The 57,671-nt window shown below is 69.8% G+C and carries 46 protein-coding genes and 2 pseudogenes (1 of these 48 cut by a window edge); 25 read left to right on the top strand and 23 right to left on the bottom strand.

The window, feature by feature from the left end; genetic code table 11:
* On the top strand, nt 1-643 hold the final stretch of the coding sequence (locus AC0699_RS23170) for an APC family permease (RefSeq protein WP_478663292.1). The gene continues 1,307 nt to the left of window position 1, outside the view; only the last 643 of its 1,950 coding nucleotides appear in the window; its start codon lies beyond the left edge, outside the window; its stop codon occupies nt 641-643.
* 438 nt (nt 644-1,081) lie between these two features.
* Nucleotides 1,082-2,767 carry a TROVE domain-containing protein gene (locus AC0699_RS23165; protein WP_478663290.1) on the top strand — a complete coding sequence of 562 codons (1,686 nt, stop codon included), beginning with the start codon at nt 1,082-1,084 and terminating at the stop codon, nt 2,765-2,767.
* Between the two features lie 45 nt (nt 2,768-2,812).
* On the opposite strand, the gene AC0699_RS23160 is transcribed toward AC0699_RS23165, so the two are convergent.
* Entirely contained in the window at nt 2,813-3,181 is a 369-nt protein-coding gene (locus AC0699_RS23160; RefSeq protein ID WP_478663287.1) for a hypothetical protein, read from the bottom strand.
* A 394-nt stretch (nt 3,182-3,575) separates the two neighbouring features.
* Here AC0699_RS23160 and AC0699_RS23155 point away from each other — a divergent pair, with 394 nt between their 5' ends.
* The 4 genes from AC0699_RS23155 to AC0699_RS23140 all read left to right on the top strand — a co-directional run bounded on the left by AC0699_RS23155 (nt 3,576) and on the right by AC0699_RS23140 (nt 10,334).
* Entirely contained in the window at nt 3,576-6,389 is a 2,814-nt protein-coding gene (locus AC0699_RS23155; protein WP_478663284.1) for a SpoIIE family protein phosphatase, read from the top strand.
* 165 nt (nt 6,390-6,554) lie between these two features.
* Complete coding sequence (locus AC0699_RS23150) at nt 6,555-8,105, top strand: sugar ABC transporter ATP-binding protein (RefSeq protein ID WP_478663281.1); 1,551 nt, start codon at nt 6,555-6,557, stop codon at nt 8,103-8,105.
* Entirely contained in the window at nt 8,102-9,163 is a 1,062-nt protein-coding gene (locus tag AC0699_RS23145; RefSeq protein WP_478663278.1) for an ABC transporter permease, read from the top strand. Before AC0699_RS23150 ends, AC0699_RS23145 begins: the two co-directional genes overlap by 4 nt.
* A 34-nt stretch (nt 9,164-9,197) precedes the next feature.
* Nucleotides 9,198-10,334, top strand: a complete 1,137-nt coding sequence (locus tag AC0699_RS23140; protein ID WP_478663275.1) for a substrate-binding domain-containing protein — start codon at nt 9,198-9,200, stop codon at nt 10,332-10,334.
* Here AC0699_RS23140 and pcaD read toward each other — a convergent pair.
* From pcaD to AC0699_RS23110, 6 genes and pseudogenes are all read right to left on the bottom strand, one after another.
* Nucleotides 10,331-11,137: pseudogene (gene pcaD, locus AC0699_RS23135) on the bottom strand (3-oxoadipate enol-lactonase); the annotation flags it as partial. The gene AC0699_RS23140 and the pseudogene pcaD overlap by 4 nt on opposite strands.
* An 18-nt stretch (nt 11,138-11,155) precedes the next feature.
* Complete coding sequence (gene pcaB, locus AC0699_RS23130; RefSeq protein WP_478663272.1) at nt 11,156-12,505, bottom strand: 3-carboxy-cis,cis-muconate cycloisomerase; 1,350 nt, start codon at nt 12,503-12,505, stop codon at nt 11,156-11,158.
* Complete coding sequence (gene pcaG / locus AC0699_RS23125) at nt 12,502-13,089, bottom strand: protocatechuate 3,4-dioxygenase subunit alpha (protein ID WP_478663270.1); 588 nt, start codon at nt 13,087-13,089, stop codon at nt 12,502-12,504. The genes pcaB and pcaG overlap by 4 nt, the downstream gene beginning before the upstream one ends.
* A 1-nt stretch (nt 13,090) precedes the next feature.
* Nucleotides 13,091-13,864 (bottom strand): protocatechuate 3,4-dioxygenase subunit beta, encoded by a 774-nt coding sequence (gene pcaH, locus AC0699_RS23120; protein ID WP_478663267.1) that lies wholly within the window; start codon nt 13,862-13,864, stop codon nt 13,091-13,093.
* 44 nt (nt 13,865-13,908) lie between these two features.
* Nucleotides 13,909-14,556: a CoA transferase subunit B gene (locus AC0699_RS23115; RefSeq protein ID WP_478663264.1), complete on the bottom strand. Its 648-nt coding sequence runs from the start codon at nt 14,554-14,556 to the stop codon at nt 13,909-13,911.
* Nucleotides 14,556-15,311 carry a CoA transferase subunit A gene (locus tag AC0699_RS23110; RefSeq protein ID WP_478663261.1) on the bottom strand — a complete coding sequence of 252 codons (756 nt, stop codon included), beginning with the start codon at nt 15,309-15,311 and terminating at the stop codon, nt 14,556-14,558. Before AC0699_RS23110 ends, AC0699_RS23115 begins: the two co-directional genes overlap by 1 nt.
* Nucleotides 15,312-15,440: 129 nt before the next feature.
* On the opposite strand from AC0699_RS23110, the gene AC0699_RS23105 reads away from it, so the two are divergent.
* From AC0699_RS23105 to AC0699_RS23095, 3 genes are all read left to right on the top strand, one after another.
* On the top strand, nt 15,441-15,929 hold the full coding sequence (locus AC0699_RS23105; protein WP_478663258.1) for a MarR family winged helix-turn-helix transcriptional regulator: 489 nt from the start codon (nt 15,441-15,443) through the stop codon (nt 15,927-15,929).
* Between the two features lie 191 nt (nt 15,930-16,120).
* Entirely contained in the window at nt 16,121-17,128 is a 1,008-nt protein-coding gene (locus AC0699_RS23100) for an NADP-dependent oxidoreductase (RefSeq protein ID WP_478663257.1), read from the top strand.
* On the top strand, nt 17,125-17,892 hold the full coding sequence (locus tag AC0699_RS23095; protein WP_478663254.1) for an SDR family NAD(P)-dependent oxidoreductase: 768 nt from the start codon (nt 17,125-17,127) through the stop codon (nt 17,890-17,892). Before AC0699_RS23100 ends, AC0699_RS23095 begins: the two co-directional genes overlap by 4 nt.
* A gap of 256 nt (nt 17,893-18,148) precedes the next feature.
* Here AC0699_RS23095 and AC0699_RS23090 read toward each other — a convergent pair whose 3' ends face one another.
* From AC0699_RS23090 to AC0699_RS23075, 4 genes are read right to left on the bottom strand one after another with little or no spacing between them, the layout of a single operon-like run.
* A complete protein-coding gene (locus AC0699_RS23090) occupies nt 18,149-18,832 on the bottom strand; it encodes an SDR family oxidoreductase (protein ID WP_478663251.1) in 684 nt (227 codons plus the stop codon).
* The gene (locus AC0699_RS23085) at nt 18,829-20,112 is read right to left on the bottom strand and encodes a cytochrome P450 family protein (RefSeq protein ID WP_478663250.1); all 1,284 of its coding nucleotides are present in this window, start codon (nt 20,110-20,112) and stop codon (nt 18,829-18,831) included. Before AC0699_RS23085 ends, AC0699_RS23090 begins: the two co-directional genes overlap by 4 nt.
* Nucleotides 20,109-20,780, bottom strand: coding sequence for a hypothetical protein (locus tag AC0699_RS23080; protein WP_478663248.1), 672 nt, complete (start codon nt 20,778-20,780; stop codon nt 20,109-20,111). The genes AC0699_RS23085 and AC0699_RS23080 overlap by 4 nt, the downstream gene beginning before the upstream one ends.
* Nucleotides 20,780-21,733, bottom strand: a complete 954-nt coding sequence (locus AC0699_RS23075) for a cytochrome P450 (RefSeq protein ID WP_478663246.1) — start codon at nt 21,731-21,733, stop codon at nt 20,780-20,782. Before AC0699_RS23075 ends, AC0699_RS23080 begins: the two co-directional genes overlap by 1 nt.
* Nucleotides 21,734-22,232: 499 nt before the next feature.
* Here AC0699_RS23075 and AC0699_RS23070 point away from each other — a divergent pair, with 499 nt between their 5' ends.
* The 3 genes from AC0699_RS23070 to AC0699_RS23060 are packed head-to-tail and all read left to right on the top strand — an operon-like array spanning nt 22,233 to nt 23,828.
* Complete coding sequence (locus AC0699_RS23070) at nt 22,233-22,679, top strand: SRPBCC domain-containing protein (RefSeq protein WP_478663241.1); 447 nt, start codon at nt 22,233-22,235, stop codon at nt 22,677-22,679.
* Nucleotides 22,676-23,059 (top strand): ArsR/SmtB family transcription factor, encoded by a 384-nt coding sequence (locus tag AC0699_RS23065; protein WP_478663238.1) that lies wholly within the window; start codon nt 22,676-22,678, stop codon nt 23,057-23,059. The genes AC0699_RS23070 and AC0699_RS23065 overlap by 4 nt, the downstream gene beginning before the upstream one ends.
* The gene (locus AC0699_RS23060) at nt 23,031-23,828 is read left to right on the top strand and encodes a DUF899 domain-containing protein (RefSeq protein ID WP_478663235.1); all 798 of its coding nucleotides are present in this window, start codon (nt 23,031-23,033) and stop codon (nt 23,826-23,828) included. Before AC0699_RS23065 ends, AC0699_RS23060 begins: the two co-directional genes overlap by 29 nt.
* Before the next feature lie 257 nt (nt 23,829-24,085).
* Here the strand turns inward: AC0699_RS23060 and AC0699_RS23055 are convergent, their stop codons facing one another.
* The 5 genes and pseudogenes from AC0699_RS23055 to AC0699_RS23035 all read right to left on the bottom strand — a co-directional run.
* The gene (locus AC0699_RS23055; RefSeq protein ID WP_478663233.1) at nt 24,086-24,676 is read right to left on the bottom strand and encodes a GTP-binding protein; all 591 of its coding nucleotides are present in this window, start codon (nt 24,674-24,676) and stop codon (nt 24,086-24,088) included.
* Nucleotides 24,663-25,028, bottom strand: a complete 366-nt coding sequence (locus AC0699_RS23050; RefSeq protein WP_478663231.1) for a DUF742 domain-containing protein — start codon at nt 25,026-25,028, stop codon at nt 24,663-24,665. The genes AC0699_RS23055 and AC0699_RS23050 overlap by 14 nt, the downstream gene beginning before the upstream one ends.
* Entirely contained in the window at nt 25,028-25,432 is a 405-nt protein-coding gene (locus AC0699_RS23045; RefSeq protein ID WP_478663228.1) for a roadblock/LC7 domain-containing protein, read from the bottom strand. The genes AC0699_RS23050 and AC0699_RS23045 overlap by 1 nt, the downstream gene beginning before the upstream one ends.
* Entirely contained in the window at nt 25,429-27,651 is a 2,223-nt protein-coding gene (locus tag AC0699_RS23040) for a sensor histidine kinase (RefSeq protein ID WP_478663226.1), read from the bottom strand. Before AC0699_RS23040 ends, AC0699_RS23045 begins: the two co-directional genes overlap by 4 nt.
* A gap of 336 nt (nt 27,652-27,987) precedes the next feature.
* Nucleotides 27,988-28,210: pseudogene (locus AC0699_RS23035) on the bottom strand (F420-dependent methylene-tetrahydromethanopterin reductase); the annotation flags it as partial.
* A gap of 22 nt (nt 28,211-28,232) precedes the next feature.
* Between AC0699_RS23035 and AC0699_RS23030 the strand changes: the two are divergent.
* The 5 genes from AC0699_RS23030 (at nt 28,233) to AC0699_RS23010 (ending at nt 34,695) form a co-directional block, all read left to right on the top strand.
* The gene (locus AC0699_RS23030) at nt 28,233-28,673 is read left to right on the top strand and encodes a helix-turn-helix transcriptional regulator (protein WP_478663224.1); all 441 of its coding nucleotides are present in this window, start codon (nt 28,233-28,235) and stop codon (nt 28,671-28,673) included.
* 352 nt (nt 28,674-29,025) lie between these two features.
* Complete coding sequence (locus AC0699_RS23025) at nt 29,026-31,419, top strand: ATP-binding cassette domain-containing protein (protein ID WP_478663222.1); 2,394 nt, start codon at nt 29,026-29,028, stop codon at nt 31,417-31,419.
* 243 nt (nt 31,420-31,662) lie between these two features.
* The gene (locus AC0699_RS23020) at nt 31,663-32,478 is read left to right on the top strand and encodes an alpha/beta fold hydrolase (RefSeq protein WP_478663219.1); all 816 of its coding nucleotides are present in this window, start codon (nt 31,663-31,665) and stop codon (nt 32,476-32,478) included.
* A 91-nt stretch (nt 32,479-32,569) separates the two neighbouring features.
* Complete coding sequence (locus AC0699_RS23015) at nt 32,570-33,778, top strand: RNA ligase (RefSeq protein WP_478663216.1); 1,209 nt, start codon at nt 32,570-32,572, stop codon at nt 33,776-33,778.
* Nucleotides 33,779-33,780: 2 nt separating this feature from the next.
* Nucleotides 33,781-34,695, top strand: coding sequence for a phosphatase domain-containing protein (locus tag AC0699_RS23010; RefSeq protein ID WP_478663214.1), 915 nt, complete (start codon nt 33,781-33,783; stop codon nt 34,693-34,695).
* Between the two features lie 517 nt (nt 34,696-35,212).
* On the opposite strand, the gene AC0699_RS23005 is transcribed toward AC0699_RS23010, so the two are convergent.
* Complete coding sequence (locus AC0699_RS23005; RefSeq protein WP_478663212.1) at nt 35,213-36,538, bottom strand: ROK family protein; 1,326 nt, start codon at nt 36,536-36,538, stop codon at nt 35,213-35,215.
* A 189-nt stretch (nt 36,539-36,727) separates the two neighbouring features.
* Between AC0699_RS23005 and AC0699_RS23000 the strand changes: the two genes are divergently transcribed.
* The 5 genes from AC0699_RS23000 to AC0699_RS22980 all read left to right on the top strand — a co-directional run bounded on the left by AC0699_RS23000 (nt 36,728) and on the right by AC0699_RS22980 (nt 44,582).
* Nucleotides 36,728-38,047, top strand: coding sequence for an ABC transporter substrate-binding protein (locus AC0699_RS23000; protein ID WP_478663209.1), 1,320 nt, complete (start codon nt 36,728-36,730; stop codon nt 38,045-38,047).
* A gap of 14 nt (nt 38,048-38,061) precedes the next feature.
* Nucleotides 38,062-39,057 carry a carbohydrate ABC transporter permease gene (locus tag AC0699_RS22995; protein WP_478663206.1) on the top strand — a complete coding sequence of 332 codons (996 nt, stop codon included), beginning with the start codon at nt 38,062-38,064 and terminating at the stop codon, nt 39,055-39,057.
* A 31-nt stretch (nt 39,058-39,088) separates the two neighbouring features.
* The gene (locus AC0699_RS22990) at nt 39,089-39,928 is read left to right on the top strand and encodes a carbohydrate ABC transporter permease (protein ID WP_478663352.1); all 840 of its coding nucleotides are present in this window, start codon (nt 39,089-39,091) and stop codon (nt 39,926-39,928) included.
* A gap of 160 nt (nt 39,929-40,088) precedes the next feature.
* Nucleotides 40,089-41,438 (top strand): GH1 family beta-glucosidase, encoded by a 1,350-nt coding sequence (locus tag AC0699_RS22985; RefSeq protein WP_478663351.1) that lies wholly within the window; start codon nt 40,089-40,091, stop codon nt 41,436-41,438.
* A 60-nt stretch (nt 41,439-41,498) separates the two neighbouring features.
* Entirely contained in the window at nt 41,499-44,582 is a 3,084-nt protein-coding gene (locus AC0699_RS22980; RefSeq protein WP_478663204.1) for a glycoside hydrolase family 3 protein, read from the top strand.
* Between the two features lie 54 nt (nt 44,583-44,636).
* Here the strand turns inward: AC0699_RS22980 and AC0699_RS22975 are convergent, their stop codons facing one another.
* The 5 genes from AC0699_RS22975 to AC0699_RS22955 all read right to left on the bottom strand — a co-directional run bounded on the left by AC0699_RS22975 (nt 44,637) and on the right by AC0699_RS22955 (nt 52,472).
* Nucleotides 44,637-46,850 (bottom strand): RICIN domain-containing protein, encoded by a 2,214-nt coding sequence (locus tag AC0699_RS22975; RefSeq protein ID WP_478663349.1) that lies wholly within the window; start codon nt 46,848-46,850, stop codon nt 44,637-44,639.
* 357 nt (nt 46,851-47,207) lie between these two features.
* Nucleotides 47,208-48,926, bottom strand: coding sequence for an acyl-CoA dehydrogenase family protein (locus tag AC0699_RS22970; RefSeq protein ID WP_478663202.1), 1,719 nt, complete (start codon nt 48,924-48,926; stop codon nt 47,208-47,210).
* 69 nt (nt 48,927-48,995) lie between these two features.
* Nucleotides 48,996-49,562, bottom strand: coding sequence for a PadR family transcriptional regulator (locus tag AC0699_RS22965; RefSeq protein ID WP_469767364.1), 567 nt, complete (start codon nt 49,560-49,562; stop codon nt 48,996-48,998).
* Nucleotides 49,563-49,725: 163 nt separating this feature from the next.
* Entirely contained in the window at nt 49,726-51,180 is a 1,455-nt protein-coding gene (gene aspA / locus AC0699_RS22960) for an aspartate ammonia-lyase (RefSeq protein ID WP_478663200.1), read from the bottom strand.
* A 269-nt stretch (nt 51,181-51,449) separates the two neighbouring features.
* Nucleotides 51,450-52,472 (bottom strand): asparaginase, encoded by a 1,023-nt coding sequence (locus AC0699_RS22955; RefSeq protein ID WP_478663197.1) that lies wholly within the window; start codon nt 52,470-52,472, stop codon nt 51,450-51,452.
* Nucleotides 52,473-52,679: 207 nt separating this feature from the next.
* On the opposite strand from AC0699_RS22955, the gene AC0699_RS22950 reads away from it, so the two are divergent.
* On the top strand, nt 52,680-53,135 hold the full coding sequence (locus AC0699_RS22950) for an Lrp/AsnC family transcriptional regulator (protein WP_478663195.1): 456 nt from the start codon (nt 52,680-52,682) through the stop codon (nt 53,133-53,135).
* 50 nt (nt 53,136-53,185) lie between these two features.
* Here the strand turns inward: AC0699_RS22950 and AC0699_RS22945 are convergent, their stop codons facing one another.
* Nucleotides 53,186-53,962 (bottom strand): hypothetical protein, encoded by a 777-nt coding sequence (locus tag AC0699_RS22945; protein ID WP_478663192.1) that lies wholly within the window; start codon nt 53,960-53,962, stop codon nt 53,186-53,188.
* A 370-nt stretch (nt 53,963-54,332) separates the two neighbouring features.
* Between AC0699_RS22945 and AC0699_RS22940 the strand changes: the two genes are divergently transcribed.
* Nucleotides 54,333-55,916, top strand: coding sequence for a glutamate synthase subunit beta (locus AC0699_RS22940; protein WP_478663189.1), 1,584 nt, complete (start codon nt 54,333-54,335; stop codon nt 55,914-55,916).
* 144 nt (nt 55,917-56,060) lie between these two features.
* Nucleotides 56,061-57,422, top strand: a complete 1,362-nt coding sequence (locus tag AC0699_RS22935; protein ID WP_478663187.1) for an FAD-dependent oxidoreductase — start codon at nt 56,061-56,063, stop codon at nt 57,420-57,422.
* The last annotated feature ends 249 nt before the right edge of the window (nt 57,423-57,671 follow it).

Below are 57,671 nucleotides of genomic sequence, written 5' to 3'. Positions count from 1 at the left end.
CGCCTTCGCCGTCATCTCGGCGGTCTTCCTCTACACCACGGTCCTCAACGTCATCGAACGGCCCGACGGCGTGAAGATCGGCGCATGCTTCATCGCCGGCATCATCATCCTGTCCCTGGCCTCCCGGCTCGCCCGCGCCTTCGAGCTGCGCGTCACGGGCGTGACGCTGGACGACATGGCCGAGCGCTTCGTCCGCGACATCTCCCACCGGACGATCCGTCTCATCGCCAACGAGCCCGACCAGCGCGACGTCGCCGAGTACCGCGACAAGATCCATCAGATCCGGGCCGACAACGACGTGCCGGCAGGGGATGACTTCATCTTCGTGGAGGTCACCGTCGGCGACCCCTCGGAGTTCGAGGCCGGTCTGAACGTACGCGGCGAGGTACTGCACGGCCGCTACCGCGTCCTGACCCTGGAGAGCTCCTCCATCCCCAACGCCCTGGCCGCACTGCTCCTGCACGTACGCGACGCCACCGGTCAGCGCCCGCACATGTACTTCGAATGGTCCGAGGGCAACCCCTTCGCCAACTTCCTCCGCTTCTTCCTCTTCGGCCAGGGCGAGGTCGCCCCCGTCACCCGCGAGGTCTTGCGAGAGGCCGAACCCAACCGGGCGAACCGGCCCCGCGTCCACGTCGGCTGACGCGAGGAACGAGCGGTGCGTGCGGGCTGCGCCTCGCCGTGATCACGGTTCGCCCTCCACCCGCGAGGGCGAGCCTGGTCAGTCGGCCTTCACGCGGGCTTCGAGTCCTCGTTGCCAGTGGGACGCCCAGCCCTGACCCAGCGGGCGTGGAACGCGGCCGCGATGAGCGTGGTAGGGCGCGCCTTCCGGTCGACGACGGCGCCGCGCCCTCGGGGGGCGGCCCCGCATAATTCGGATGCGCCCCCGGGCCTGCTCCGGTAGCGTCCAGCTCCGTCGCCTTCCGATGCGCGCGAGCCCCGGTTACTTCCTGTCAAAAACCCACCGGTGCCCACTTCTGATCTCGGGAGGCGACCTGTTTCCGCGTGCGCCGTGCGACGCTTCGACCGCCCGTCCCCGACAGCACGCCCCTCCGACCGCCACCCGCCAGGGGACCTCTGCATGACCCATTTCAACCGTCAGCGGGCCAAGGCCGAAGCCAGGAGCGAGATCCAGGCAGAAATACCGGGCCTCACCGCAGGCGGAGCGACATCCCCGCTGTCCACGCACGGCCAGTGGATCGTCACGCCGTCACCGACCGCCCGGCGCACGGCCTTTGCCGCATCGCAGGGCGCCAATCGCCTGGGGCGCGCCGGGTACACCCGGGATCCGAAGTCCGAGCTCTTCCTGCTCGCCGTCGCCAACATGGTGGGACAGCCCACCTTCTACGAGAGCGCACAGTCCCGCGACGACCGCTACGCCCAGCTCGTCCGTCAACTCGCGGTCGGTGACCCGGAGTGGACCCTCGGACTGCTGCGCTGGCTCCGTACGGAAGCGCACATGCGGACGGCGTCACTGGTGGGTGCGGCCGAGTTCGTCCGCGCCCGGCTGGATGCCGGGGCCTCCGGCTTCTCGCGGCAGGCCGTCGACGCGGTGCTGCAACGCGCCGACGAGCCAGGCGAGTTGTTGGCCTACTGGACCTCCCGGCACGGACGGCGTCTGCCACAACCGGTGAAGCGCGGGGTCGCGGACGCGGTGCGCCGGCTCTACACCGACCGCGCGCTGCTCAAGTACGACACCGGCTCACGGGCGTTCCGCTTCGGGGACGTCCTGGAGCTGACCCACCCCGCTCCGGCGCCCGGCCGGCCCTGGCAGGGCGAGCTGCTCCGGTACGCCGTGGACCGGTGCCACCGCCCGGACCGTGCCGTACCGCCGGCCGGTGCCCCTCTCCTCACCGCCCACCACGCGCTGGTGTCTGTCCCGGACGACGAGCGGTACGCGCTGGTCACCGGGCCCGGCGGGGCCGAACGGCTGGCTGCGGCGGGGATGACCTGGGAGGCGCTGGCGGGCTGGCTGCGCCGCCCCATGGACGCCGCCGTGTGGGAGGCCGTGATCCCGTCGATGGGGCCGATGGCGCTCGTCCGCAATCTGCGCAACTTCGATGTCGCGGGAGTCGGGGACCGGACGGCCGCCGACGTCGCCCGTCGGATCTCCGACCCGGTCGAGGTCCTGCGCTCCCGGCAGTTCCCGTTCCGCTACCTGGCGGCCCACCGCAACGTGCCGTCACCACGGTGGGAGCAGGCCCTGGAAGCGGCCCTCGGACATTCCCTGGCGCAGGTGCCCGCCCTGCCCGGCCGGACCCTGGTCCTGGTGGACCGGTCGGGCTCGATGTTCGACACGCCCAGCGAGCACACCGGACTCAACCGGGCGGACTCCGCCGCCATCTTCGGCACGGCCCTGGCGATCCGGGCCGAGCGGGCCGACCTCGTCGAGTTCGGCTCCCACAGCCGGAGGGTGGAGCTGGAGCCGGGCGAGTCCGTCCTCCGGGCACTGGACCGGTTCCACGACCTCGGGGGGACCAACACCACGGAGGCCGTCACCCGGCACTACAGGGAGCACGACCGCGTGGTCGTCGTCACCGACGAACAGGCCTACCTGGCGCCCTACGTCGACACGTTCGGCGCCGTTCCCCGGAGCGTGCCCGTGTACACCTGGAACCTGGGCGGCTACGCCACGGGCCACGCAGCCGCCGGTCCGCACCGTCACACCTTCGGCGGCCTCAGTGATGCGGCGTTCCGGCTGATCCCGCTCCTGGAGTCCGGCCGGGCGGCCGAGTGGCCCTGGGAGTCCACTGCGGCCGCGACGTGAGGTCCGCCTCCCGGCGCCCCTTGCTCCCGGGGCGCCGGTCGCGGGTCAGGAAACCCGCTTGATCGTCCAGGCGTTGGGCTCGTGGCTCGGCACCGCCGCGTACTGGCAGGCGCCACTGTAGAAGCTGCGGTTCACCTGCACCCAGCCCGCCGGGGGCCACGTGGAGGCGCAGACGTTCACGGTCGTGCCGATGGGCATGCCGGAGACCTGCTGGATCTTCTTCATGTTGGGGTTGAACGTGACGCCGCACTGCCAGCTGTTCCACCACTGCACGTCGACCCAGCCTGACGGCGTCAGGGAGCTCCCGCACATGGTCGTGGTGTCGCCAGGAGCGGCCGAGGCCGGTGCCGCGGTGAGCGCGACGCAGGCGGCAGTGGTCATCAGGGCCAGCGAGGCCGAACGGAGACGGACCACGGTGGTACCTCCAGGATCATCAATGGGTTTTACGTGAACACCACAATCCATACCGTTCCTCCACATGTGGCCAGTAGTCAGTTATCGGACGGAGCTGATCGTGACCGAAACGGACCCCGTGATCGTCCGCCCGCCGTTCTCGCAGGCCGCCCGCCGTTGAGCCAACCGACGCGGCGGCAGCTCCTGACGCTGCGGCGTTCGTGTCGTGGGTACGGCGACGGCACTGCCGCCGCATCGCCGGCTCGGCAGCCGATCACGGTGGACGCCGGCCAGGCCTTCTCCGTCAGCAACTCTGGCGTCACGGTACGTGTTCTTTATATTCACCCAAAAGGTCAGGAATATACTCAAATGGAGGCTGGGAGATCGCCGAGTTTCTGTGAGGGAAGTGATGCAGATGGGGGTCGTGGGAGACCGCATCGGCCCCGTACGTCCCCGCGAACGGTTTCTGCATGGCGAGTCGGTCGAGGGGGGCGTGAGAAGTCCGATCCTGAGTTCGTGGCAGCGCTGCCGGCTGCTGGGACTCTCACCGGACCAGACCGAGCTCCCCTTCCGGCAGGATTTCGATCCGGACAGTGAGCTCGTGCGCGCGGCCGGGCCCGTGCTGGACCGGCTGCAAGCCATGTTCGCGGGCAGCCAGATGAACATCTGTCTCGCCGATGGGCAGGGCACGATACTTGAACGCCGCTTCGGGGAAGCGTCTTTGGTGCGGCGCCTCGCCCCGATCCAGAGCATCCCCGGCTTCGTCTTCGCGGAGCAGTTCGCCGGGACCAACGGTGTCGGTCTCGCACTCGCGGAAAGGGAGCTGTGCCAGGTCTCCGGTGCCGAACACTTCGCCGAGCGCTCTCAGTCAAACGCCTGTACCGCAATCCCGGTTCGCGACCAGCTCAGCGGGCGGATCGAGGGCGTCCTCTGCTTCGGCTATCCCCTCACCGATGCGGACGCGGCACTGGTCACCGTGATACGCAACGCCGCCGAAGCCATCGAACGGCGGCTGATGGAGCAGAGTTCGGCGCGAGAGCGTGGCCTGCTGCGGGCGTATCTCGACGCCAGGCACTACGCGTGGACCAGCGAGGCAACCGGGGACGGGCGCCTGATCGGAATGAACGAACTGGTTCAGATGGGGCTGGACCAGCGCGATCGGACGACGCTCAAGGAGAAGGCCACGGAGCTGATCTCCTCGTCCCAGCGGGCCGCCGTCGAAGTGTCCCTGTCCCACGACCGGCGCGTCACCCTCCTGAGCCATCCGGTGACGAGCCCCTCCGGGGTGGAGGGCGTCGTCATCGAGGCGGTCCTCCCCAGTGACTCGCCGCACCCCCGCATCGCCGTCCCGACGCGCGCCGGCCGGCCACTCGGCCTCTTCCCGCAGCCTGCCACCACCACCGCCCCGGCGTCCGGGCACTTCCCCGCCGCCGCGGCCGGCCGGGCCGCCACCACGGTCCGCGCGCCCGTCCCACCCGGCACCGACGACGCTGCCGACGGCCTGGCCAGGGGGCTGGTGCTGGTGGGCGAGCCGGAGGTGGGGAAGTACGCCGTTGCGGCCCGACGCCGCCTGGAGCTGCTGGCCGAGGCCAGCGCCCGTATCGGCACCACCCTGGACGTGAGCCGCACCGCCTGGGAACTCGCCGAGATGGCGGTCCCCCGCCTGGCCGACTACGTCACCATCGACGTTCCCGAGGCCGTACTGCGCGGCGAGGAATCCCCCGACCCAAGCACCGATCTGCACCGTACGGTGGTCCACGGCATCCGCGAGGACTGCCCCTTCTACCCGGCCGGCGAGCGGGTGCAGCTGCACCCGGCCACGCCCCATCTACGGTGCCTGGCCAGCGGGCAGGCAGTACTGGAACCCGATCTGGCATCCGCCGCCGGCTGGATCGCCCAAGAACCCGAACACGCCGAGCGGATCCTCGCGCGCGGCGTGCACTCCCTCATCTCCGTCCCCCTCCTGGCGCGCGGCGTCCTCCTGGGCATCGCGAGCTTCTACCGCTCGCAGGATCCCGCCCCCTTCGGGGACGACGACTGCTCGCTGGCCCAGGAACTCGCCGCTCGCGCCGCCCTCTGCATCGACAACGCCCGCCGTTACACCCGCGAACACACCCTGGCCCTGGCACTTCAGCACAGTCTGCTCCCGCGCGGACTTCCCGAGCAGGACGCCGTCGAGGTCGCCCACGGCTATCGGCCCGGCGAATCCGGAGTGGGCGGCGACTGGTTCGACGTCATCCCCCTCTCCGGCACCCGCGTCGCCCTCCTCGTCGGCGATGTCGTCGGCCATGGACTGCACGCCGCCGCCACCATGGGCCGGCTGCGCACCGCCGCACGCAACTTCGCCGAACTGGAACTCGCCCCCGACGAACTCCTCACCCACCTGGACAATCTCGTGCTGCGCCTGGACCGGGAGGAGGGCGAAGACAACCCTGCGTTCGGCAGCCCCGGCATCGTCGGCGCCACGTGTCTGTACGCCGTCTACGACCCCACCTCGGGGCAGTGCACCATGGCTCGCGCCGGCCACCCTCCGCCCGCGCTGGTCCACCCCGACGGCACCGTGACCTTCCCGGACCTGCCCGCGGGACCCCCTCTCGGCCTGGGCGGTCTCCCCTTCGAAACGGCCGAGATCCACCTCCCCGAACACAGCCGGCTGGTCCTCTACACCGACGGACTCGTCGCAGACCGCGATCGCGACATCGACGTGGCGCTCGACGAGCTGCGCCGCGCGCTGGCCCACCCGGACCGAACGCCCGATGACACCTGCCAGGCGGTCCTCGACGCCGTGGCACCCGATCACCCCGGCGACGACATCGCGCTGCTCGTCGCCGGCACCCACACCCTGCCCGCCGACCGGATCGCCACCTGGGACCTGCCCGCCGACCCGGCCCTCGTCTCCGACGTCCGTGCCGCAGCCGTCCGCCAGCTGAGCCAGTGGGGGCTGGACGAGTCCGCTTTCGCCACGGAGTTGCTGCTCAGCGAGCTGGTCACGAACGCCGTCCGCTACGGAACCGGGCCCATCCAGGTGCGCCTCATCCACGACCGCACCCTGATCTGCGAGGTCTACGACACCAGTAGCACCGCCCCACGCCTGCGCCATGCGGCCACCACCGACGAGGGTGGCCGTGGCCTGTTCCTCGTCGCACAGCTCGCCCAGGCCTGGGGCACCCGCTACACGACCGACGGCAAGGTCATCTGGGCCGAGTGCGCCCTGGACGCGGCGGCGTGACCTGCACCCGACACGGCTGGGAGGTCCATGGGGAGACCGCCTCCCCGGCCGGCTCGCCCATTGGAGTCAAAGGCACCACCGATATGCCGGGAATACGGCAACAGCTCCCAGTAGCATCCTCCATGCAGTCGGGAAGAACGTGGAGGCCGACCCCCGGAGAAGTCCGTGCATGACGCTCCCGACACCGCGATGGGCCCACCCTCTCGCTTCGGTGGAGGACCTCTCGTCCGGATACGCGGTCTCAGCAAGCGGTTCGGCGGCACCCTCGCGCTCGCCGGGGTCGACCTCGACATCCACGGCGGCAGCGTCCTCGCCCTGCTCGGCCCCAACGGCGCCGGGAAGTCCACCCTCATCAAGGTGCTCGCCGGGGTCCACCACGCCGACGAGGGCGAGGTGACGGTGGCCGGGCATCCGCTCGGCTCGGACGCCGCCGCCCGGAAGATGTCGTTCATTCACCAGGATCTCGGCCTCGTCGAGTGGATGACGGTCGCCGAGAACATCGCCCTGGGCACCGGCTATCCGCGCCGTTGTGGACTGGTCTCCTGGCGGCAGACCCGAGAGCGATGCGCCGAGGCCCTGCGGATCGTCGCCGGTCATCTGGACGCCGACGCCCCGATTGCCGACCTCGCCCCCGCGGAGCGCTCGCTGGTCGCCATCGCCCGCGCCCTGGCGACACGGGCAGAACTCTTCGTCCTGGACGAGCCGACCGCCACCCTCCCCGCCGCGGACTGCGCCCGGCTCTTCGACGTCCTGCACACCCTGCGCGACCGAGGGCACGGCGTCCTCTACGTCAGCCACCGGCTCGACGAGGTGTACAAGGTCGCCGACACGTTCGCCGTGCTGCGCGACGGCCACCTCGTCAGCCAAGGTCCGCTCGCCGGCCACAGTCCCGCTCGTCTGGTGCATGACATCGTGGGCCGCGAACTGGCCGGCCACCGGCCCGCCACCACCCCCGCCGGCGGCCCGCCCGTCCTGAGTCTCGACGGCGTACGCACCCGGTACGCCGGACCGGTCAGCCTGGAACTGCGTGCCGGCGAAATCCTCGGCATGGTGGGCCTGACCGGCGCCGGCCACATGGACCTCGGCCGCGCCCTGGCCGGCGCCCGGCCGGGCCTCGGCGGGCGGGCACAGCTCGACGGCCGCCCGTACCACCCGCGTACGGTCGCCGCCGCTCTCGACTCCGGCGTCGGCTTCGTGGCCGGGAACCGTCAGGAGGAGGGCTGCGCCGCCGAACTGACCGTACGGGAGAACTTCCTGGCCAACCCCCGGGCAGCCGGTGTGCCGGCGTGGCACTGGACCGGTCCCCGGCGCGAGCGGGCCGAGGCCACCGCCCTGATCGACCGGTTCTCGGTGCACCCCCGCGACTGCGAGGTCCCGATCGCCACCCTTTCGGGCGGCAACCAGCAGAAGATCATGGTCGGCCGGTGGCTCCGGGTGAGCCTGCGCCTGCTGGTCCTCGAAGAGCCGACCGCCAGTGTGGACGTCGGTGCCAAGGCCGCGATCCACCGTCTGCTCGACGACGCGCTGGCCGCCGGCCTGGCGGTACTGCTCATCTCCACCGATTTCGAGGAGGTCACCACCGTGTGCCACCGCGCCCTGGTGTTCGCCCGTGGGAGCGTGACGGCCGAGCTGACCGGTGATGCCCTCACGGTCGGCGAACTGACCCGCACCGCCTCGGCCATGCCCGCCATCACCGGAACCACGACGAACCGGTGACCCCCTCCCCCTCACCCCGACCCCTGCTGGGCTTCCTGCGCGGGCACCTCATCGGCACCTACGGCCTCCTGGCCCTGGCCGCCCTGCTCTTCCTGATCTTCTCCATCACCCTGCCGGACACCTTCCCCACACGGGACAACGTCTCCTCGATCCTCTCCAACCAGTCGATCCCCGCCATCCTCGCGCTCGGCGCGACGATCCCCATCGTCACCGGCAAGTTCGACCTGTCCATCGGCTACGGCCTCGGCCTGGCGCACGTCATGGTGATGCAGCTCATCGTCAACGAAGGGTGGTCCTGGGCGCTCGCCTGCCTCGCGGTGATCCTCGGAGGGGCGGTGGTCGGCGCTCTCAACGGTGTCATCGTCGAGTTCGCGCAGATCGACTCCTTCATCGCCACTCTCGGCACCGGCAGCATGATGTACGCCGTCAGCGGCTGGATCACCGACGGAACCCGGATCGTCCCGGGCCCGCAGGGCCTGCCGCCCGCCTTCACCGGCATCTACGACTCCAGGTTCCTCGGCCTGCCGGTACCCGCCTTCTACGTCCTCGCCGTCGTCGTCGCCCTCTGGCTGGTCCTGGAGCGGCTGCCGCTCGGCCGGTACCTGTATGTCATCGGCTCCAACCCCCGCGCCGCCGGCGTCCTCGGCATCCCCACCCACAAGTACTCCGTCTACGCCTTCGCCGGTTCGGGCCTCGTCGTCGGCTTCGCCGGGGTCCTCCTCGCCGCCCAGCAGCAGACCGGCAACCCGAGTGTCGGCCTGGACTACCTGCTGCCGGCCTTCGTCGGGGCCCTGCTCGGCTCCACCGCGATCAAGCCCGGCCGCGCCAACGCGCTGGGCACCGTCGTGGCCGTCGCCGTCCTCGCCGTCGGCCTCGCCGGCATCGGCCAGCTCGGCGCCCAGTTCTGGGCCACGCCGCTGTTCAACGGCGCCACCCTGCTCATCGCCGTCGGCCTGGCCGGCTACTCCGCCCGCCGCCGACTGCGCACCGGCCCCACCACGACCCGCCAGACGCCCGCAAAGACGTCAGCCGCACCGACGAAGGACGGCACCCCCTAGGACACTTCGTAACGCGCACCGCGTCAGGAGCACCGTGTACTCGAACCGAAGGACCTCACTCACCACCGCAACCCTGCTGGCACTGGCCGCCGCCGTCGTTGTCGGTTGCGGGCGCGGCCCGTCGACGGGCACCGGGCCGTCGAGGGCCGGTTGCCCCGCCGTGCTCGCGAAGGCCAAGGCGGCCGTGCAGCAGGCCGAGAACACCAACGCCTCCTGGAACGGCCCCACCAGTGGCCCCGCGGCGGTTCCCGGCAAGAGCATCGTCTACGTAGCGCAGACCATGACCAACCCCGGCGTCGCCGGCGTCGCGCAGGGCGTCAAGGAAGCCGCGAAGGTCACGGGCTGGAACGTCCGGGTGATCGACGGAGAGGGCACTCCCGCCGGCATCCAGGCAGCACTCAGCCAGGCCATCACCCTCAAGCCCTCGGGCATCGCCATCGGCGGCTTCGACCCCAATCTGACGTCGCAGCAGGTGGCGCGGGCTGAGGCGGCGAACATCCCGCTCGTCGGCTGGCACGCGGTCCGTTCACCCGGCCCGAGCGAGAACCCCAGGCTCTACACCAACATCACCACCAACGTGGCGGACGTGGCGAAAATCAGCGCGGACTGGGTCATCACCCGGTCAAACGGCGATGCCGGAGTCGTCGTCTTCACCGACGACTCGATCCCGTTCGCCAAGAACAAGGCCGAACTGATCAAGCAGGGGCTCGCCACCTGCCCGGGCGTGCGGCTGTTGGCATACGAGAACATCCCGATTCCGGATGCGAGCCACCGCACCCCCCAGGAGGTCTCCTCCCTCATCTCCCGCTTCCAGAACAGGTGGACGTACTCGGTCGCCATCAACGACCTCTACTTCGCCGATGCCGCCCCGGCCCTTCGCGCTGCCGGGAAACCGGGCTCCGGCCCTCCCTTCAACATCGGCGCGGGCGACGGCGATCCCTCCGCCTTCCAGCGCATCAACAGCGAGCAGTACCAGGCCGCCACCGTCCCCGAGCCGCTGTCCCAGCAGGGCTGGCAAATCATCGACGAGTTCAACCGCTCCTTCGCCGGCCAGGCCGCCAGTGGCTACGTCGCCCCCGTGCACATCTCCACGGCCGACAACACCGGCGGGGCCACTTCCTGGAATCCGTCGGGTTACCGCGAGGCCTACCGGAAGATCTGGCGCACCTGACGGCCTCGTGCACGGACCTCGCTGCGTACCGCCGTCCCCAGGCCAGGGACCGGCGCCGAGAAGTGTTCGCGCAGCGCGGCCAGCACGGCCCCGGGCTGCTCCGCGGGTGCGAGGTGCGAGGCGTCCGCCAGCTCGGTGAGGGCCGCGCCCGGCACGGCGCCGGCGATCTCCCGGGCGTGCGCGGGCGGTGTGGCGGGATCCTGCCGGCCTGCGACGACCAGCGTGGGCGCGGTGATCGACGGCAGTTCGTCACGCAGGTCCAGGGCAGCCAGCACATCGCAGCAGGCCGCGTACGCCTCCGGGTCGGTCCGGCGCAGATCGTCGATGAGCCCCGGCGCGGTGAAGCCGGGGGTGAACCATCGTGCCGGCGCGGTCTCGGCGATCGCGCCCGTGCCCGACTCGCGTACCAGAGCGGCCCGTTCACGCCAGGGCCCGGCCGGGCCGAAGTGCGCGGAGGAGCAGATGACGGCGAGCCGGTCGACCCGCTCCGGATGGCGCGCGGCCAGCCACAGGCCGACCGCGCCGCCGAGCGACACCCCGGCGTAGCGGAAGCGGTCCAGGCCGAGCGAGTCGGCCAGGTCCAGGACCAGCGCGCCGAGCCGGTCGACGGTGGCGCCGGGGCCGATCAGACCGGCGGACGATCGGCCATGCCCCGGCAGGTCCCATCGGACGGTACGCAACGCCGGACTCAGCTCGGGCGCGATCGCGTCCCACAGGGCGGTCGAAGTGCCCAGGGACGGGCCGAGGAGCAGGGCGGGCCGGGTGGCCGGGCCCTCTGAGTAGTGGTGCAGCATATCGGTCATGGCCTGCGCATTCGTGGTTCAGCGCCGCCTCAGGGCGCGGTCGGTGAGTGCCCCGGCAGCGCCGGTGTACTGAGCGGGGTCCATGAGGGCGGACAGGTCGAGATCGTTCAGCGCGGGCTCCGAGTCGCGTATCCCGGCCAGGACGTCGGCCAGTTCTGCGCCTGTCGTACGGGAGGTGAGTGCCGCGTCCGTCAGCAACTGCTGGGCACGGGCGCGGCCCAGCCGGCCGGCGGCGACGGCGGTCAGCCGCTCCGAGACGATCAGCCCTTCGGTCAGGTCCAGGTGCTCGCGCATCCGAGCTGGGTGCACCCGCAGGCCCGTGACGAGTTCCGCCGCGTCCCGGGACGCTCCCCCGACCAGCCGCAGCAGATCGCGCAGGGGCTCCCACTCCGCGTGCCAAGCTCCGGCGGGCCGCTCATCCTCGGCCGCGACGGAGCCGTACAGCACGGCGGCCGGCGCGGGCGCCCTGCGGGCGGCGGCCACGATGAGCGCGGCCCGCACCGGATTCGCTTTGTGCGGCATGGCGGACGATCCGCCGCCGCTGCCCTCGCTCAGTTCGCCGATCTCGGTACGGGAGAGTACGAGCACGTCGGAGGCGATCTTTCCGAGCGCACCCGCCGTGAAGGCGAGCGCACCGGACAGGTCGGCGAGGGGGGTGCGGAGGGTGTGCCAGGGCAGTGCCGGCTCGGCGAGGCCGAGTTCCCGGGCGTACGCGGCGACCAGCCGCACACCGGTGCCGGCCGCCTGCGCGTACGCGTCGAAGGACGCCAATGTGCCTGCCGCACCGCCGAGTTGGGCGGGCAGCGACGCGCGTACGGCGATGAGGCGATCGCGGGCGTCGAGTACCAGCGCGCGCCAGCCCGCCGACTTCAGCCCGAACGTGGTCGGGACGGCGTGCTGGGTGAGGGTGCGGCCCGGCATGGGGGTGTCACGGTGCTCGGCGGCGAGGCGGGCCAGGACGTGGTCCGCACGGTCCAGGTCGTCGAGGACCAGCGCCAGCGTCCCGGAGGCGACCAGCATCGCCGCGGTGTCGAGGATGTCCTGGCTGGTGGCCCCGCGATGAACGTACGGCGCATGCTCCTCGGGCACCGCCGCCGCGAGATCGGCGACCAGTGGGATGACCGGGTTCCCACCGTGGCGTGCGCGCAGCGCCAGGTCGCGCAGGTCGAAGCGCCCGCCGTGGGCGGCCCCGGTCACGGCAACGGCCGCCTGCTCAGGAGCCAGGCCGAGCGCGGCCTGGGCGCGGGTGAGTGCGGCCTCGGCATCCAGCATCGCCTGCAGAAAGGCGGCGTCGGAGGTGGCCGCCTCGGCGGGCGAGCCCGCCCGCCCGGGGGCGAGCAGGCCGGCGTCGAGATCGTCGTGCGTCATGTGAACTCCAGGAACACGGTTTCCGCCGCACCCTGCAGCCGGATGTCGAACCGGTAGGTGCCGCGCGGTTCGGCAACCGCCACCAGCGTCGCGCGCCGCCCGGGCGTGAGCGAGGCAAGCAGTGGGTCGGCGGCGAATGCCTCGGCCGGCTCCGGCAGATAGACCCGGGTGAAGAGGTGGTGGGTGAGACCGCGGGCGAAGACGCAGACGCAGATGTACGGGGCGTTGCGGCCGCGGGCGCCGGGGCGGAGCGTGCGTACCGCCCAGTGGCCGTCCGCGTCGGTCGGTACGCGGCCGAAGCCGGTGAAGTCGACGCCGTTGCGGCCGAGGAAGCCACCGGTCGCCGGGTCGCGGCGCAACGAACCTCCGGCGCACGGCAGTTCACCGTCAGGGCCCGGGCCCCAGAACTCCAATAGCGCGTCCGGGACGGGGGCGCCGTTCCCGTCCGACACACGGCCGTGGACGGTGATCGTGTCGGGGTGGCCGACCGGGGCTGTCTCGGCGCCGCCGGGGAACGGCAGGGCGTACCCGTAGAAGGGCCCCACGGTGTGCGAGGGAGTGGGAGGCACGGGAGAAGTCGTCATGTCAGCGGCCTTCCTCGGCCCAGGTGGCGGCGGGACCGTCGAGCACGATGTCCCAGCGGTAGCCGAGGGACCGTTCCGGCTCCGACAGGCCGTGGTCGTACGCGGCGACCAGCCGCTGCCGAGCGGCGCCGTCGATGACGGACTGCAGGATGGGGTCGTACGCGAAGAGCGGGTCGCCCGGGAAGTACATCTGCGTGATCAGTCGCTGTGTGAAGGCTCTTCCGAAGAGCGAGAAGTGGATGTGCGCGGGTCGCCAGGCGTTGGTGTGGTTCCGCCACGGGTAGGCGCCGGGCTTGATCGTGGTGAAGGTGTAGCTGCCGTCGTCGCCGGTCAGCGTCCGGCCCACACCGGTGAAGTTGGGGTCGAGCGGCGCGGGATGCCGGTCGCGCTGATGGGCGTACCGCCCGGAGGAGTTGGCCTGCCAGATCTCGATCAGCTGGCCCCGCACCGGCCGTCCGTCACGGTCGAGGAGCCTGCCGCTGACGGTGATGCGCTCGCCGAGCGGCTCACCCCGGTGGTGGCGGGTGAGGTCGTTGTCGAGCTCGGTGGTGTCGGTTTCACCGAAGGCGGGCGAGGCCAGCTCGACGGCCTCGGGGTCCTGCCGCAGTCCTATGGAGACCAGCGGCTGCTTCGGGTGACGCAGCACGCTGGAGCGGTACGGGGCGTAGTCCCGCGCCGGATGATGTGCGGGCGGGGCGCCTTCGGCGGCGGACTTCTCGTACGCCTCACGCTGCTGCGCCATCTCGTGGTCGATATCGGTCTGAGTCAGTGCCATGAGTCGGTGAACTCCCTTGTCCTGGGGCCTGGTCCACGACGGGCTCACGAGCGGATCCCTTGAGGCACGATCAGCTTCGCGGCCGTCTGCGACACGATCTCGTCGGCCGGTACATCCGGTGCGCACTCCACCAGCACCAGGCCCTGAGCGGTGACGTCCAGGACGCCGAGGTCGGTGATGATGCGGTCGACGCAACCGCGGCCGGTGAGCGGCAGGTCGCACTCCTCGACGATCTTCGGGCTGCCGTCCTTGGCCGTGTGGGTCATCGTCACGATGACCCGGCGAGCCCCGTGCACCAGGTCCATGGCGCCGCCGATGCCGGTGACCAGCTTGCCGGGGACGGCCCAGTTGGCCAGGTCGCCGGCGGCGGACACCTGCATGGCGCCGAGCACGGCGACATCGATGTGGCCGCCGCGGATCATCCCGAAGGACAGCGCCGAGTCGAAGAAGGAGGCGCCCGGGAGCACGGTGACGGTCTCCTTGCCCGCATTGATCAGGTCGGGGTCGACCTCGTCCTCGTAGGGGAAGGGCCCGGTGCCGAGAATGCCGTTCTCGGATTCGAGGATGACGTGGATGCCCTCGGGGAGGTGGCCCGGGATCAGCGTCGGCAGTCCGATGCCCAGGTTGACGTACTCGCCGTCGCGCAGTTCCCGGGCCGCGCGGGCGGCCGTCTCGTCCCGTGTCCAGCCCATCAGCCGCGCACCGTCCTCTGCTCGATCTTCTTGTCGGCGGCCTGCGCGGGTGTGAGGGCCACGACCCGCTGGACGAAGATGCCCGGCAGGTGGACCCGGTCCGGGTCGAGCTCGCCGGGCTCGACCAGCTCCTCGACCTCGGCGATGGTGATCCTGCCCGCCATGGCTGCCAGGGGGTTGAAGTTCCGGGCGGACTTGGCGAACACGAGATTGCCGTGCCGGTCGCCCTTCGCGGCCCGTACGAGCGCGAAGTCGGTGCGTATCCCCCGCTCGAGGATGTACTCCTCGCCGTCGAACTCCCGCACCTCCTTGGGCGGCGAAGCCAGCGCGACCCGGCCCTGGCCGTCGTAGCGCCAGGGCAGTCCGCCCTCGGCGACCTGGGTGCCGACGCCGGCCGGGGTGTAGAAGGCGGGGATGCCGCAGCCGCCCGCGCGCAGCCGCTCGGCGAGTGTGCCCTGCGGGATCAGTTCGACCTCCAGCTCGCCGGCGAGGTACTGGCGGGCGAGCTCCTTGTTGGCGCCGATGTAGGACGCCGTGACGCGGGCGATCCGGCCCGCGGCGAGCAGGCGGGCCAGACCGGAGTCCATCGCGCCGCAGTTGTTCGACACGACGGCGAGGCCGCCGGCCCCGGTCGCGTACACCGCCTCGATCAGCACGTTCGGCACGCCGCTGAGACCGAAACCTCCGACCGCGAGCGACGCGCCGTCGCACACGCCGGCTACGGCCTCCGCGGCCGTGGACACCACTTTGTCCATCCGTCCGCTCCTCCCTTGGTCCGAAATAATCAGTGCACTGACTATCTTCGTATCAGTGGGGAGCGTGACATCATGGTGATCCAGGGTCAAGGCCCTCAGTACAAGGAGGATCTCCGGAAAGGACGAATCGTGCCCGCGCTCGACCTCAGCACCCACCCCGGCCATCTGGCCCGACGCCTGCAGCAGGCGCACACCCTGCTGTGGAACACGATCGTCTCGGAGGAGGTCACCTCCCCGCAGTTCGCCGTTCTCAACACCCTGGTCGGCGAGGACGGCCTGGACCAGCGCACCGTGGGCGAGCGGGTCGGTCTCGACCGGTCCACGATCGCCGAGGTGATCCGCCGCCTGGTCGGCCGCGGTCTGGTCGACAAGGTCCGCGACGCGAAGGACGGCCGCCGGTCCGTGCTGCGCGCCACCGAGGAGGGTGAGCGGGTGCACCGCAAGCTGTCCGGGCGGACGGCCCGCATGAACCAGATCTTCCTCGCACCGCTGGACCCTCAGGAGCAGTCCACGTTCCTGGAGTTGCTGCAGCGGGTCTCCGACGCCGCCGAGTCACTGCGCAACCCTGCCGTACAGACAGAGGCACACCGGGCCCTGGACGGCCGCATCGCATCCTGAGCCCGCAGGCCGGGCCGCGCCGGCCGGCGCACACCCCGCCGGGACAACAGGCGAGCGACTCACCGGCGGCTCGAGACGCCTCTTCGGGCTTCCTCGTGTTCGACGTGCGACCGCCCGCGATGTGACCCAGCCCACACCGAGTCATGCCGACTGGTCGGTATGCTTCCGGGAACTCAGCAACTGGAGGCTCGATGTCTGCGATCAATCGCCAGATCCGCCTGGCAGCCCGCCCCGTGGGTGAGGTCACAGCAGATGACTGGGAGCACGCGTCAGCGCCTGCCACCGAACCGGGAGACGGCTGTTTCGCCGGGCGGACGCGCTTCATCTCACTCGATCCCGCAATGCGCGGATGGCTCGACGACCGCCCCTCCTACCTGCCACCCGTGGGCATCGGCGAGGTCATGCGCGCGGGATCGGTGATCGAGGTGACGACCTCCAACCATCCCGCGTTCCAGCCCGGCGACCATGTCGTCGGCACGTTCGGCGTCCAGGAGCACGTCGTCTCCGACGGCAAGGGCGCCGTGAAGGTCGACCCGTCACTCGCCCCGCTCCCGACCTTCCTGGGCGCACTGGGCATGCCGGGCATGACCGCCTACTTCGGACTGCTCGACGTCGGCACCCTGAAAGAGGGTGACACCGTCGTGGTCTCCGGCGCCGCCGGTGCGGTCGGCACCCTGGTGGGCCAGATCGCCAAGGTGAAGGGCTGCCGCGTGGTGGGCATCGCCGGCGGCCCGGAGAAGTGCGCCCTGCTGACCGACGAGCTCGGCTTCGACGCGGCGATCGACTACCGCTCCGGCGATCTGAAGCGCGCACTGCGTGACCAGACGCCCGACGGCATCGACGTCTACTTCGACAATGTCGGAGGAGAGATTCTCGACCTGGCCCTCACCCGGCTCGCGATGCACGCACGCGTCGTGGTCTGCGGTGCGATCAGCCAGTACAACAACGCGACACCGGTCCAGGGCCCGTCCAACTACCTGTCGCTGCTCGTACGGCGGGCACGGATGGAGGGCTTCGTGGTCTTCGACTACGCCAAGCGCTTCACGCAGGCCACGCGGGACATCGCCGGCTGGATCGGCGACGGCCGGATCAAGGTCAAGGAGCACGTGGTGAAGGGCACGGTGGACGACTTCCCCGAGACACTGCAGATGCTCTTCCGCAGTGAGAACGTCGGCAAGCTCGTTCTGGAGCTGGCGTGAGCACCGTACGGCCGCCGCTTTGGGGCAAGGTCGCGATCGTCACCGGTGGCGCGAGTGGCCTGGGGCGTGCCACTGCGGTGGCGCTGGCACAGGCCGGTGCCGAGGTCGTCGTCGCGGACCTCGACACGGCGGGAGGCCGGGAAGTGGCCGAGCTCGTCGGCGGCACCTTCCACGCCTGCGACGTCTCCGACCTGGAGGCCAACCGAGCGCTGGTGGACCGTGTGGTGGAGCACTGCGGCGGTGTCGACATCGCCTTTCTCAACGCGGGCGTGACGACGGGCTGCGGTGTCGGCGACGACTTCGACGTGGCGCGCTACCGCCGGGCGATGGGCGCCAACCTCGACGGAGTGGTCTTCGGCGTGCACGCGGTCCTGCCCGCTCTGCGGGCCCGCGGCGGCGGGGTGATCGTGGCGACCTCCTCACTGGCCGGCCTGGCCGCGGCTCCCCTCGACCCGGTCTACGCGGCCAACAAGCACGCGGTGGTGGGACTCGCCCGCTCGCTGGGGCCGGCTCTGGCGGAGGAGGGAATCCGCGTGAACGCGATCTGTCCCGGGTTCGCCGAGTCGCGGATCATCGACCCGCTGCGCGGCATGCTCTCCGACGAGGGGGTTCCCGTGATCCCGGCGGAAGTGGTGGCGGACGCGGTGCTGCGGATCGTCACCGGCGACGGCGCCGGAGAGTGCTGGTTCGTGCAGGCGGGCCGCGAGCCGGAGCCCTTCCGGTTCCGGAACGTGCCCCGGGCGCTACCGGCTCCGGCGATCTGAAGAGGTGCCGACGCACGCCGGCCGGACGGGCGAGGGACTCCGTCACGGCCGGTGCGCGGGAGCGCGATCGGCACCGGCCTGCGCCGTCTGCCGCACGAGACCGGCTCCCTGCAGCGGCGCGACGGCTCGGTGCGGCGCCCGGCTCGCTGAGCAACGGCTCGGTGCAGCACCCGGCCCGCTGAGCAACGGCTCGGTGCAGCACCCGGCCCGCTGAGCAACGGCTCGGTGCAGCACCCGGCCGGCTGCAGGGCAGTGCTCAATCGATGACGGCATTGGTCACGGTCGCGTCCGCCGGCGCCCGTACCGCGTTCAGCACGACGGCCGCCACCGACTCCGGCCGCAGGAACTGGTCCGGGCAGTATTCGTGGCCCGCTCGTTCGGCTGCCTTGCGTTGCAGCTCGGTGTCGGTCGGGCCCGGGTGGATCGAGGTCACCCGGACTCCGTTGGCTTTCTCTTCGGCCTGCAGGGCGTCCGCGAACGCTCGCAACGCGTACTTGCTGGCGGTGTAGGGACCGCGGTGCGGCTTGATCCGGAGTCCGGATCCCGCATTGATCAGGACCACATGTCCTCGGCGCCGGCGAAGTGACGGCAGGAGCAGCCGAGTGAGTTCGGCGGCCGAGAATAGGTTGACCGCGAAGATTCGCTGCCACACGTCCAGTGAGGCATCGGCGATCGCGCCGGGCTCGGCGACGGCGGCATTGTGCACGAGCACGTCGAGGCGATCGATACCGGCGGTGGCCCGGGCGAGTGCGCCGGGGTGTGCCAGATCGGCCACCCATGGACGGGCCCTGCCCGGCAGGTTGTGGGCGAGCGTTTCGAGTGACCGGACGTCGCGGCCGCCGAGGAGCACATCGTGTGTGGGCGCGAGTGCCCGGGCGATGGCTTCCCCGATGCCCCGGGAAGCTCCTGTCACGAGTGCACGTGGTCGTGTGGTTGTCATGGCGCAGTACCTCGCAGAACGGGCCGGAAGGTGACCGGCAGGCTTGTCAGTCCACGCATGAACCGGCTGTGTCCCCAGGTCAGTTCGGAGGGATCGACAGCGAGCGCCAGCTCGTCGCAGCGCTCCAGGAGGGCGCGCAGCGCGATCGTGCCTTCCGCCTTGCCGAGCGGCGCGCCCAGGCAGTGGTGGATCCCGTGTCCGAACGCGAGGTGTCCTCGGCTGTCACGGAGGATGTCGAACCGGTCGGGATCGGCGAAGCGGTCCGGATCCCGGTTGCCGGCGCCGTAGGACAGCAGTACGGCTTCTCCGCCTCCGGGCACGGTGACCTCTCCGATCTGCATTTCGCAGGTCGTGAACCTCAGTACGGGCGCCATCTTGATGGGGCCGTTGTAGCGCAGGATTTCCTCGATCGCCTGCCCCATGAGGTACGGCTTGCTGCGGAGCAACTCCAACTGCTCGGGGTGTTCCAGCATCGCCAGCACTCCGCTGCCGATGAGATTCGCGGTCGTCTCGAAACCGGCCACCAGGAGGAGGAAGGACATGCTGATCACCTCGTCCTCCTCGTGATCGGCCTCGAGAAGCCGCCCCAGCAGGTTGTCGGAACCGGCGCGGGAATCCTTCTTCGCCTTCAGCAGCCCGGTGAGGTAATCCCGCATCTCGGAGGCGGCTTGAGGCATACGGCTCTGGTCGCCCTCGCTCATCTCCACGTAGACGCCGGCCAGCCGCGCAAAGGTGTCGCGCCCCTCGGCAGGCACGCCCAGCACCTCCGAAATCACCGTGAGCGGCAGACGCTTCGCGAAGTCGGTGATGACATCGAAGCGCCCCAGCGGAAGAAACGGGGAGATGAGTTCGTCGGCGATCTCCTGGATGCGTGGACGCAGTGCTTCGATGCGGCCCGGTGTGAACTCACCCGCCACCAGCGCACGGAGTCTGGTGTGATCCGGGGGGTCGCAACGGAGCATGTTGCGCGTGACGGTGTAGGTTTCGCCGGCGAACACCCATGGAACGGACTCCACGGCTCTGTTGCAGCGCCGCGGATCGCTGCTCAACCGTGGATCTCTGCTCAGTGTTCGGATGTCCTCATGGCGCGTGACGAGCCATACGGGAGCGCCTGCGAACACCACGCGCCGTACGGGCCCTTCGGCCCGCAGCTGCGCCAGCAGCCCGTACGGCGCTTCTACGTAGCGTTTCTGTTCCATGAGATCGGTGACACCGCCGGCAGCCGCCTGGTCGGGCGGCATGCGGCAAGAGGCATCGTTGTCGGCCTGTTCGGCAGTCACGGGTCCTCCCTGTACCGCGGAGTCGCTTGTTTCCTGTGAACTCGTGCATGAGCAGGCAGCGCCAGGCGCACCGGCAACGCGTCGCAATGGGGGTTCGACGGGTCTGCCGTACCTGGAGTCCACGCACCCCACGAGTGGTAGAAGCTGCGGTTCCGACGCTCCAGGTAGCAAATGAGATTGACCGGCCACCCGGTATTGACGAAGACGTACTTGTCCATCCGCGTCGGGTGTTCGCTGAGCGGTGCCCCGCTGCCGCCCGGTGAGTCGATGTTGTGCCAGTCGGGGTGAAGGTGTATCGACCCGAGAATGTCAAGCCCGTCCAGCTCGGCGTCCCGCATGATACGGAGCAGGTCGATGGAATCGCACCAGTATCCACGATGGGGGTTCTCGTAGGCCGTTCCGAAGCAGGGAATGATGGACTCCGAGAATTCTCCCAGGGCCGCACTGTCGGTGGCCCGGACGTTCCGGCCGAATTCGACGCGCTCGACGCGGGCGCTGTCGCCGCGCAGGCAGCCGACCAGCACGCCGAAGCACGCGTAGGGGAAGCCAGGCCTGATCTCTTCGTAGATGCGAAGCGCGGCGTCGAGGAAGGTGGAGCAAGCGGCACTTTCCAGGAAGACGTGCACGTTGTCCGCGCGTTCATCGCGGCCGCTGCCGTTCATCACCATCAGCGCTCCGGTCGTACGACGGGAACGGAGGTGAACCCGCGCAGCCGCCCGTAGCGCTGAACCGGTGGCCGCGCAGGCGCGAGATCCGGAAGGCGCTGCCGCAGCCGCCGGAGCACCATCGACATCTCCAGGTACACCAGTTCGGCGCCAAGACAGTAGTGAGCGCCTCCGCCGAAGCTCAGGTGACGTGTCCCGTCGCGCCCCGGCCGGAATTCGTCCGGCCGCGAGAACACGCCGGGATCCCGGTTGGCGGCACCCAGCACCGGCCAGACCTGCGCCCCCGCGGGTATCGACACACCGCTGAGGACCACCGCCGTCGTGGGGATCCGGGGGGCGGGGGTGAACTGTACGGGCGCGTCGTAGCGGAGGACCTCGTCGACGAACATCCGGGCGCCGGCAGGGCCGTCCAGGAAGACCGCCCTCTCGGGGTGGCGCATCATCAGGACGATCCCCGTCTCGATCCCCGCGGCGATCTGCGGGTACCCGGCGACCATGAGTCCCGTGACGATGCTGACCAGTTCGTCCTGGGGCAGGGCCTCAGGACAGTCGGTGTGGGCACGGACGAGTTCGGACATCAGATCATCGCCGGGCGCGCGTCGCCGGCGGACCACTTCCGCCTGGAGGTAGTCGGTGAGCTGCCGCATCGCCGCGGCACCACCGCTGTCCTGTCCGGGGAGCGGCCCGGAGGTGGGAAAGATGTCGGCGACGAGCGCCGACACGAGGTCTCGATCCCCCTGCGGCAGTCCCAGCAAATGCATGATCGTGTCGCGGGGGATGGTCTCGGCGAGTGCGGTCATGTCGGCGACGCCGTTGCGGAGAGTCTCCACCACTGGCTCGATCAGCTGGTCGCAGAGCCTGCTGAACCACGGCTGCCGGCACCGCACATGCTCGACGAATCGGCGGGCCACCGCGGTACGCATTCTGGTGTGCCGGGGTGGGTTCTGTGAGCTCATGACACGCGCCAGAACGGGCGCCGGATGATGCCGTGTCCCACCGGAAGCCCTGCGAGCGCCCGGCGCGAGAAAGCACTCGCGTTCGGTCAGAACACGCTGACAGTCCGCGTAACGGGTCAGCAGGTACGAGCCGGTCCGGCATCTGTACACGGGTGCCGTCTCACGCAGCCGTGCGTAGACGGGATACGGGTCGCTTGTGTGAACATCTGCAAGGGCGTCGGTGGAACCGATGGTTCCCATGGCATCACCCCTCGCCGTGACGGTGGTGGTGGGCCGGCCCGTCCCGCGTCCGCGGGACGGAGGCCCTCTTCCGGGGTGCAGCGGAGATCTCTTTTCAGCCCACCACCATTGACCACTCCAATCGGGTGACGTGCTACTCGGCCCCCAGCCGGATTACTCCGAACGGGTGAGTCGCATGGAGTGCAACTCTTGGGTTGCACCTGAAGGGGTCGATGTGCAACCCTGGAGTTGCATCAAATGGCGACGAAGGAGTCCCCTCATGAGCGAGGACCGGATCGAACGCGAAACCCTGATCGCGGCACCCCTGGAGCGGGTCTGGTCGCTGGTGGCCCAACCCGGTTTCTGGGTGGCCGACAAGGCGAGCCTGCCCGGCACGATGGCCAAGGAAGGCGAGTCGATGGTGGCGAAGAACCCCGAGCACGGCGACTTCCCGGTGCGTGTCGAGAAGGTCGAGCCGCCGACGTACCTGGCGTACCGCTGGACCAGCGCGTTCCCCGGAGAAGAGCTGCGCGAGGACAACAGCACCCTCGTGGAGTTCACGTTGACCGAGGAAGGCGACCGGACGCGGCTGCGCGTCGTCGAGAGCGGGTTCGCGGCGCTGGCCGGGTCCGAGGAGCTGCGCAGTCAGAACCTGAAGGACCACAGCAAGGGCTGGCCCCTGGAGCTCGACGCGCTCAAGAAGCGCGCCGAACAGTCCGCCACGTGACGGACGACCGTACAGGCGCCGCCGAGGCGGTCGACAGCGTCCTCGTGGCGCTGGCCGACCCGACGCGCCGCCGGCTGCTCGAGCTGCTCGCCGCCCACGGCGAGGCCACGGCGACGACACTCGCCGCACGACTTCCCGTCTCGCGGCAGGCAGTGGTCAAGCACCTCGCCGTTCTGGACGCCGCCGGTCTGGTTTCCGGCGGCCGGGTGGGACGCGAGGTGCGGTACGCGGTGCGGCCCGCGGCGCTGAACGCGACGGCGCAGTGGATGGCCGCGCTCGCGGCCGACTGGGATCGGCGGTTGGCGAACATCAAGCGCGTCGCCGAGGCAGCGGAGCGGGAGGAGAGAAGCAATGACCGATCACAGGACCGGAACACGTGAAGAGTGGCTCGCGGCACGGCGGGAACTGCTCGAGGCCGAAAAGGCGCTGACGCGACGCAGCGACGAACTGGCGCGCCGACGGCAGGAGCTGCCCTGGGTTCGCCTCGACAAGGAGTACCGCTTCGAGACCGACGAGGGCGCGGCATCCCTCGCCGATCTGTTCGGAGGACGCTCGCAGCTGCTCATCTACCACTTCATGTTCGGGCCCGGCTTCGAGGCGGGGTGTCCGTCCTGCTCGGCGATCGCGGACGGCTACGACAGATCCGTCGTCCACCTCGCCCACCACGACGTCACGCTCTGTGCGGTGTCGCGGGCTCCGCTCGCGAAACTCCAGGCGTACAAGCGGCGTATGGGCTGGAGCTTCCCCTGGGCGTCGTCGTCCGGCGGTGACTTCAACTACGACTTCGGCACCTCGATCACCGAGGAGCAGCAACGTTCCGGAGCCGTCGAGTACAACTTCGGGCTGACGGACATGACGCCTGTGCTGGAGGCCGGCGACAGCCCGATCGCCGACATCGCCGCCGCGCTCGGAACGGACGCCGCGACGTACACGCGCGAGATGCCGGGGATGAGCGCCTTCGCATTCGATGACGGCGTCGTCTACCACACCTACTCGGCGTACGCACGCGGGCTGGACGGCCTCTGGGGCATGTACCAGTGGCTCGACCGCGCGCCACTCGGGCGCAACGAGACCGGCATCTGGTGGCGCCGCCACGACGAGTACGACAACCGGCCTGATCCTGATGCGCAGAGCTGCTGCGGATCGTGAGGGCGGTCGGGCCGGCTTCCGGGCAGGGCGGGCCCTGGGAGGAGCGCCATGCCGCACGTACACATCGCCGTCCCCGAGCCGGCACGGCCCGGAATCCTTCTGCCGCGGCGTTACCTGGCCGTTGCATGGATCCTGATGTCCGTGAGCGCCGCACTGGCGTGGGTGCTCACCGCTGCCCGGTCCCGCGACATGGGCATGGAGCCGGGAACGATGGGTCTCGCGCATCCGCCACCCCGGACCGGTCGGCTCCTTCTCTTTCAGGCAGGCGCAGCGGTGTGTGCCTTTGCGATGAGTATGTCGAGGAGCGAGAGCAGGGCGTCCCGGACGTCCTCACGGGAGCGGGCGTCGAGCATGAGGACGGGCGTGTTCGGGTCACGCAGATGCAGCGCCGCCCTGATCTCCTCGGTCGTGTACGGCTGCTCGCCGTTGAAGCAGTTCGCGCCGACCACGAACGGGAGCCCGCGGTTCTCGAAGAAGTCGACGGCCGCGAAGCTGCGGTCCAGGCGTCGGGTGTCGACCAGCACGATCGCGCCGAGGGCCCCGTTCAAGAGGTCGTCCCACATGAACCAGAAGCGCTCCTGGCCCGGCGTGCCGAACAGGTAGAGAACGACTCCGGCGTCGGTGAGCGTGATACGGCCGAAGTCCATCGCGACGGTGGTCACCGTCTTGGACTCGATGCCGTCGAGGTCGTCGACGCCGACACCCGCGGCCGTCAGCCGTTCCTCCGTACGCAGCGGCTCGATCTCGGAGACCGACTCGACCAGCGTCGTCTTGCCGACGCCGAATCCCCCGGCGATCAGGATCTTGACGGGGGCCGCTTCCTGGGCAGGGGAGTCATATCCGGGCAAGGCTGTCCCTGATTCTCATGAGCAGGTGGACATTGGTGGTCTCGGCCTCCGCCAGGGGCGACCGGTGGTGGATCAGCCCGCGGTCCGCGAGTTCGCCGAGAAGGACCGTCATCGGAGAGAGGCGCATGTGCATCCGGGCCGCGATCTCGGCGACCGCCCGCCCGTCCGGCGCCGGGCACATGGCGAGAATGGCCTGCCACTCGGTGGGCAGGCCACCGTGGCTGTCCGCGGCGACCGCGGCCGTGATCATGGTGTCCATGGTCAGGACAGTGTGCGGAGCAGCTGTACGGCCATCGGTGAGGGCGTACAGCCGCGTCCGGCGGCGGCCTCGGCGCTGCGGATCGTCCGGCATTACGACGTCGGCGCCTGGGTGCGCTCAGGGGTGCCCAGCCACTCACCGAGCGCCTGCGCGGTCCGCACCGCCTCGCCGCCCAGCTCCCCGAGCCGTGCCTTGCGGGAGGTCACGACGATGAGCGTGCTGCCCTCCCCGCATCCGACGACGCAGAGATACCTGTCGTCCATCTCGACCAGCTGGCGGATCACCCGGCCACCGCCGACGTCCCGGGATATCGCCTTCATCGTGGCCGCGATTCCGGAGGCCGCCGCGGCAATGCGCTCCGCCTGGGGCCGTTCCAGCAGGTAGGCGCTGAGCTTGATCCCGTCGTTGGACAGGAGCACGGCTCCTTGGATGCCGGCGATCCTGCTCAGGTTGTTGTCCAGGATGCTGAAGATCATGTCGTTCGATGCCGTCGTCATGGCTGGTCCTGTCGGAGCTCTTGTTCCACTGTCTGGGTTCCGTGTTCGTAGTCCGCCCAGGCGTCGGCCACCTCTTCAGGTGTCGCCTCGCTCTGACCGGCCACTGGTTCCGGTGCGCGTGGCGCGCGGAGTTGCTCGGCGATATGGGTCTGCGGGACGCGCTCGGGCAGGGGCGGCCGGGAGTCGCCGTCGGGTGCCACGGGCCGGACCGGGAGCGCGCTCTGTGACCGGTCATCCGTCCGACGGCTCGGCAGCCCGGACCGCGAATGCAGGACCAGCTCGGGCTTGCGTTCATCGTTGCGCAGCGGTGCGGGGACGGGCGGCGCCGACTCGTGCGGCTGTTCGTGTCCGGTCGGCACGAGCAGTTCCTTGGGGATGATCACTACCGCCGACGTCCCGCCGTATACCGACCTGCGCAGCATGACCCTGGCCCGGAGCTGCTCGGCGAGGTGGCCGACCACGAAGAGACCCAGCCGGTGCGCGTTCTCCGCCAGTACGGCGTACGGCGGGGCCGAGTGCAGCCGTCCGTTCATCTCCTCGTAGCTCGCCGGGGTCACGCGCGGACCACGGTCCTCGATCTCGAGCGACAGCCCGTCCGCCACCAGCTCGGCCCGGATGACGACCTTCGACCTCGGCGGGGAGAACCGGGTGGCGTTGTCCAGCAGCTCCGCCAGGAGGTGGCTGATCTGGCTGATCACGCGCGGTTCCACGCTGATCTCGTCCAGGGCCTGCCGCTCGATCCGCCGGAAGTCCTCGACTTCCGCGGCGGCCTCGCGCAGCAGGTCGGCGACGCGCATGGGCTCGGTGTGCGGGTCAGGGATCTCACCGCCCGCCAGGATGAGCAGGTTCTCGACCTGCCGCCGCATGCCCACCGTCAACTGGTCGGATCGCATCAACTGGGTGAGGAGCGCCGCGTCGTGGCCGAAGGAGTCCTGGAGGTCCTCGGTGAGGCTCAACTGGCGGCTGACCAGGTTCCCGGTACGTGAGGCGATGCCCGCGGCAAACAGACCGAAACCGTGACGTTCGTCCGCGAGCTGCCTGTGCCCGTCGACGGATACGGCGACGACCCGGGCGAACGCGTCCCTGATCCGTCCCACCTCGTCCTGAGCCCCGGTCGTCCTGGGCAGCGTGTCGGCATCGACGGGCTCACCACGCTGCAGCCGGGCCACGACATCCGGCAGCGTCTCCTCGGCGATGGTCAGCGTGCGCTCGTACAGACCGCGCAGGCGGCGGAACACCGTGCGCGTGGTGAACACGACGACACCGGTGACGACCAGCAGTGCCCCGCTGCTTCCCGCGACCAGCCAGGCGACCTCCGCCTCGAGCTCGGCCGCCTTGGCGTCGGCCCGTGCGAGCAGCGCGCCCGCCCGGTCGGCGTTCAGCGTGCCCCACTGCGCCGCCCACTTCTCCTGTGCGGCCCGCCAGCCGTTGACCTCTCTGGGGACCTTCACACCCGTGCCGATGTCCGCGTGCTCGGACAGGACCGCGTGCTCGATGCGGCTCTTGGTCTGCCACTCGTCCGAGCCGCTGATCTGCGCATAGAGCCCGCCCGCCGCATCGGACAGATACGGCACGATCCAGATGTCGTACAGGTAGCGGTGGGCTCCGACGGCGTTGACGAAGTCGGTGAACCGGGAGCTGGTCAGCTCCCTGGACGGTCCGGCCTGCGCGAGGATCGTGTCCTCCTGCGCCAGGATCTCCGACGCCGAGAACATGGCGACGACCAGGCGGCTCTCCTGGGCGAGCTCGCCGTCCTCGAAGTGGCTGAACTCGTCCTGGTAGAAGCGGATCATCTGGCTGATCACGCCGGTGTAGAAGGCGATCGTGCTGTCGGGGCTGCCGCTGCGGGCGTCCGCGCGCTCCCGGTAGGTCCCCAGGTCGTCGAGGCCCTCCGTCACCTCCAGGAGGCGACGGTCCGCCTGCTCGGATCCAGCGGCAGCGGTCGCGGACGAGCGGCGGAACTCGGCCGCGGCGAGGTCCGTTGCCGTGCGCCGGTGCCGCAGGTCCTTCTCGGACACGGAAGAACCCGCCCACCGTGCGGCCGTCGCCGACCGCTCGGCCTGCATCTCGGCCATCAGCTTGTACAGGGGGACGCCGATCCGCTCACCGGTCGCCACATCGCGGCGCAGGTGCTCCGACTGCTCCAGCAACCGGTCCGCGGTCACGACGACTTGGGCACCCATCGCCGCGGTGGGGACTACCGCCAGCCAAATGAGCAAGGTACGCAGGCGCACGGTACGCCGTCGACGAGTTCTCGATGGGTCTCGGGGGCCTTCGGGTTCTATGGGAGACATCAGTCCTCGAGGGCGGGGAGAGCGGGGACAGGCCGACAGCACGGCCCCGCGCGAGCCCGGGACGGGAGGGGAACGGCTGGTCCGGCTTCGGTGGAACGTGAGGGATGCAGATCATAACCAGCCACGCCGAGAAAGTGAGAGGTTGCGGCAGTGATCCATGCGTGGTACTGGCGTCCGATAGTGCCGAAAACCAGGGGTTTGTACAGGAGTTCAGTTGATACCGCCTCGAAACGGCCCTGCGCCCGTGTTCGAGCCGCAGCATCTGCGGGCCACCGCACAGGGCTCGTTGAACGGGGAGTTGATGCTGCCCGTGAGGCCGAGCCGTTCGGTGACGGCGGCGAGTGCGCACAGGCCGGTGAAGGTTTCGGGCCGCCCCACACCACTCCATGCCACCACATCCAAGTCGTGGATCCGGCCGCCGTTGTTCGCGCCGTCGCAGTCCCCCGGCGAGGCACAGGAAGTGGTGGCGCTCGGCAACACCGGCGCGACGTGGCACGATCTATGGGGTGACCAGCAGACCCACCACGGCGCAGCGTCTGGGCGACCTCGCGCGGCTGCGCCGCGTGCGCGACCGGATCGACCGGGAGTACGCGCAACCGCTGGACGTCGAGGCGCTCGCCCGCGGCGCGAACATGTCGGCCGGCCACCTCAGCCGCCAGTTCCGGCTCGCCTACGGTGAGTCGCCGTACGGCTACCTGATGACGCGGCGCATCGAGCGCGCGATGGCGCTGCTGCGTCGCGGCGACCTCAGCGTCACCGAGGTCTGCTTCGCGGTCGGCTGCTCGTCGCTGGGCACCTTCAGCACTCGCTTCACCGAACTGGTCGGCGTTCCGCCCAGCGTCTATCGGCGCCAGGCGGCGGACGCGACGGCGGGGATCCCGTCCTGCGTGGAGAAACAGGTGACCCGACCGATCAGGAATCGAGAAGCGCCGCATCCCGAGCCGTAGCTAGCGTGACCGCCATGGACGTCACCATCCACGCGAGCTTCCTCCCGCACGACGACCCGGACGCATCCCTGGCCTTCTGCTCGTAGGCCGTGACGCCGAGGTCGGCCAGGAGCCGGCCGAGCAGCCGTACGGCGTGCGCGACTGCCTCTTCCGCGATCCCGCGGAGTCGGGCGGACGGGCGTCGCGCCACCCCGGCCGACACCGCCGATCAGGTAGTCACCGGCCGTTGCCGCGACCGCGCCGACGAAGGATGAGCAGACGTTACGCTCGAAGCTCGTCAGTTCGAGCCAGGCGACGCCGACGGAGCCGACGGAGACCGCCAAGGCGGCCCCGCCCGACAGATGGAGACACGATGAGCAAGGCCACGAGGACGGACACGCAGTCGCCTGCGCTGCACGTTGCCGACAGCCACGATCTGATCCGCGTGCACGGCGCGCGCGAGAACAATCTCAAGGACGTCAGCGTCGAGATCCCCAAGCGCCGGCTGACGGTGTTCACCGGAGTGTCCGGCTCGGGCAAGAGCTCGCTGGTGTTCGACACGATCGCCGCTGAGTCGCAGCGGCTGATCAACGAGACCTACAGCGCCTTCGTACAGGGCTTCATGCCGACGCTGGCCCGGCCCGAGGTCGACGTGCTCGACGGCCTCACGACCGCGATCAGCGTCGACCAGCAGCGGATGGGCGGCGACCCCCGCTCCACGGTCGGCACCGCCACCGACGCCAACGCGATGCTGCGCATCCTGTTCAGCCGGCTCGGCGACCCGCACATCGGCCCGCCCAGCGCGTACTCCTTCAACACGGCCACGGTCAGGGCGAGCGGTGCGATCACGGTGGAGCGCGGTGCCAGGACCAAGGCGGAGAAGGCGGCCTTCACCCGCACCGGCGGCATGTGCACGCGCTGCGAAGGCCGGGGCAAGGTCTCAGACATCGACCTCACCCAGCTCTACGACGACTCCAAGTCGATCGCCGAGGGCGCTTTCACCATCCCCGGCTGGAAGTCGGACAACGTGTGGACCGTGGGGATCTACGCCGAGTCGGGCTTCCTCGACCCGGACAAGCCGATCCGCAGGTTCACCAAGAAGGAGATGCACGACTTCCTCTACCGTGAGCCGACCAAGGTGAAGGTCAACGGCGTCAACCTCACCTACGAGGGGCTGATCCCGAAGATCCAGAAGTCCTTCCTGTCCAAGGACAAGGAGGCGATGCAGCCGCACATCCGGGCGTTCGTGGAGCGGGCGGTCACCTTCACCAGCTGCCCCGAGTGCGACGGCACCCGGCTCAGCGAGGGGGCCCGGTCGTCGAAGATCAAGGGGATCAGCATCGCCGACGCGTGCGCGATGGAGATCCGGGACCTGGCCGAGTGGGTCCGCGGGCTGAAGGACGCCTCGGTGGCGCCGCTGCTCACCGCACTGCAGGGCACCCTCGACTCGTTCACGGAGATCGGCCTCGGCTACCTCTCGCTCGACCGGTCGGCGGGCACGCTCTCCGGCGGTGAGGCACAGCGCGTCAAGATGATCCGCCACCTCGGCTCCTCGCTCACCGACGTCACCTACGTCTTCGACGAGCCCACCATCGGCCTGCACCCGCACGACATCCAGCGGATGAACGACCTGCTGCTGCGCCTGCGGGACAAGGGCAACACGGTGCTCGTCGTGGAGCACAAGCCGGAGGCGATCGCGATCGCCGACCACGTCGTGGACCTCGGCCCGGGCGCCGGTACGGAGGGCGGCACCGTCTGCTTCGAGGGCACCGTCGAGGGGCTGCGGGCGAGCGACACCGTCACCGGCCGCCATCTCGACGACCGGGCCACCCTCAAGGAGACGCTGCGCACGCCCGCCGGCTCGCTGGAGATCCGCGGCGCGACGGCGAACAACCTGCAGGGCGTCGACGTCGACATCCCGCTCGGCGTGCTCTGCGTGGTCACCGGCGTCGCCGGCTCCGGCAAGAGCTCGCTCGTGCACGGGTCCATCCCCGCCGAAGAGGGTGTGGTCTCGGTCGACCAGAGCGCGATCCGCGGCTCCAGGCGGAGCAATCCGGCCACGTACACCGGACTGCTCGACCCGATCCGCAAGGCGTTCGCCAAGGCCAACGGCGTGAAGCCGGCGCTGTTCAGCGCCAACTCCGAGGGCGCCTGCCCGACGTGCAACGGCGCCGGCGTGATCTACACCGACCTGGCGATGATGGCCGGCGTCGCCACGACCTGCGAGGACTGCGAGGGGAAGCGGTTCCAGCCCTCGGTGCTGGAGTACCACCTCGGCGGCCGCGACATCAGCGAAGTGCTCGCGATGTCGGTGACCGAGGCCGAGGAGTTCTTCGGCACCGGCGAAGCGCACACACCGGCCGCACACAGGATCCTCGGCCGGCTCGCCGACGTCGGGCTCGGCTACCTCAGCCTCGGCCAGCCGCTGACCACGCTGTCCGGCGGCGAACGGCAGCGGCTCAAGCTGGCCACCCACATGGCCGACAAGGGCGGCGTCTACGTCCTCGACGAGCCGACCACCGGCCTCCACCTCGCCGACGTCGAGCAGCTGCTCGGCCTGCTCGACCGGCTCGTCGACTCCGGCAAGACGGTCATCGTCATCGAGCACCACCAGGCGGTCATGGCACATGCCGACTGGATCATCGACCTCGGCCCCGGCGCCGGCCACGACGGCGGCCGGATCGTCTTCGAGGGCACACCCGCCGACCTCGTCGCCGCCCGCTCCACCCTCACCGGCGAGCACCTCGCGGACTACGTCGGCGCCTGACCGAGGCCCTTCGCGGACACCCGTGGGACGAGTCGTCTCATCTGTTTCGGCTCGTCCTGCTCGACCGCCGACGACGGACGTCACGTGCACCGTAGGTCTCGCCCCGAGGGCGGCGGCCGGGATGGTCTCGGCGACGAGGCCAGGGGCGTGGTCGGAGGTGGTCTCGCCGGGTGCGGGCATCGGAACGGGATGGTTTCGTGGCCGTACGAGGGACGCAGAGGTGCCGGAACGAGGCGTACGGCTATGAGAGCAGCGGGAAAGCGCATCGTCAGGGAAGGCAGCTTCTGGCATCGCGGAGCCGAACTGTTCTACGACGAGATCGGGGAGGGCGATCTCGCCGTGTACGCACACGGCGGGTTCGTCAGCCAGGCCACCGAGGACCGGATGGCTTTGTTCGGCTGGGAGCCGGTCCTGGACGCGGGGCAGCGCCTGGTGCGTTATGACGCCCGGGGGCACGGTCGATCGACCGGTGCCGCCGTGGACACCGATTACACGTACGCCTCCCTCGCGGACGATCTGCTCGCGCTGCTCGATCATCTGGGGCCCGGCCGGCCCGTCGACGCCGTCGGCGCGTCGATGGGATGCGCCACCGTGCTGCACGCCGCCGTTCAGGCGCCCGAGCGGTTCTCCCGGCTGGTCCTGCTCATCCCGCCCACGGCCTGGACGACGCGGAAGGCGCATGCGCGGAGCAACCTGAAAGCCGCTGACGCGATCGAACGAGAGGGAGTGGACGTCTGGCTCGCCGCCAAGAGGCGGCAGCACCGCCCCGCGGTCGTATCCGGCGTCCCCGAGTTTCCACCGACGCCCGCCGAGCGGATTCTGCCGTCCGTCCTGCGTGGACTGGCGCGCTCCGACCTGCCCTCCGCCGCAGCCGTCGCCGAACTGCGCCGGCCGGTCCTGATCCTGGCCTGGGTCGATGACCCGGGTCACCCCCTGTCCACCGCGGAACGGCTGGCCGGTCTTCTGCCGGACGCCGACCTCCATGTGTCCCGGACCCGTTCGGACATCCGAACCTGGGGGCATCGCATCGCGGTCCATCTGGCCCGGCCTCGGCCGTGACCTGCGTCTCTCTACGTCCCGTTCCAGGAAAACCGGTACGCGCCGCAGCCTCCCGCGCCTGACAATCGAGGTCCATCAACGGGAGGAACACATGAGCCAGGCATTCCTGACTCTCCATGGGCTGCTGCCGCCGGAGGAGTTGGCGGCGGCGCTGGACGCGGGGCATGTCACCCGTAAGCCGCACCCCGAACTGCCGCTGTCGATCTACACGTACACGAGGACGTGCCAGTACGAGCGGGTGTGGAACCGGGTGACCACGCGCTGCCGCGGTCTGGTCGCCGACGACGCCACCGGCGAGATCGTCGCGTTCCCGCTGCCGAAGTTCTTCAACGTCGGTGAGCACGAGGCCGGTCAGCCGTACGCGCCCGCCCTCCCGGACGAATCGTTCGAGGTGTACGACAAGGTCGACGGCAGCCTGGCGGTGATCTTCCACTACGCGGGCCGGTGGAACGTCGCGTCCAAGGGATCGTTCATCAGCACCCAGGCCACCTGGGCTCAGCGTCTGCTGGACGGCAGGGACACCTCCGCCCTGGTTCCCGGAGTGACCTACCTCGCCGAGATCCTTTACCCGCAGAATCGGATCGTCGTCGACTACGGCGGCCGCCGTGACCTCGTGCTCCTCGCCGCCTTCGGCAAGGACGGCACGGAGATACCGCTGGCCGAGGCGGCGTCCTGCTGGAAGGGCATCGGCTCGGTCGTCACGGTCTGGCCCGCCATGCCGCTCGCCGAGCTGCTCGCCCTGGCCGAGTCCAACCGGCTGCCGGGCGGCCGGGAAGCCACGGGCACCGACGCGGAGGGCTTCGTGCTGCGCTTCGCCTCGGGCGTACGGGCCAAGGCCAAGCTCTCCGAGTACGTACGGCTCCACAAGGTCCTCACCGGCGTCACCGAACGGGACATCTGGCGCAGCCACGGGGTCCAGCGCTTCACCGGTCTGCCCGTCAAGCAGGTTGCCCAGGCTCTGGGTTGCTCGGCGGCGGAGATCGAGGCCTCGGGCGGCAAGCCGCTCGACGCGCTGCTGGAGCAGGTACCCGACGAGTTCGACGCCTGGGTGTGCGGGGTGATCGGGCGGATCGAGGAGGACGTGGCCGCACGCGAGTGTGCGATCGACGCGGCGTACCGGTCGCTGGCCCATCTCGCGGGCGACCGGGGCGCGTTCGCCCGCGCCGCGAAGGCGCTGCCGGACGCCGCCGTGCGCCCTGCGATGTTCCTGCGCCTGGACGGGCGCCCGACGGAGCTCGTGACGTACCGTTCCGCCCGGCCTGAGGCGTCAGACCCGTTCAAGACCGACGAGGAGAATTGACCGTGCCCGTAGTACACGTCATGACAGGGCTCCCGGCCTCGGGGAAGACGACGGCCGCGCGCAGGTTGCAGGCGGAGTCCGAGGGCCGTATGCGCCGGGTGAATCTCGACGACCTGCGGAGGATGCTCGACGTCCCGGCACCCGAGCGTGGCCGGTCGTACGCGCACGAGCAGACCGTGCTGGCCATCCAGGACGCCGCGGTGCGGGCGGCGGTCGACGGCGGGTTCGACGTCGTAGTGGACAACACCCACCTGACACCGCACATCCCCAAGCGTCTGAAGGCCGCGGTGGGCGGCCATGCGTCCTTCGTCGTGCACGACTTCACCGATGTGCAACTGGAGGAGTGCATACGGCGCGACGCCGGGCGGGACGGGGCTGTCGGTGAGGAGATCATCCGGATCCTGGCCGACAAGCACGCGAAAGCGCGGAAGGGTGGCTGGCAGCTCACCGAGGCATGGCTGAACGACGAGCCGCCGGTGGAGCCGTACGCTGCCGACCCGGCGCTGCCCTCGGCGGTCATGTGCGACATCGACGGCACACTCGCCCTCAGGGGCGACCGCGGCCCCTACGACTTCACCCGCTGCGACGAGGACGTGCTCAACGTGCCGGTGCGCGGCGCGCTGTGCTCCTTCCGGCGTGCCGACGGCGATGTCATCGTCCTGCTCTCCGGCCGCGGCGAGGAGCACCGGGACAAGACGGAGGCATGGCTGCGCCGGTACGAGGTCCCCTATGACGAGCTGTGGATGCGCGCTGCCGGCGACGGCCGCCGTGACGACGTCGTGAAGGCCGAACTGTTCGACCGGCACGTCCGCAACCGCTTCGCGGTACGCGTCTCCCTCGACGACCGCGATCGCGTCGTGGCAGTGTGGCGCCGCATGGGCCTGCCCACCTGGCAGGTCAATTACGGCAACTTCTAGCCGACGGCGTCCTCGTGGTGAATGTCCGTGCGCCCGGCCGAGCGATCTGGACACGGGCGGCCATGGGCTTCCAGCGGCGGAGGGCGTTACGGCCACAGCTGCGCAGCTGCGACGGGCACACCCGGGCGCGCTGACCGCCGCTGGTGATGAGGGCGTTCACCGGGGACAGCGGATCCGCGCCCATCGACTTCGCCACGAGGACGCCGACCATCAGCGGGAGAAGGGTCGCGGCGAGGGCGGTGCCCGTGGTGGTGACATGCTGCATGCGGGGGCGGCGCGGCGCGGGGGGATTCATGGCTCCCATTCGAGCAACGCGCGCGGCGCGGGAGATCGGGCGACGTACTCAGTTCCTACGTCCTCACGTACTCATACGGCGGCATGAACTCATACGCCGGCATGAGGCAGTGCACGATGTACGCGCGGCCCTCGGGTGAGATCGGTGCCGCTGCCGGTGCGAGGGGTCGGCACTCAGGGGTGCGGCCGGGGCCGGGCCGGGGCCTGACCCACCGGACAGGCCCTACTGCGCCGCCCGCTCCCGCAAGCTCGTCTGCCATGCCGGGGCCGGTTCCTCCGCACCGGCCTCCTCCTGCCGGCGGCCTCCGCGTGCGAAGAAGTCGGCAAGCGGCAGCATCGCCGCCCCGACGGTCACGGCGTCCGGCCCCAGGGTGCCGAGGTCGATGCGCACGCGGGCGGCCGGGTACGACAGGGCGTAGGAGTTGGCGTACGCCCGTACGGAATCCAGGAAACGGGCACCGAGCTGCAGTCCCGCCCAGCCGCCGACGAGGATCCGTTCGGGCTGGAAGAGATTGATGAGGTCGGCGAAGCCGGCGCCCAGGTACTCGGCGGTCTCCTCCAGGACCGCGAGGGCGGTCATGTCGGCCTCCGGCTCGGCACCGGCGGCGCCGGGGGCCGGGTAGGCGGCGGCGAGCATCGCGGTCAGCGCGGTCTCCTCGTCCGCGCCGGCGGGGGGCTGCCCGCCGGCCTCCGCCCAGCGTTCGAGGAGCGCCTCGGCGCCCGCGTACGCCTCCAGGCAGCCCTGGGCGCCGCAGCGGCAGCGGCGGCCCCGGACCCGTACGGTCAGATGGCCCCATTCGACGGCCCGGCCGGGGTGCATGTCGTCGGTGACGACGCAGGCGCCGACGCCCGAGCCGAAGAGCACCACCACGGCGTTGCGTGCACCGCGCCCCGCGCCGAACCACATCTCGGCCTGGCCGAGGGTCTTGGCGCCGTTGTCGACGTAGTACGGCACGGTTTCGGGCACCAGCCCGGACTCGCGCAGCAGGCGCTCAAGCGGTACGGCGTCCCAGCCGATGGTCTGGCCGTGCACCACGGCGCCGTCCTCCGGGGTGCGCGCCACGATGCCCGGCACGCCGATGCCGACGCCGAGCAGCCGCTCGGGCGGGACGCCCGCGGTGTCCAGGACTTCGGCGATGCCGTCGCGCAGATGGCCGACGACAACACCGACGTCGTAGCGGTCGTGCCGGTGCGGGCTGTCGACCGCCAGCGGCCTTTCCGTGCGCGCGAGTTCGGTCAGGGAGAGGTCGAAGAGTTCGATCCTGACCCGGGTCTCGCCGACGTCGACGCCGATCATGCAGCCGCTGCCCGGCCTGATGCGCAGGAGGGTGCGGGGGCGTCCGCCCGCGGAGTCGACGCTGCCGGCCTCCTCCACCAGCCCCTCGGCGAACAGTTCGGCGACCACGTTGCTGATCGATCCCGAGCTCAGCCCGGTGGCCGGACCGAGCGAGAAACGGCTCAGCGGTCCGTCGAAGTACAAGCACTGCAGAACGGCGGCGCGGTTCTCGCGCCGCAGGTCACGCACAGTGCGGCCGTTGCGCACGGTCACTTGGGCCCCCTCGTCGAATTCCTGACCGAAACATACCTCTGTCGCGACCCTTGACGCGACCTTCTCATGAGGTTTAACTCACATCCTAAATTAAGTCAGGGGGATCTTCAGGGGATGCACGCGGGACGCTTCACCACCCCTCCTCCCTCCACGGCTTCCGCCACTCCCCCGAAAGGGTCCTCTGGAGCCATGCGCAGAATCAGAGCCGCGGCCACCGGCGCCGTCACCCTCTCCCTCGCTCTCACCGTGGCTGCCTGTGGTGGCGGCTCCACGACCGACGGATCCGGATCCAGCGAACAGCCGAAGACCCTCACCTACTGGGCCTCCAACCAGGGCGCCAGCCTGGAGGTGGACAAGCAGGTCCTCCAGCCCGAGCTCGACAAGTTCGAGAAGCAAACGGGCATCAAGGTCAAACTGGAGGTCGTGCCCTGGTCGGACCTGCTCAACCGCATCCTCACCGCGACCACCTCCGGCCAGGGCCCCGACGTCCTCAACATCGGCAACACCTGGAGCGCCTCCCTTCAGGCCACCGGCGCCCTGCTGCCCTGGGACACGAAGAACTTCGAGAAGATCGGCGGCAAGGACCGCTTCGTCGATTCCGCCCTCGGCTCCACCGGCGCCCAGGGGCAGGACCCGGCCGCAGTCCCGCTCTACTCCATGGGCTACGCGCTCTACTACAACAAGAAGATGTTCAAGGACGCCGGCATCGAGAAGCCGCCGGCCACCTGGGACGAGCTGGTCGCGACCGGCAAGAAGCTGACCAAGGACGGCAAGTCGGCGATCGGCGTCGAGGGCGCCAACCTCGCCAACAACATCCACCAGGTCTTCGTCCTCGGCAAGCAGCACGGCGCCGACTTCTTCACCCCCGACGGCAAGCCCGACTTCACCTCCGAGGGCGCCGTCGCAGCCGTCAAGCAGTACGTCGACCTCATGGCCGAACACAAGATCGTCGCCCAGGGCAACGCCGAGTACGCCCAGAACCAGTCCCTGAGCGACTTCGCCAAGGACAAGACCGCGATGGTCCTCTGGCAGACCGCCTCCGCCACCTTCAAGGCACAGGGCATGAGCGACGACGAATGGGGCGTCGCCCCCGCCCCCGTCCAGTCCGGCGCCCCCGGCCAGGGCACCGCCGTCAACTCCATGGTCGCCGGCATCAACCTGAGCGTCTTCAAGAACACCAAGAACATCGACGGCGCCATGAAGTTCGTGAAGTTCATGACCAGCGACGCGGAGCAGAAGATCCTCAACCAGGCCTACGGCTCCATCCCGCCCGTCAAGACCGCGCAGCAGGACCCCGCGTTCGGCACCCCCGCGATCGCCGTCCTCAAGAACACCCTCGCCACCAGCGCCGCAGCACTGCCGCAGGTCCCCGAGGAGTCGCAGTTCGAGACCGTTGTCGGAACCGCGGTCAAGGAGCTGTTCGCCGACGCCGCCGCCGGGCGTCCGGTGACCACCGCCTCGGTCAGGGCCAAGCTCGACAAAGCCCAGCAGCAGATGCCCAAGAAGTGAGCCCGGACACCAGCATGACCACCACCGCCCTCGACAAGGCCGGCGGACGGACCGTCCAGCAGCACGTCCCCGGGGCGGCGCGTGACCCACGCCGCCCCGGGCGGCTTCGCCGCGTCACGCTGCCGTATCTGCTGCTGCTCCCCGCCCTGGTCCTGGAACTGCTCGTCCACCTGGTGCCGATGGTGATCGGCATCGTCATGAGCTTCAAGGAGCTCACCCAGTTCTCCATCCGCGACTGGGGCACCGCCCCCTGGGCCGGCCTGGACAACTACACGCTCTCTGTCGACTTCGACGCCCCCGTGGGCCAGGCGCTGCTGAAGTCGTTCTCCACCACCTGCCTGTTCACCCTGCTCTCCGTCGGCCTGTGCTGGCTGATCGGCACCGCCGCAGCGATCTTCATGCAGGAGACGTTCCGCGGCAGGGGCTTCCTCCGCGCGCTCTTCCTCGTCCCGTACGCACTGCCCGTCTACGCCGCGGTCATCACCTGGGCGTTCATGTTCCAGCGGGACAACGGCCTGATCAACCACGTCCTGCACGACCAGCTCGGCCTCGGTGACAGCCCCGCCTTCTGGCTCATCGGGGACAACAGTTTCTGGGCGCTGCTCATCGTCTCGGTCTGGAAGGGCTGGCCCTTCGCCTTCCTCATCATCATGGCCGGGCTGCAGAACATCCCCCGCGAGATGTACGAGGCCGCCGCGCTCGACGGGGCCGGCGTCCGGCAGCAGATCCGCCGCATCACGCTGCCGTCGCTGCGCCCGGTCAACCAGGTCCTCGTCCTGGTGCTGTTCCTGTGGACGTTCAACGACTTCAACACGCCGTTCGTGCTCTTCGGCAAGGCGGCGCCGGACGCGGCCGACCTCATCTCCCTCCACATCTACCAGTCGTCGTTCCAGACCTGGAACTTCGGAACGGGCTCGGCGATGTCGGTCCTGCTGCTCCTGTTCCTGCTCGTCGTGACCGGGATCTACCTCCTCGTCACCTCCCGAGGAAGGAAGGCCACCGTTGCCTAGGCAGTCCCCGCGGCCGCGGCGCCGCTCGCCCATGGCCCTCCCGCGGTCCTTCCTCTGGAGCCGGCGGATCTTCCTCACGCTGCTCACGGGCTTCGTCCTGCTGCCGGTGTTCGTGATGGTCTCCAGCTCGCTCAAGCCGCTGCAGGACGTGTCGGGGAAGTTCCAGTGGATCCCCTCGGGTCTGACCGTGCGCCCGTACGCCGACATCTGGGAAACCGTCCCGCTCGCCGACTACTTCACCAACTCCCTGATCGTCGCCGGCGCGGCGACCGTCTGCTCCGTCGTCATCGCGGTGTTCGCGGCCTACGCCGTCAGCCGCTACAGCTTCCGCGGCAGACGCGTCTTCACCGTGACCGTGCTGTCGACGCAGATGTTCCCCGGCATCCTCTTCCTGCTGCCGCTGTTCCTCATCTACGTCAACATCGGCAACACCACCGGCATCGCGCTGTTCGGCTCGCGCGGCGGTCTCATCCTCACCTACCTGACCTTCTCCCTGCCGTTCTCGATCTGGATGCTCATCGGCTACTTCGACTCGGTCCCCCGGGACCTCGACGAAGCCGCCAAGGTCGACGGCTGCGGGCCGCTGGGAGCGCTCTTCCGGGTCGTCGTACCGGCTGCGGTCCCCGGCATCGTCGCCGTCTCCGTGTACGCGTTCATGACCGCGTGGGGCGAGGTCCTGTTCGCCTCCGTCATGACCAACGACACCACCCGCACCCTCGCGGTCGGCCTCCAGGGCTACTCCACCCAGAACGACGTCTACTGGAACCAGATCATGGCCGCCTCCCTCGTCGTGAGCGTGCCCGTCGTCGCCGGATTCCTGCTCCTCCAGCGCTATCTCGTCACCGGGCTGACCGCGGGCGCGGTCAAGTGACTCCCACTGCCACAAGTGACCCCCTCGTCCGCAGGTGACTTCCTTTCCCATGCTCGTTCCCGAGAGGCCTTCCGTGTCCGAACCGACTGACTCCGAACCGGCTGACTCCGCATCGGCTGACTCCACATCAGCTGACTCCGCATCGACCAGCACCGAAGCGATAGACCTCGGCGCCTTCCCCCACGACTTCGCCTGGGGCACGGCCACATCCGCCTACCAGATCGAAGGAGCCGTCACGGAGGACGGCCGGGCCCCCTCCATCTGGGACACGTTCTCCCACACCCCGGGAAAGGTCGACAACGACGACCACGGCGACGAGGCCTGCGACCACTACCACCGGTGGCCCGAGGACATCTCGCTGATGCAGCGGCTGGGCACCAACGCCTACCGCTTTTCCGTCGCCTGGCCCCGCGTCGTACCGGGCGGCGACGGGCCGGTCAACGCCCGCGGCCTCGACTTCTACGACCGTGTGGTGGACGGCCTGCTCCAGGCGGGGATCACACCGAGCGTGACCCTGTACCACTGGGACCTCCCCCAGGCCCTCCAGGACCGGGGCGGCTGGACGGAACGCGACACCGCCGAGCAACTCGCCACCTACGCCTCGGTCGTGGCCGGACGCCTCGGCGACCGGGTCACCCAGTGGGCCACCCTCAACGAACCCCTGTGCTCCGGATGGATCGGCCACCTCGAGGGCCGGATGGCCCCCGGTCTGACCGACCTGACGGCCGCAGTGCGCGCCTCGTACCACCTGCTGCTCAGCCACGGTCTCGCCACTCGGGCCGTTCGCGCGGCAGCGCCAGGCGCGCAGGTCGGTCTCGTGACCAACCACTCCACCGTCGAGGCGGCATCGACCCGTCCCGAGGACATCGCGGCGGCCGCCCGCATGGACGGCCACACCAACCGCTGGTGGCTCGACCCCGTGTACGGCCGTGGATTCCCCGCCGACATGCGCGAGCTCTACGGGGTCGAACTGCCCGAGCGGCCGGGCGACTTGGAGACCATCGCAACCCCGCTCGACTGGCACGGTGTCAACTACTACTTCCCGGTCACCGTCGCCGACGACCCCGAGGGGCCCGTCCCGTACGCGCGGGAGGTCCGGCTGCCCGACGTCCCGCGCACCGGCATGGACTGGCAGATCGACGCCGGCGGACTGGAGGCACTGCTCATGCGCCTCACCGACGACTACGGCGTGAGCCGACTCTACGTCACCGAGAACGGCTCGGCCTTCCCGGACACCGCCGGCCCCAACGGCGCCGTTGACGACCCCGAGCGAACCCACTACCTGGAGCAGCACCTGGCGGCCTGCGCCCGTGCCGTCCGCAAGGGGGCCCCACTGGCCGGCTACTACGCCTGGTCACTGCTCGACAACTTCGAATGGGCCTACGGCTACGACAAGCGCTTCGGCCTCGTCCATGTCGACTACCCGACCCAGCGGCGCACCATCAAGACGAGCGGGCACCGCTACAAGGAGATCATCCGAAGCCACCGGCAGCACACCGTCACCGGCTGATCCGCGCGCAGAACCCGAAGCCTCCTGCCCCGCACACCACTTCCCACCGAAGGAGCCGTTATGCCACGTTCTCGCCGCCCTCGCCTCCGCGGCAGACCGAGTACGGCGGTGATCGCCGCCACCGCTTTACTCGTCGGCCTGTTCTCCGGCGCCCTGCCCAGTGCCAGTGCCTCCGAAGAGCCCGTCCCCGTGTCCGTCGACCGGTTCGAGGGGGAGGTCCCGTTCGCGAACCCGCCGGCCGAGGGCCTCTTCACCTGGGGCAGCGACGCCGACGACCATCCGAAACTCGCCATCAAGGAGCGCGCCGACGCCCCGGAGGGCGCCAAGGTCCTCGAAGGGGCCTACGACATCAGCGGCTGGGGCGGCTTCACACACGACTTCGCCTTCGACCGGCCCGCGCACGACTGGACGGCCCGCAAGGGCATCCGATTCTGGTGGTACGGGCAGAACACCGCGCCCCTGCCGCCCGGATCCGGCAAGAGGATCAACTTCGAGCTCAAGGACGGCGGCGCCAACGGCGAGGCCTCCGAGCTGTGGACCACGTCCTTCACCGACGACTGGGAGGGCTGGCACCTCGTCGAGATCCCCTTCTCCGACTTCGTCTACCGCGCCGATTACCAGCCGGTCGGCGGCATCGACCAGATCCTCGGCCTCAATGAGATGTGGGGCTACGCGCTCACCCTCCCGCCCGGCGCGCCCGGGAAGTTCGCCATGGACGGCGTCGAGCTGTACGGCAAGGCCGAACCGGCCGTGAACACCAAGGTCGTCACGGACAGCGCCGTGTACCCGGTCCCCGAGGGCGGAACTGCCCGGGTGAAGCTCTCCGTCGCCACCACGGGTTCCCGTCCGACCGACACACCGGTCACCGTGGAATACACCACCGGGGGCGGCAGCGCCGAGTCCGGCAAGGACTACACACCGGTCACCGGCAGCGTCACCTTCCCGGCGGGCACGGCCTCCGGCGAGAGCCGCACGATTGCCGTCGCCACCAAGAAGGACGGCTCCGCCGAGTCCGCGGAAACCATCCCGCTCACGCTGACCGTCACCGGCGCCAAGGCGCCCGCCGAGACCCCCCAGGTCGTCGTGAACGCCCACGGCCTGCCTTATCTCGACACGAGGCTCCCGGTGCAGAAGCGCGTCGCCGACCTGCTGTCGAGGATGTCCCTCGCGGAGAAGACCGGCCAGATGACGCAGGCCGAGCGCAACGCACTGAAGTCGCAGGGCGACATCGCCTCCTACGGCCTCGGCTCACTGCTCTCCGGCGGCGGCTCGGTGCCGAAGCCCAACGCACCCGAGGCGTGGGCGAAGATGGTCGACTCCTACCAGCTGCGCGCGCAGGCGACCCGCTTCCAGGTCCCGCTGATCTACGGCGTGGACGCGGTGCACGGCCACAACAACGTCATCGGGTCGACGATCATGCCGCACAACATCGGTATCGGCGCCGGACGTGACCCGAAGGTCGCGGAGAAGACCGGCGCGGTCACCGCGAAGGAGGTGCGCGCCACCGGCATCCCGTGGGACTTCGCCCCGTGCCTGTGTGTGACCCGCGACGAGCGCTGGGGCCGTTCCTACGAGGCGTTCGGTGAGGACCCGGCGCTGGTCACCGCCATGGAGACGGTGATCAGCGGTATGCAGGGCGCGCGCAACGGCAAGGACCTCGACCGCAACGACAAGGTACTCACCAGCGCCAAGCACTTCGTCGGCGACGGCGGCACCGAGTTCGGCTCGTCGTCCACCGGCTCGTACACGATCGACCAGGGCATCACCAAGGTCACCCGCGAGGAGCTGGAGGCGGTGCATCTCGCCCCGTTCGCGGAAGCGGTCAAGCGTGGCGCGGGCACGGTCATGCCCTCGTACTCCTCACTGGACATCCTGGGCGACGACCAGGGCCCGGTGAAGATGCACGCCAACGCCGAGATGATCAACAGGGTCCTCAAGGACCGGATGGGCTTCGACGGCTTCGTGATCAGCGACTGGCAGGCCATCGACCAGATCCCCGGCGACTACCCGAGCGACGTGCGCACCTCGGTCAACGCCGGCCTCGACATGATCATGGTGCCGACCAACTACCAGGACTTCACCAGGACGCTCAAGGACGAGGTGGCGGGCGGGCGCATCAGCGAGGCCCGGATCGACGACGCGGTGTCCCGGATCCTGACGCAGAAGTTCACCCTGGGGCTGTTCGAGAAGCCGTACGCCGACACCGGCAACCTCGACGAGGTCGGCTCCGCCGAGCACCGCGCCGTGGCCCGCGAGGCCGCCGCCAAGTCCCAGGTGCTGCTGAAGAACGACGGGGCCGTGCTGCCGCTGAAGCCGTCGCAGAAGGTGTACGTCGCCGGATCCAACGCCGACGACCTCGGCAATCAGGCGGGCGGCTGGACGATCAGCTGGCAGGGCAGCTCGGGCGGCATCACCACCGGCACCACGATCCTCCAGGGCATGAGGAAGGCCGCGCCGGACGCGGAGATCTCGTACTCCAAGGACGCCTCCGCTGCCACCGAGGGCTACGACGTCGGTGTGGTCGTCGTCGGCGAGACCCCGTACGCCGAGGGCTTCGGCGATGTCGGCAACGGCAACGACCTGGAGCTGACCGCCGCCGACAAGGCAGCCGTCGACAAGGTCTGCGCCGCGATGAAGTGCGCGGTCCTGGTGGTCTCGGGCCGCCCGCAGCTCATCGGCGACCGGCTCGGCGGCATCGACGCGCTCGTCGCGTCCTGGCTGCCCGGCACCGAGGGCGACGGCGTCGCCGACGTACTGTACGGCAAGCGCCCCTTCACCGGACAGCTCCCGGTCACATGGCCGAAGTCCGAGGCGCAGCTGCCGGTCAACGTCGGCGACGCGGCGTACGACCCGCTGTTCCCGTACGGCTGGGGCCTGACCACGCTCGACAGCAAGCCCTCCGGAGGGGAATCCGCCCTGAAGGCCATCGGCATCGCGGCGAAGGTCCTGCAGGCGGCCGGCCTCGGTGACTCCGAGCAGGGCGGGGAACTGGTCCGCAAGGCACGGCTGATCGTCCAGCAGCGGATCGGCGGGCACCTCACCGAGGCCTCGGCGAAGCCCTTCGCCGAGGCGGACCACCTCCTGCTCACCGGAGACCTGCCCGGCGCGGTCGCGAAGCTGACCGCCGCCCACCGGGCGGCCTGAGCAAACGTGCGACGGCCCGGGCGCCATGAAGCGGGCGCCCGGGCCGTCAGCGCCTCACGGGTAGCTCACCAGGTTGGCCACGTTGGCGGACGAGTTGGAAGGACCGCCTCTGTCGTTGATGACGTGCCGGATGGTCCCGGTGCCGCCGAGCGAGACGGTCACCATGTTCTGGAAGCGTACGTTCGGGTTGTCGGGGACCTCGAAGGCGTGCTCGGCCGTCACGCTCGGGTTCACGTTGAAGAAGCAGTAGCTGCCGAGTCCGTACGCCTGGTGACCGGTGACCGTGTTCGCCACCTTGTACGCGGCGTAGCCCTGGGTGGAGCCGTTCATCCAGGCGGACTGGTTCGGCGGGTCGTACGGCATCTCGTTCTGGTAGAAGTACGTCCGCCCGCCGTTGCCGTTCCAGATGGTCTGGTGCTTCTGGTAGTGCTCGACGAACAGGCCGTACATGGTCACGTTGTCGCCGTTGACGACGAGTCCTGTGTCCGCGGTGTTGCTGTTCCAGCCGATGCCGGTGCCGTGGTCGCCGCGCCAGATCCACATGTGGTCGCCGATGACGTCGTCGCTGTTGACCACGAGGCTCGTCGTCGCCTTGCCCACGGCGGCTCCGCCGACGCGGAAGAAGACGTCGTGCAGGGAGATGGGGTTGGCCGAGTGGTTCGCGGCGGCGCCGGCCGGGCCGACCTCCATCAGTGTCTGCGAGTTGGTGGTGCCGGCGTCGAAGAGGACGCCCGCGACCTTCACCCCGTCGACATCGGCGACCGTCATGGCCGTGATGCCGTTGTCGGGGATGAACGTGGCGAGGCCGAGACCGAGGACGACGGTGTCGGGCCTGGTTACCCGCAGGGTCTGGTTGAGATGGTAGACACCGGGTGTGACCAGCAGGTTCTTACCCTCGGCCAGTGCGGCGTTGATCTGTGCGGCGGTCGCACCGGGCTTGACGACGAAGAACTGGTCCATGCCGAGCGAGCTGCCCGCGGTGTTCCCGTTCGCCCAGGTCGTGGCCGAGGAGTTGGTCCTCAGGGACGGTACGAACACCTTGTAGGCGCCCGCGCCGTCCACGTACAGGAAGGGCTTCTCCCGGACCGTCGGAGTCTGGTTCACCGTGGTGTACGGCGGGTTGGGGAAGCTGTTGCCCGGCACACCCTGGCTGCCGACGAAGACCATGTTCCAGTTGGCACCGTTCCAGCTGCCGAGCTGGGAGTTGCGGGTCAGCCACTGCTGTTGGCTGCCGGACCGCACCTGGCCGTCGATCTTGCTGTCGGCCATGAATCCGCCGCTGGCCCAGCCGCCGTCGTCGAGCGCGAGGTTGCCGCGGACGTGCATACGCCGGTACGGAGCGGCCTGGGACACCGCCCACCGGTCGGTGCCGCCCGTCGGGTTCACCGACAGGTTCTCGGCGCCGCGCCAGAAGTTCTGCGTGGCGTTCTGCGGCGGGAACCAGTCGGCCTCCACATGGACGGCGCCGTTGATCGTGACCGAGTCGGGCGACTGGCCGAGGCCGAGGACCTGGGTGTAGAAGCCGACGTTGACGTCGTTGTTGTACGTTCCCGGCTTGAACATCACCGCGTAGCGCTGCGGGCCGAACTGGTTCGTCTCCTGCTGCTGGAAGATCGAGTTCAGCCGGCTCTGGATCGTGGACGACGGCATCGACGGGTCGAAGACGGCCACGTTCGGGCCGAGGTCGACATCGCCGGGCGCGGTGCTCACCGGTGCGATCTGGAAGCGCTGGGCAGCCGTGCCGTTGCAGGTGTACTGCACCAGCTGGACGCTGTCGGCCGTCGAGGCGGACGGAACGTCGAGGCACTTGCCGCTGTGCCGGCTGACGAAGTGGTACGCGCCTCCGCCCTCGTCGACGGCCTGCCACTGCTGGTTGTTGCCGCCGCCGTACGTCCACAGGTGCACAGCCGCGTTGTCGGCCGAGGACGTGTCGCTCACATCCACGACCTGACGGGCGTCGTTGCGGTTGTTGATCCGTACGAAGCCGTCGCTCGTCGTTGTGAAACTCCACTGCTGTGCGGTGGTGTTGTTGCAGGTGTACTGCTGCACAGCAGTGCCGTTCACGGTCGCGGCCGACCGCGCGTCCAGGCACTTGCCACTGCCTGCGTTCACCACCGTGGCCCAGCCCGAGGGCAGGGCGGCGGAGGCCGTGGCCGAGGCTGCCGCGGCGGAGGCCGGCGGGGTGACGGCCTGGGTGGGCTGGATGGCGGTGAGGACCGAGGCGGCCGTGGCCGCGGCCACGACGGTCGCGACCCAGGGGCGGGGGATGCGGACCGGGGTCGAGCTGCGGCGACCCGCTCTGGGCGTTCGCAGGGATCGGAGCACGATTTCTCCTGTGCCGACTGCACGGCATGAGTGGGGGGTGGGTCGAAGACATGCACATGACATGTATGCGCGCGGTTGCTGCGCTGACCGGGATGGGGTGGGAAATGTGACAAGTGGACCTGATGGAGGCTTAGTTCACTACGTGATTTAAGAAGTGAACAACAATGGTGTCAAGGGCTTGGTACAGACCACAACCAGTTCGGCCCACCGCGCGGGTGTCGCGCGGTGGGCCGTGGTGGTGGGGGAACTGCCCCCGCGGGCGTGATCGCCGACGTGTCGACGAGCCCGGTGGCTGCGTCGTTACGGGGCCATCTCGTACGCCCCGGCCAGTGCCTCGACGCGCTGCCAGACGCGCGCCGAGCGAGCCTCGTCGACAACGGGACGCCGCACCGCGCCCAGCGCCCAGCGCTGCTGCTCCTCGGTGGCGGAGTCCTTTCCGTGCAGCTCGACGGCGTGCGCGGAGAAGTCGCGGACGAGGACCGAGAACAGCTCGTCGAGCACGTCCTCGTCCAAGTCCTTCAGGCGGGCCTGCTCCAGGATCAGCTGGCCGTGCACCACCAGCGCGAACAGCTGGCCGACGGCGAGAAGGAGATCGAGGTCGCGGCTCTGCTCGTCGTCGGGGGCTGCGGTGGTGACGAACTCGCACAGGGCGTCGGCCTGCTCGCGGAAGCGGGCGACGTTGGGCACCGTGGCATACGCGTCGTAGGCGGTGCGCCAGTCGTGGAAGCGTACGGAGCCCAGCCCGCGGGCCGGCCCCTGCCGGAAGAGGAACGCGTCGTCGGCCGCGTCGAGGCGGGTCGGCACGGGCGCGTACTCGGCCGGGTCCAGCAGGTGGTTGCGCATGAACTTGAGGATCAGCGCGAGGTTGACGTGGACCGTGCCCTCGAGCTTGGGCAGCCCCCGGATCTCGGTGGCGGCCTGCGCGAAGTAGGTGTCCTTCTCGAAGCCCTTGGCCGCGATGACGTCCCACATCAGGTCGATGACCTTCTCGCCCTCCGTGGTCACCTTCATCTTCGTCATCGGGTTGAACAGCAGGTAGCGGCGGTCGTCGGGGCCGGCGGAGCGGAAGTAGTCGACGGCGCGGTCGCTGAACAGCTTCATGCCGACCAGGCGGACGTACGCGTCGGCCAGCTCGCGGCGCACGTGCGGGAAGGCGGTGACGGGGCGGCCGTAGAGGATGCGGTTGTGCGCGTGGGTGACGGCCTCGTACATCGCGTGCTCGCAGATGCCGATCGAGGCGGTGCAGAGGTTGAACTTGCCGACGTTGACGGTGTTGAGCGCGGCGTCGAAGGCGGCGCGTCCGGTGTGCAGGACGTCGTCGGGACCGACCGGGTAGTCGTCGAGGCGGAACTCGCTGACGTACTTCGAGGAGTCGACGACGTTCTTCACGAGGTGGTACGCCGGGTGGCGGCTGTCGGCGGCGAAGAAGACGTACCCGTCCGGGCCCTCGATGTCGGTGCGGCGGCCGAAGACGGAGACGAGCCCTGCGGCATTGCCGTTGCCGATGTAGTACTTGGAGCCGCTGGCCCGGAAGCCACCGTGGCCGTCGGGCTCCAGCAGCATGTCGGTGGAGTAGATGTCGGCGCCGTGGGTCTTCTCGGACAGGCCGAAGGCGAACACCTCGCCCTGGTCCAGGAGTTCCGCCGCGCGGGTACGAGCAGCGGTGTTGTCGCTCTGCCAGACCGGGCCGAGACCGAGGATGGTCACCTGCCACGCGTACCAGTAGTCGAGGCCGTAGAACCCGAAGATCTCGTTGAGCGCGGCGATCCGGGCGGTGTCCCAGCGCTGGTCCTCCCGTCCGGCGGCGGAGGACGGGGTGAGGAAGGTGGCGAACAGCCCTTCCTTGGCGGCGAACGCGAGGAAGTCCGCGAGCCAGGCACGGGAGCGGTAGTCCTCGATCAGCCTGCGCTTGCCGCGGTCCTCGAACCAGTCGACGGTGGCGCGCAGCAGCCTGCGGGTCTCGGGGTCGAAGTGCGCCGGGTCGTAGGTCCGCGGGTTGAACAGCAGGGCGTCGGTCATGGAGGTTCGCCTTCCGGGGAGTCGAGGGTTGAGGGTTGCCGGTTGCCGGGGGAAGAGAAGCGGGGCGGTTCAGGAGTGCGGTTGCGACGCGCCGAGCCGGTGGAGGGTGGCGAGTACGTCGTCGAGCCAGGCGATCGTCATCCGCTCGTACGCGATGCCGCCGCGCAGCACGACATGCTGCAGCTCCTGACCGGCATCGGGCGGTGCGGGGGCCTCGGGCCCGGTGAAGTCACGCAGCTCCCCCGCGAGATAGTGCGCGAGCCGGTCGCTGTGCACCTGGCGGTGCCGCTCGACCTCACGAAGGAGCGCACCCGGGTCGTCGAAGGCCGCACCGCGGATCTTCACGGCGAGGTCGTGCCGGATGCTCTCGGGTTCGATCGGCTCGTGCAGCCACTGGGAGAGAGTGGCGCGGCCGAGGCCGGCGACGGAGTACTCCTTCTTGTCCGGCCGGCCCTGTTGCGGCACCTCGCGGACGTCGAGCAGGCCGTCGCTCTCCATGCGCTTGAGAACGCGGTAGATCTGCTGATGGGTGGCGGTCCAGAAGTAACCGATGGACCGCTCGAACCGCCGGGCCAGCTCGTAGCCGGAGCCCGGCTGCTCCAGCAGCGAGACGAGGATCGCGTGTTCGAGCGCCATGCCTCGATCCTTCTATGCAACTCGTTGCATAGACAAGCGGCAGCGCCCGGGTGAGACACGGCTCACCCGGGCGGCCCGGGAACAACTCGCTCGCAGCGTCCGGATGGGTCACTCCGAGGCACGGGCGCTCCGGGGCAGCGCACCGTCGAGGACCCCCGGCCGGTCAGCCGCCGGGCGTCGCCGCTTCGGCCGCGTGGAGGTGGGGGCGGGCGAGATTGTTCGGGAGCAGGATGCGCTGGAGCTCGTCCTTGGTCAGCAGGCCCTTGTCGAGAACGAGGTCATGGACGCTGCGGCCCGTCTTGAGGGCCTCCTGCGCGACGGCGGTGGCCTGCTCGTAGCCGATGTGCGGGTTGAGCGCGGTCGCCAGGCCGATGGAGTGGGCGACGACGTGGGCGAGGTGCTCACGGTTGGCGGTGATGCCGCTGACACAGCGTTCGGCGAGGGTCAGGCAGCCGGCCCGCAGGTGCGTCAGACTCTTCAGCAGACTGTGGGCTATGACCGGCTCGAAGGCGTTCAGCTGCAGCTGGCCCGCCTCGGCGGCCATGGTCACCGCCATGTCGTTGCCGATGACTTCGAACGCGATCTGGTTGACCACCTCGGGCACGACGGGATTCACCTTGCCCGGCATGATGCTGGAGCCGGCCTGCACCGGCGGCAGGTTGATCTCGGCGAAGCCGGCGCGCGGTCCGCAGGACAGCAGCCGGAGGTCGTTGCAGATCTTGGAGAGCTTGACGGCGATCCGCTTCAGCACGCCGGACAGCTGAACGAACGCACCGGCGTCCTGCGTGGCCTCGACGAGGTCGTCGGCGACCGTCAGCGGCAGTCCGGTGATGGCCCCCAGATGCCGGGAGGCCAGCGCCGCGTATGCGGGGTGGGCGTTGAGTCCGGTGCCGATCGCCGTGCCGCCGAGGTTGATCTCACGGATCAGCTCACGTGCCTCGGTGAGGCGCTTGTGGTCCTCGCCGAGCATGATCGCGTACGTTGCGAACTCCTGCCCCAGAGTCATGGGCACCGCGTCCTGCAACTGGGTACGGCCCATCTTCAGGACATCCGCGAACTCCTCCGCCTTGGCCGCGAACGCGCGACGGAGCACCTCCATGGCGTCCAGCAGACGCTGGGCGGTGAAGTCGAGGGCGATCTTGACGGCTGTTGGGTAGACGTCGTTGGTGCTCTGCCCCGCGTTGACGTCCTCCAGCGGGTGCAGCTGTCGGTACTCGCCCTTGCGGTGGCCAAGGAGTTCCAGAGCACGGTTGGCGACGACCTCGTTGGCGTTCATGTTCGTCGAGGTGCCCGCGCCGCCCTGGATCACGTCGACCACGAACTCGCCGTGCAGCTTCCCGGCGCGTATCTCCTCACAGGCGGTCACGATCGCGTCCGCCTTGCGGCCGTCGAGCAGTCCCAGCTCCCGGTTGGCGAGGGCCGCGGCCTGCTTGACGCAGGCGAGGGCGGTGACGAGGTCCGGGTAGGCCGATATCGGGGTGCCGGTGATGGGGAAGTTCTCCACGGCCCGCAGGGTGTGGATGCCGTAGTAGGCGTCGGCCGGGACGTCCCGGTCGCCGAGCAGATCGTGCTCGGCGCGAAACTCGAGGTGGGCGTGGGCGTGGACGTGCGTGGCCATGAAGGTGCGGAACTCCTGTCGGGTGTTTGCACGGTGGGGTGGGAGGGGCGGCTGAGAGCGGCTGAAAGGGTTCCGAGGGGTGTTACCGAGACCCGGCGGAACCTCTGGTGTACCGAGCGGGCAGTTGATGGGCGGTTCGTCCTCCACGGCCGTCGCCCGGCGGCCGTCGCCCGTCCGGCACGGGCCGCGGTCTCCGTCGGCGGTGGCCGGAGGCAGCGCCGGACGAGCCGGAACTGCCTGAGGATCTCCGGGTCTCGGCGGATCAGGCCCTATGTCTGGACGAGCTCGACAGCCACACCGGCGTCGGCGGAAACGACCTCGCCGAGCGCGTGCCGGAGCACCTGGTCCCGCTCGCGCGGGTCGGTGGCGGCGAGCAGCGCGGTGAGTACGGCGATCCGGGCCTGGCCGGCGCGCAGCGTGCCGGTCGGCACAGCGCCCGCGGCCACGAGGTCGACCGCGCCACCGTGGGTGTAGATCTCGGCGACCGGTCCGGCCTGGACACGGGTGGTCAGGGCGACGAGCACGCCGCGGGCCGTGGCGGAGGCGACGGCCTCGACGATCTCGGGGGTCGCGTTGCCGGCGCCGGTGGCCACGAGAACGATTCCCTGCGCCCCGGCATCCACGGCCGCGTTCAGCAGCAGCGCGTCGGCGTCCGCGTGGTGCATCACCATGTCGACGCGGGGCGGAGTGTCCGGCATACCGGGCAGCGCGAGCGCGCCGGGGCGCCGCGGGTGGCCCAGTACGGAAACACGCCCGAAGCCGACGTTTCCGATACGGGTGCCGGACGGGTCGCCGAAGGCGTCCGGCGCGAGCGTCTGCGTCTTGACGGTGCCGCGGGCCGGGTGCACCTTGCCGTCGAAGGTGACCAGTACACCCAGACCGCGCGTCGTTGCGGCCGTCAGCAGCGCGTCGTGGAGATTGCCCGGTCCGTCGCCGTCGGCCGCGTCGAGCGGAAGCTGGGCGCCGGTGAAGACCACCGGGCGAGGGTCGTCGTGGTGGAGGTCGACCAGGAACGCCGACTCCTCCAGTGTGTCCGTGCCGTGGGTGACGACGATGCCGTCCACGCCGGGGTCGGCGAGCACCTCGTGCACCGTGCGCAGCAGGGTGAGCTGATGGGCGGTCGTGAGGCGGGGGCTGTTGACGCTGAACAGGTCGACGACCTCGACAGTGATGTCTTCGGGCACCGCGGCGGTCGCCATGACCTCCCGGCCATGTGCGTCAGCGGCGAAACCCGAGCCCTGCCAGCGGCTGGCTATCGTCCCACCGGTACTGATGACGACGATCCGTCCCACAGTGCCCACTCCTCGTCCGTGCCGCTGGTGAAGCGGCGTTTTCGACGGGGCACGCGGCCCGGCCTCGCTCTTGGCCCGGCCGGGCTGCGCCCCATGGCTGATCCGGGGGTGGCCGGAGCAGTCGGACGCAATGATATGAGTTTGTTCGCGCAATATGATCGCCAGTTTCGACCCGCTCATCGAGGATACGTGGTGAATAATTGCTCCATGGATAAGATCGACCGAGAAATCTTGCGCGAGCTCCAGAACGATGGCCGACTGAGCAATCAGGAGCTGGCCCTGCGAGTGGGCCTGACCCCTTCGCCGTGCATGCGCCGGGTCAGGCAGCTGGAGCAGGACGGCGTGATCCAGGGCTATCGGGCGGTCATCGACCCGGAAGCGGTCGGCCGGGGCTTCGAAGTGCTCGTCACCATCGAGGTCAAGCGCGATCGTGAGGTGGTCGAGGCGTTCGAGGCCGCACTCCAGGACATCCCCGACGTCATCGAGGCGTACCGGCTCTTCGGCAGCCCGGGATGCCTGCTGCGCATCGCCGTGGCGGATCTGCGCGCGTACGAGCGGCTGTGGATCGAGAAGCTGACTGCGCTGTCCGGCGTCAACGAGGTCAACTCGCAGATCATCATGAAGCGGATCAAGGAGCCGCGCGGCCTGCCGGTGGAGGGCTGACACTGCTGCGCCGGGCAAGGATGGGCGCACGCCCCGATCAGGATGCCCGGTCAGATCGGCCGCGGGCCCCTCGACCGCTCGATGCCGTCGCCGCTCTCGCGCAGCAGGCGCAGAAATGCCTTCACGCCCGCGATGAGCTCCTGGTTGTCGGTGAGCCGGTTCACCGTCGACTCGAACTCCCTGCCCAGCGCGGCGATCTTCCGGTCGGCCTCCTCGGCCCGCTCGTACGACGCCATGCCCAACGCGTCCACGGTGCGCCGCAGTTCGGCGAACGCGCGGTACTGCTCCTCGGTCTTGTCCTCCAGGACCTTCATCCCGGACTCGATGCGGTCCACCCGCGCACGCATCTCCACCACGTCGTCACGCGGATACGTCACGTCCTTGAGCAGCACGCCCAGGCGCCGCCGCAGCTGCCCGAAGTAGGCGCCCGCCGGCCGGAAGAGGGTGCTCAGCAGGAAGAACCCGGCGAACCAGTAGCCCGTCCCCCGCCCCGTCGCCATCGTGACCGCCACCGCGACACCCGCTGTCACGACATGTCCCGCCACCGCCGCCCGCAGCATCATCCGCGCGATGCGCGCGGCCTCGGCGTCCCGCGCCGGCGAGACCTCCAGGCCCTTCTCCCGGCTCACCGCGATCTCGGCGAGCACCGCATGAGCCCGGAAGTACAGGTTCCACGGCACGGTCAGGAGCAAGAGCAGCCACAGCAGGCCGAGCACCCCGGCCCCCGCCCCGAGCACCACCGCCGGCGGCGCCCCCACCACATAGGCCAGGATCACGGCCGCGGCGGTGACCGCGACGGCCAGTCCCGCGCCGAAGAACTTCCCCATGCCGTCCCGTCCCCCGCATGAGCACGCACGGGCGCGGCCCTCTGCCACGCCGCGTCTCATGGTTCCGCTCCGGCCGACGGCACACATGAGTACGAGTACTCACCCGAGCGGTGCGACGGGAGCCGGCCCGTCACACTACGAGGCACGCTCACCACGGAACGCGACCACCTCGCACGGCGGAATAGGAAGGAGAGCGGCCGGACGACAAGCCGCACTCCAGCCACCCAAAGCAACGAGACGGTCACCGAAACCGGCCACACCGGAGTCGCTCGCCCACACAAGCCCCTGAGGGTCGCTTAAAGCGGTGCAAACCGGCGTAAGCTAGTCGAAATCGCCGTAACGCGCCATGAGTAAGCGATGGAGGCGGCGCATGAGCGACCCCTTCGGCTTTCTCAAGATCCCCCGTCGGCCCGTTCCGCCCCGCCCGGTCGAGGAACGACTGGGCGACTGGAAAGAGGTCTACGCGGGGCAGGCGTTGCTGCCTCTCGTGTCCGAGCAGGCGAGGCGCTGCATGGACTGCGGCATACCGTTCTGCCACAGCGGCTGCCCGTTGGGAAATCTCATCCCCGAGTGGAACGTGTACGCGTCACGGGGCGACTGGCGTGCCGCCGCCGAGCGGCTGCACGCGACGAACAACTTCCCGGAGTTCACCGGGCGGCTGTGCCCGGCGCCGTGCGAGGACGCCTGCGTGCTGGCCATCAACGCCGATCCGGTGACGATCAAGAACGTCGAGCAGGCCATCGCCGACGAGGCCTGGGAACGCGGATACGTAGCGCCGAAGCCGCCCGACCGGCTCAGCGGAAAGACCGTCGCCATCATCGGCTCCGGACCCGCGGGACTGGCCGCGGCGCAACAGCTCACCCGTATCGGCCACACCGTCGTCGTCTACGAGCGCGCCGACCGCATAGGCGGACTGCTGCGCTACGGCATCCCCGAATTCAAGATGGAGAAGCGGCAACTGGACCGGCGCATCGAGCAGATGCGAGCGGAGGGCACCAAGTTCCGCACCGGTGTGGACGTCGGCCCCGATGTCGACGCCACCGACCTCAGGAGACGCCACGACGCGGTGATCGTCGCCGTCGGCGCCACGCAGCGCCGCGAACTCCCCGTCCCCGGCCGCGAACTGGACGGCATCCATCAGGCCATGGACTATCTGACCATCGCCAACCGGGTCACGGAAGGCGACCACCCCTCGCCCTCCCTCACCGCCGAAGGCAAGCATGTCGTCATCATCGGCGGCGGAGACACCGGCTCGGACTGCCTGGGCACCGCCCTGCGCCAAGGCGCGGCCTGTGTGGTCCAGCTCGACATCAACCCGGAGCCCGGCGACACCCGGCCGGACACCCAGCCCTGGCCCATCACCCATCCGAAGGTCTACCGGATCTCCCATGCCCACGAAGAGGCCCGTGGGCGGGAGGGCAGGGATCCGAGGCTCTTCTCGTCCGCCACCCTCCGCTTCGAAAGCGACCAGGCCGGCCACGTACGCGCACTGCTCCTGACCGAAGTGGAGCCCCGGGCCAGAACGCCGCGGCCGCACACCGAGCGGGTGATCCCGGCGGAGCTGGTCATACTCGCCCTCGGCTTCTCCGGCCCCGAGCCGGGCACCGGCCTGATGGAGCAACTCGGACTCACACTGAACGACCGTGGAAACTACGCCCGGGACGCGGCCTTCGCAGCCAAAGCCGCCGAGATCGCCGAGGCCGCTGAAACGGCGGGAGCGGCAGGGGCAGCAGGGGCAGCAGGGGCAGCAGGAGCGGCAACGCAGGCCGGGAAGACAGAACACCCCGGCACGGACGGCGTGTTCGTCGCCGGCGACGCAGGACGCGGTCAGTCCCTCATCGTATGGGCCATCGCTGAAGGACGAGCAGCCGCAGCCGCCACCGACTGTTACCTCACAGGCTCCCCCCGGCTCCCCTCGCCCATCACCGCTACACACCGACCGCTCAACACGTGACCCCCGGCCCTCCTCGTCAAGAGCGCCTTTGGGAGGCCATAAGTCCAGCTTATGAGGTCATAGGTTCGAAGCAGGTACCTGAGCAGGTATTTTGTTGCGAGGGTGGCGATCAAGACACCCGTCGCCACTCGAAGGGAACCTGTCATGCGCCGCCCCCTGCGGGTCGCCATCGTCGGAGCCGGACCCGCCGGGATCTACGCCGCCGACGCGCTGCTGAAGTCCGAGGCCGCTGCCGAGCCCGGTGTCTCCATCGACCTCTTCGAGCGGCTGCCTGCTCCGTTCGGGCTGATCCGGTACGGCGTCGCCCCCGACCACCCCCGGATCAAGGGCATCGTCACCGCGCTGCACCAAGTGCTGGACAAGCCGCAGATCCGGCTGTTCGGGAACGTCGACTACCCGAACGACATCGGCCTCGACGATCTGCGCGAGTTCTACGACGCGGTGATCTTCTCCACGGGCGCGAACGCCGACCGGGCGCTCGGCATACCCGGCATCGGCCTCGAAGGGTCGTACGGCGCGGCCGACTTCGTGTCCTGGTACGACGGGCACCCGGACGTGGCCCGCACCTGGCCGCTGGAGGCCGAGAAGGTGGCCGTGCTCGGCGTCGGCAACGTCGCGCTCGACGTGGCGCGGATTCTCGCGAAGACCGCCGACGAGCTCCTGCCGACGGAGATCCCGCCGAACGTGTACGACGGGCTTGCCGCCAACAAGGCTCTCGAGGTTCACGTCTTCGGGCGTCGTGGGCCGGCGCAGGCCAAGTTCAGCCCCATGGAGCTGCGGGAGCTCGACCACTCCCCCAGCATCGAGGTCATCGTCAACCCCGAGGACATCGACTACGACGAGGGCTCCATCGCCACGCGTCGCGCCAACAAGCAGGCGCACATGGTCGCGCAGACCCTGGAGAACTGGGCGATCAGGGACATCGGCGACCGGCCGCACAAACTGTTCCTGCACTTCTTCGAGTCCCCGACCGAAATCGTCGGCGAGGACGGAAAGGTCGTGGGGCTGCGCACCGAGCGGACGCAGCTCGACGGCACCGGCAATGTGACCGGCACGGGCGAGATGCGCACGTGGGACGTGCAGGCCGTGTACCGGGCGGTCGGCTACCTCTCCGAGGAACTGCCGAAGCTGCCCTTCGACTTCGTCACCGGGACGGTGCCACAGGAGGGCGGCCGCGTCATCGAAGGCGGCGATCACATGCGGTCGACGTACGTCACCGGCTGGATCAAGCGTGGCCCGGTCGGCCTCATCGGCCACACCAAGGGCGACGCCAACGAGACGGTCGCGAACCTCCTGGACGACCACGACAACGGCCGTCTGCACACGCCCTCGGCGCCGGGCCCCGAGGCGGTCGTCGCCTTCCTCGACCGCAACGACGTCCGCTACACCACGTGGGAGGGCTGGCACCGCCTCGACGCGGCCGAGCGCGCCCTCGGCGCCGCGGAGGACCGGGAGCGGGTCAAGATCGTCGACCGCGAGGGGATGCTGCGGGCGAGCGAGGCATAGAGCGGGCCGCCCCGGGTTCCCCCGGGGCGGCTCCGGAGAAGAACTTGACGTGATGTGAAGTGATCCGACCCGTTCGGCGGAGGAACTCACCGCCCGGCTCGATCCCGGTGCCGACTCCATCGCCATGAGCGTGGCGCGCAGGAAAGTGGGGGGGGGGGGGGGGGGGGGGGGGGGGGGGGGGGGGGGGGGGGGGGGGGGGGGGGGGGGGGGTGTGGGGGGGGGGGGTTGGGGGGGGGGGGGTGGGGTGGC

This window comes from Streptomyces sp. NPDC043870 (genome assembly GCF_056435785.1).
Note: the sequence above shows the minus strand (reverse complement) of the source record. Positions and strands in the feature narration are given on the sequence as shown.

What these genes read in the sequence shown, in the direction of transcription:
- AC0699_RS23070 (WP_478663241.1), top strand. Translation starts at nt 22,233, where the DNA reads ATGAGCGAGGACCGGATCGAACGCGAAACCCTGATCGCGGCACCCCTG.
- pcaG (WP_478663270.1), bottom strand. Translation starts at nt 13,089, where the DNA reads ATGACGACTTCTCCCGTGCCTCCCACTCCCTCGCACACCGTGGGGCCC.
- AC0699_RS22945 (WP_478663192.1), bottom strand. Translation starts at nt 53,962, where the DNA reads ATGGGGAAGTTCTTCGGCGCGGGACTGGCCGTCGCGGTCACCGCCGCG.
- AC0699_RS22940 (WP_478663189.1), top strand. Translation starts at nt 54,333, where the DNA reads ATGAGCGACCCCTTCGGCTTTCTCAAGATCCCCCGTCGGCCCGTTCCG.
- pcaH (WP_478663267.1), bottom strand. Translation starts at nt 13,864, where the DNA reads ATGGCACTGACTCAGACCGATATCGACCACGAGATGGCGCAGCAGCGT.
- AC0699_RS22970 (WP_478663202.1), bottom strand. Translation starts at nt 48,926, where the DNA reads ATGACCGACGCCCTGCTGTTCAACCCGCGGACCTACGACCCGGCGCAC.
- AC0699_RS22965 (WP_469767364.1), bottom strand. Translation starts at nt 49,562, where the DNA reads ATGGCGCTCGAACACGCGATCCTCGTCTCGCTGCTGGAGCAGCCGGGC.
- AC0699_RS23075 (WP_478663246.1), bottom strand. Translation starts at nt 21,733, where the DNA reads ATGAGCTCACAGAACCCACCCCGGCACACCAGAATGCGTACCGCGGTG.
- AC0699_RS23020 (WP_478663219.1), top strand. Translation starts at nt 31,663, where the DNA reads ATGAGAGCAGCGGGAAAGCGCATCGTCAGGGAAGGCAGCTTCTGGCAT.
- AC0699_RS23050 (WP_478663231.1), bottom strand. Translation starts at nt 25,028, where the DNA reads ATGCCGGACGATCCGCAGCGCCGAGGCCGCCGCCGGACGCGGCTGTAC.
- AC0699_RS23110 (WP_478663261.1), bottom strand. Translation starts at nt 15,311, where the DNA reads ATGGACAAAGTGGTGTCCACGGCCGCGGAGGCCGTAGCCGGCGTGTGC.
- AC0699_RS23155 (WP_478663284.1), top strand. Translation starts at nt 3,576, where the DNA reads ATGGGGGTCGTGGGAGACCGCATCGGCCCCGTACGTCCCCGCGAACGG.
- AC0699_RS23080 (WP_478663248.1), bottom strand. Translation starts at nt 20,780, where the DNA reads ATGGTGATGAACGGCAGCGGCCGCGATGAACGCGCGGACAACGTGCAC.
- AC0699_RS23165 (WP_478663290.1), top strand. Translation starts at nt 1,082, where the DNA reads ATGACCCATTTCAACCGTCAGCGGGCCAAGGCCGAAGCCAGGAGCGAG.
- AC0699_RS22995 (WP_478663206.1), top strand. Translation starts at nt 38,062, where the DNA reads ATGACCACCACCGCCCTCGACAAGGCCGGCGGACGGACCGTCCAGCAG.
- AC0699_RS22980 (WP_478663204.1), top strand. Translation starts at nt 41,499, where the DNA reads ATGCCACGTTCTCGCCGCCCTCGCCTCCGCGGCAGACCGAGTACGGCG.
- AC0699_RS23045 (WP_478663228.1), bottom strand. Translation starts at nt 25,432, where the DNA reads ATGACGACGGCATCGAACGACATGATCTTCAGCATCCTGGACAACAAC.
- AC0699_RS22990 (WP_478663352.1), top strand. Translation starts at nt 39,089, where the DNA reads ATGGCCCTCCCGCGGTCCTTCCTCTGGAGCCGGCGGATCTTCCTCACG.
- AC0699_RS23015 (WP_478663216.1), top strand. Translation starts at nt 32,570, where the DNA reads ATGAGCCAGGCATTCCTGACTCTCCATGGGCTGCTGCCGCCGGAGGAG.
- AC0699_RS23025 (WP_478663222.1), top strand. Translation starts at nt 29,026, where the DNA reads ATGAGCAAGGCCACGAGGACGGACACGCAGTCGCCTGCGCTGCACGTT.
- AC0699_RS23060 (WP_478663235.1), top strand. Translation starts at nt 23,031, where the DNA reads ATGACCGATCACAGGACCGGAACACGTGAAGAGTGGCTCGCGGCACGG.
- AC0699_RS23100 (WP_478663257.1), top strand. Translation starts at nt 16,121, where the DNA reads ATGTCTGCGATCAATCGCCAGATCCGCCTGGCAGCCCGCCCCGTGGGT.
- AC0699_RS23090 (WP_478663251.1), bottom strand. Translation starts at nt 18,832, where the DNA reads ATGACAACCACACGACCACGTGCACTCGTGACAGGAGCTTCCCGGGGC.
- AC0699_RS23000 (WP_478663209.1), top strand. Translation starts at nt 36,728, where the DNA reads ATGCGCAGAATCAGAGCCGCGGCCACCGGCGCCGTCACCCTCTCCCTC.
- pcaB (WP_478663272.1), bottom strand. Translation starts at nt 12,505, where the DNA reads ATGACGCACGACGATCTCGACGCCGGCCTGCTCGCCCCCGGGCGGGCG.
- AC0699_RS22935 (WP_478663187.1), top strand. Translation starts at nt 56,061, where the DNA reads ATGCGCCGCCCCCTGCGGGTCGCCATCGTCGGAGCCGGACCCGCCGGG.
- AC0699_RS22950 (WP_478663195.1), top strand. Translation starts at nt 52,680, where the DNA reads ATGGATAAGATCGACCGAGAAATCTTGCGCGAGCTCCAGAACGATGGC.
- aspA (WP_478663200.1), bottom strand. Translation starts at nt 51,180, where the DNA reads ATGGCCACGCACGTCCACGCCCACGCCCACCTCGAGTTTCGCGCCGAG.
- AC0699_RS23115 (WP_478663264.1), bottom strand. Translation starts at nt 14,556, where the DNA reads ATGGGCTGGACACGGGACGAGACGGCCGCCCGCGCGGCCCGGGAACTG.